General features: G+C 47.9%; 43 protein-coding genes. 29 read left to right on the top strand and 14 right to left on the bottom strand.

What is annotated here, in order from left to right; all coding sequences use genetic code 11:
- Positions 1–48: 48 nt before the first annotated feature.
- From ASL11_RS28215 to ASL11_RS28200, 4 genes are all read right to left on the bottom strand, one after another.
- Positions 49–507, bottom strand: coding sequence for a hypothetical protein (locus tag ASL11_RS28215; protein WP_056622215.1), 459 nt, complete (start codon positions 505–507; stop codon positions 49–51).
- Between the two features lie 192 nt (positions 508–699).
- Positions 700–2541 carry an ABC transporter substrate-binding protein gene (locus ASL11_RS28210; RefSeq protein ID WP_056622213.1) on the bottom strand — a complete coding sequence of 614 codons (1842 nt, stop codon included), beginning with the start codon at positions 2539–2541 and terminating at the stop codon, positions 700–702.
- Between the two features lie 119 nt (positions 2542–2660).
- Entirely contained in the window at positions 2661–4169 is a 1509-nt protein-coding gene (locus ASL11_RS28205) for an ABC transporter permease (protein ID WP_056622211.1), read from the bottom strand.
- A gap of 11 nt (positions 4170–4180) precedes the next feature.
- Positions 4181–5623 carry an ABC transporter permease gene (locus ASL11_RS28200; RefSeq protein ID WP_056622209.1) on the bottom strand — a complete coding sequence of 481 codons (1443 nt, stop codon included), beginning with the start codon at positions 5621–5623 and terminating at the stop codon, positions 4181–4183.
- Positions 5624–5845: 222 nt separating this feature from the next.
- On the opposite strand from ASL11_RS28200, the gene ASL11_RS28195 reads away from it, so the two are divergent.
- The 6 genes from ASL11_RS28195 to ASL11_RS35495 all read left to right on the top strand — a co-directional run bounded on the left by ASL11_RS28195 (position 5846) and on the right by ASL11_RS35495 (position 15797).
- The gene (locus ASL11_RS28195) at positions 5846–7579 is read left to right on the top strand and encodes an ABC transporter ATP-binding protein (protein ID WP_056622206.1); all 1734 of its coding nucleotides are present in this window, start codon (positions 5846–5848) and stop codon (positions 7577–7579) included.
- Between the two features lie 142 nt (positions 7580–7721).
- The gene (locus ASL11_RS28190; protein WP_056622204.1) at positions 7722–8555 is read left to right on the top strand and encodes a DUF72 domain-containing protein; all 834 of its coding nucleotides are present in this window, start codon (positions 7722–7724) and stop codon (positions 8553–8555) included.
- Between the two features lie 470 nt (positions 8556–9025).
- Positions 9026–9394: a DUF2294 domain-containing protein gene (locus ASL11_RS28185; protein ID WP_056622202.1), complete on the top strand. Its 369-nt coding sequence runs from the start codon at positions 9026–9028 to the stop codon at positions 9392–9394.
- Between the two features lie 614 nt (positions 9395–10008).
- Entirely contained in the window at positions 10009–12366 is a 2358-nt protein-coding gene (locus ASL11_RS28180) for an FdhF/YdeP family oxidoreductase (RefSeq protein WP_056622200.1), read from the top strand.
- 3 nt (positions 12367–12369) lie between these two features.
- Positions 12370–13179, top strand: coding sequence for a formate dehydrogenase accessory sulfurtransferase FdhD (gene fdhD / locus ASL11_RS28175; RefSeq protein ID WP_056622198.1), 810 nt, complete (start codon positions 12370–12372; stop codon positions 13177–13179).
- Between the two features lie 95 nt (positions 13180–13274).
- Positions 13275–15797, top strand: a complete 2523-nt coding sequence (locus ASL11_RS35495; protein ID WP_063795706.1) for a trypsin-like peptidase domain-containing protein — start codon at positions 13275–13277, stop codon at positions 15795–15797.
- A gap of 509 nt (positions 15798–16306) precedes the next feature.
- Here the strand turns inward: ASL11_RS35495 and ASL11_RS28165 are convergent.
- Entirely contained in the window at positions 16307–17125 is an 819-nt protein-coding gene (locus ASL11_RS28165) for a (2Fe-2S)-binding protein (protein WP_157257083.1), read from the bottom strand.
- Between the two features lie 444 nt (positions 17126–17569).
- Positions 17570–18370 (bottom strand): pirin family protein, encoded by an 801-nt coding sequence (locus tag ASL11_RS28160; protein WP_056622194.1) that lies wholly within the window; start codon positions 18368–18370, stop codon positions 17570–17572.
- Between the two features lie 162 nt (positions 18371–18532).
- Between ASL11_RS28160 and ASL11_RS28155 the strand changes: the two genes are divergently transcribed.
- The 6 genes from ASL11_RS28155 (at position 18533) to ASL11_RS28130 (ending at position 24109) form a co-directional block, all read left to right on the top strand.
- Entirely contained in the window at positions 18533–18949 is a 417-nt protein-coding gene (locus ASL11_RS28155; protein WP_056622192.1) for a BlaI/MecI/CopY family transcriptional regulator, read from the top strand.
- 2 nt (positions 18950–18951) lie between these two features.
- The gene (locus ASL11_RS28150) at positions 18952–19791 is read left to right on the top strand and encodes a M56 family metallopeptidase (protein WP_056622190.1); all 840 of its coding nucleotides are present in this window, start codon (positions 18952–18954) and stop codon (positions 19789–19791) included.
- A gap of 139 nt (positions 19792–19930) precedes the next feature.
- Positions 19931–20503 carry a DUF2231 domain-containing protein gene (locus ASL11_RS28145; RefSeq protein WP_056622188.1) on the top strand — a complete coding sequence of 191 codons (573 nt, stop codon included), beginning with the start codon at positions 19931–19933 and terminating at the stop codon, positions 20501–20503.
- Positions 20504–20694: 191 nt separating this feature from the next.
- Positions 20695–20949: a hypothetical protein gene (locus tag ASL11_RS28140; protein ID WP_056622187.1), complete on the top strand. Its 255-nt coding sequence runs from the start codon at positions 20695–20697 to the stop codon at positions 20947–20949.
- A 279-nt stretch (positions 20950–21228) separates the two neighbouring features.
- A complete protein-coding gene (locus ASL11_RS28135; protein WP_056622186.1) occupies positions 21229–21930 on the top strand; it encodes a response regulator transcription factor in 702 nt (233 codons plus the stop codon).
- Positions 21908–24109, top strand: coding sequence for a sensor histidine kinase (locus ASL11_RS28130; protein ID WP_056622185.1), 2202 nt, complete (start codon positions 21908–21910; stop codon positions 24107–24109). The genes ASL11_RS28135 and ASL11_RS28130 overlap by 23 nt, the downstream gene beginning before the upstream one ends.
- A 41-nt stretch (positions 24110–24150) precedes the next feature.
- Here the strand turns inward: ASL11_RS28130 and ASL11_RS37120 are convergent, their stop codons facing one another.
- Positions 24151–24324 carry a hypothetical protein gene (locus ASL11_RS37120; protein ID WP_164483577.1) on the bottom strand — a complete coding sequence of 58 codons (174 nt, stop codon included), beginning with the start codon at positions 24322–24324 and terminating at the stop codon, positions 24151–24153.
- Positions 24325–24868: 544 nt separating this feature from the next.
- Here ASL11_RS37120 and ASL11_RS28125 point away from each other — a divergent pair.
- From ASL11_RS28125 to ASL11_RS28115, 3 genes are all read left to right on the top strand, one after another.
- A complete protein-coding gene (locus ASL11_RS28125) occupies positions 24869–26620 on the top strand; it encodes an ABC transporter ATP-binding protein (protein ID WP_056622183.1) in 1752 nt (583 codons plus the stop codon).
- Between the two features lie 62 nt (positions 26621–26682).
- Positions 26683–28806, top strand: a complete 2124-nt coding sequence (locus ASL11_RS28120) for an ABC transporter ATP-binding protein (RefSeq protein ID WP_056622181.1) — start codon at positions 26683–26685, stop codon at positions 28804–28806.
- 102 nt (positions 28807–28908) lie between these two features.
- Complete coding sequence (locus ASL11_RS28115) at positions 28909–29220, top strand: hypothetical protein (RefSeq protein WP_056622180.1); 312 nt, start codon at positions 28909–28911, stop codon at positions 29218–29220.
- Positions 29221–29585: 365 nt separating this feature from the next.
- Here ASL11_RS28115 and ASL11_RS28110 read toward each other — a convergent pair whose 3' ends face one another.
- Complete coding sequence (locus ASL11_RS28110) at positions 29586–30206, bottom strand: NAD(P)-dependent oxidoreductase (protein WP_056622178.1); 621 nt, start codon at positions 30204–30206, stop codon at positions 29586–29588.
- Positions 30207–30331: 125 nt separating this feature from the next.
- On the opposite strand from ASL11_RS28110, the gene rluF reads away from it, so the two are divergent.
- Together rluF and ASL11_RS28100 are read left to right on the top strand one after the other, a co-directional pair.
- Positions 30332–31045 (top strand): 23S rRNA pseudouridine(2604) synthase RluF, encoded by a 714-nt coding sequence (rluF, locus tag ASL11_RS28105; RefSeq protein ID WP_056622176.1) that lies wholly within the window; start codon positions 30332–30334, stop codon positions 31043–31045.
- 221 nt (positions 31046–31266) lie between these two features.
- Positions 31267–33639, top strand: a complete 2373-nt coding sequence (locus tag ASL11_RS28100; protein ID WP_056622174.1) for a YcdB/YcdC domain-containing protein — start codon at positions 31267–31269, stop codon at positions 33637–33639.
- A 105-nt stretch (positions 33640–33744) separates the two neighbouring features.
- Here ASL11_RS28100 and ASL11_RS28095 read toward each other — a convergent pair whose 3' ends face one another.
- Positions 33745–34356, bottom strand: a complete 612-nt coding sequence (locus tag ASL11_RS28095; protein ID WP_056622172.1) for a TetR/AcrR family transcriptional regulator — start codon at positions 34354–34356, stop codon at positions 33745–33747.
- A gap of 212 nt (positions 34357–34568) precedes the next feature.
- On the opposite strand from ASL11_RS28095, the gene ASL11_RS28090 reads away from it, so the two are divergent.
- From ASL11_RS28090 to ASL11_RS28055, 8 genes are all read left to right on the top strand, one after another.
- Complete coding sequence (locus ASL11_RS28090; RefSeq protein WP_056622170.1) at positions 34569–36071, top strand: MDR family MFS transporter; 1503 nt, start codon at positions 34569–34571, stop codon at positions 36069–36071.
- A 174-nt stretch (positions 36072–36245) separates the two neighbouring features.
- Entirely contained in the window at positions 36246–37502 is a 1257-nt protein-coding gene (gene ilvA, locus ASL11_RS28085) for a threonine ammonia-lyase IlvA (RefSeq protein ID WP_056622168.1), read from the top strand.
- A gap of 305 nt (positions 37503–37807) precedes the next feature.
- A complete protein-coding gene (locus ASL11_RS28080) occupies positions 37808–38863 on the top strand; it encodes a BMP family lipoprotein (RefSeq protein WP_056622166.1) in 1056 nt (351 codons plus the stop codon).
- Between the two features lie 134 nt (positions 38864–38997).
- Entirely contained in the window at positions 38998–40539 is a 1542-nt protein-coding gene (locus ASL11_RS28075; RefSeq protein ID WP_056622163.1) for an ABC transporter ATP-binding protein, read from the top strand.
- Positions 40532–41611, top strand: a complete 1080-nt coding sequence (locus tag ASL11_RS28070) for an ABC transporter permease (protein WP_056622161.1) — start codon at positions 40532–40534, stop codon at positions 41609–41611. The genes ASL11_RS28075 and ASL11_RS28070 overlap by 8 nt, the downstream gene beginning before the upstream one ends.
- A 1-nt stretch (position 41612) precedes the next feature.
- Positions 41613–42596 (top strand): ABC transporter permease, encoded by a 984-nt coding sequence (locus tag ASL11_RS28065; protein WP_056622159.1) that lies wholly within the window; start codon positions 41613–41615, stop codon positions 42594–42596.
- A gap of 500 nt (positions 42597–43096) precedes the next feature.
- The gene (locus ASL11_RS28060; RefSeq protein WP_056622157.1) at positions 43097–45124 is read left to right on the top strand and encodes a methyl-accepting chemotaxis protein; all 2028 of its coding nucleotides are present in this window, start codon (positions 43097–43099) and stop codon (positions 45122–45124) included.
- A gap of 130 nt (positions 45125–45254) precedes the next feature.
- On the top strand, positions 45255–48326 hold the full coding sequence (locus ASL11_RS28055; RefSeq protein WP_056622155.1) for a response regulator: 3072 nt from the start codon (positions 45255–45257) through the stop codon (positions 48324–48326).
- Between the two features lie 124 nt (positions 48327–48450).
- On the opposite strand, the gene ASL11_RS28050 is transcribed toward ASL11_RS28055, so the two are convergent.
- The 3 genes from ASL11_RS28050 to ASL11_RS28040 form a co-directional block, all read right to left on the bottom strand.
- The gene (locus ASL11_RS28050; protein WP_200962487.1) at positions 48451–49506 is read right to left on the bottom strand and encodes a hypothetical protein; all 1056 of its coding nucleotides are present in this window, start codon (positions 49504–49506) and stop codon (positions 48451–48453) included.
- Complete coding sequence (locus ASL11_RS28045; RefSeq protein ID WP_056622154.1) at positions 49496–50071, bottom strand: sigma-70 family RNA polymerase sigma factor; 576 nt, start codon at positions 50069–50071, stop codon at positions 49496–49498. Before ASL11_RS28045 ends, ASL11_RS28050 begins: the two co-directional genes overlap by 11 nt.
- Positions 50072–50406: 335 nt before the next feature.
- A complete protein-coding gene (locus tag ASL11_RS28040) occupies positions 50407–51351 on the bottom strand; it encodes a helix-turn-helix transcriptional regulator (RefSeq protein WP_056622152.1) in 945 nt (314 codons plus the stop codon).
- A gap of 126 nt (positions 51352–51477) precedes the next feature.
- Between ASL11_RS28040 and ASL11_RS28035 the strand changes: the two genes are divergently transcribed.
- The gene (locus ASL11_RS28035) at positions 51478–52203 is read left to right on the top strand and encodes an alpha/beta fold hydrolase (RefSeq protein ID WP_056622150.1); all 726 of its coding nucleotides are present in this window, start codon (positions 51478–51480) and stop codon (positions 52201–52203) included.
- A 16-nt stretch (positions 52204–52219) separates the two neighbouring features.
- Here the strand turns inward: ASL11_RS28035 and ASL11_RS28030 are convergent, their stop codons facing one another.
- Positions 52220–53077: an AraC family transcriptional regulator gene (locus ASL11_RS28030; protein WP_056622149.1), complete on the bottom strand. Its 858-nt coding sequence runs from the start codon at positions 53075–53077 to the stop codon at positions 52220–52222.
- Positions 53078–53298: 221 nt separating this feature from the next.
- Between ASL11_RS28030 and ASL11_RS28025 the strand changes: the two genes are divergently transcribed.
- Genes ASL11_RS28025 through ASL11_RS28015 form a run of 3 tightly spaced genes read left to right on the top strand, consistent with a single transcriptional unit; the run spans position 53299 to position 57094 of the window.
- Positions 53299–54480, top strand: coding sequence for a galactokinase (locus tag ASL11_RS28025; protein WP_056622146.1), 1182 nt, complete (start codon positions 53299–53301; stop codon positions 54478–54480).
- A gap of 1 nt (position 54481) precedes the next feature.
- The gene (galE, locus tag ASL11_RS28020; RefSeq protein ID WP_056622144.1) at positions 54482–55480 is read left to right on the top strand and encodes a UDP-glucose 4-epimerase GalE; all 999 of its coding nucleotides are present in this window, start codon (positions 54482–54484) and stop codon (positions 55478–55480) included.
- 39 nt (positions 55481–55519) lie between these two features.
- On the top strand, positions 55520–57094 hold the full coding sequence (locus ASL11_RS28015) for a UDP-glucose--hexose-1-phosphate uridylyltransferase (protein ID WP_056622142.1): 1575 nt from the start codon (positions 55520–55522) through the stop codon (positions 57092–57094).
- Positions 57095–57374: 280 nt separating this feature from the next.
- Here the strand turns inward: ASL11_RS28015 and ASL11_RS36790 are convergent, their stop codons facing one another.
- Complete coding sequence (locus ASL11_RS36790) at positions 57375–57515, bottom strand: hypothetical protein (protein WP_157257082.1); 141 nt, start codon at positions 57513–57515, stop codon at positions 57375–57377.
- Positions 57516–57671 lie beyond the last annotated feature (156 nt).

Here is a 57671-nt window from a genome sequence, read left to right as displayed (position 1 = left end):
TAAAGTCATGAGCAGCATCGTGGAACAAGTAATAAGTATGACGTTTGATCAACCTCGGACGAGAGGCTCGATGACGTATGTTGTCGTGCTCGCATCAGGCGTAGCTGCCTGTTCGCCGCGGACGACCCATCCGTGGGAGAGCACAGCAGTCAGGCGTTTGTGCTGCTCCGCGGTAAGACTTGCAACGACCGCTTCGTGACCGGGCTCGAGCTGTAACTCTGTCTCCTGTCCGAAAACGACGAGAATCCAGCTAGCGATGCCGCGCAGCGTATTGTATTTGATCTGGTAGCCGTGACGGACAGCGTGCTCGAACGTAGCGAGATCCTCACTCGCAAGCTCCGTTAAGCGCGTATAGTCGAATTGGAACTTGCTGTCATCTATTGGAAGCTGACCAGCTTGGACCCGCTGAAGCAGCTTGTCTGCGGAAGATTCTTGGGTCTTGAGTGACTCTAGGATGAGTGCATCCCATTGCGACAGTTTAACTAGGTTGGCTTCGGGAGTTGGCATTTGTATTCGCTCCTGTCTGTGCGATGTGGTTTGTATGAAAGAGACTGCCCAACCGTCATGGACGATGAGGCAGTCTTCTTAGAAATATAAGAAAGTATAAGTTTCACTCTATACAATGCTTATATTTTTGGATAAACGCACCCGTCCTAGTAGGACGGTGTAGCCGTTTATTTTACATGTTCAGCTGATCAACTATTTGGTGGTTTTGCTAGCGTTATATTTGCTCAAGAAATCCTTCACTTTAGCAGAATCTGCTTTGAGCTCTAATCCCGTTTTGACAAGTGGGCTTAGAGTCGAGATCGCTTTGAACTTGTTGTTCTTGTAGTAAGCAAGGAATTCGTCTTGATTGATGGAATACAGCACAGCTTTTCTCAAGTCAGCGCTCTTGGCAATTTCGCGGTTCTTAGTGTTGAACAACAGGTAGGATACAGCGTTACTAGGGATCGTTTGAAGCGAAAGCTTAGTATCCGCTTTGACAACGTCAAACTTAACTTCGGACACACCGTAGTACAAGTGAATCTCGCCGCTTCTTAGCGCTGACAGGGAGGCTTCAGCATCTTTGATGAAACGGATTTTGATGGAGTCTACTTTCGGCTCGTACTTCGTCCCCTTCATATACCCTGGGTTTTTGTAGAAGACAGCCTCATAGTCATTCTTGTAGGAAAGAATGTAAGGACCGCTTGTAGCCAATGTATTGTTGTATTTAGCACCTTCAGTAATGGTTGCTTGGTCGCCGTACGCGATGTCTTTATTTACATCATATTTGGCTACATCGTACGTATTGATGCTTTCAACTTGCTTCTTGGAGACGATCCCCGCGGATTGATGCGCTAAATAGTTCAAGACTTGCGGGAACGGCTCTGTAGTTGTCAACTTAACAACTTGATATTTGCCTTCTTTATTGCTTGCTTTCGTTTTATCAGCTACAAGGGAAGAAATTTTGGTGCCAAGGCCTTTTTCCAAACTCGATTTGATTGTGTCGGAGCCGCCGGATACTTTAACTGATTCAAGTACGGCAGGGTCAGTCACAAGTTCTACATTTTTGATATGCTCATGCAATGTAAATGTACGGTGATTTGGCACGGAATTTTTGTCTTTGGCGCGATTTAACGAGAAAATAACATCTTCAGCACCAACGCGTTCGCCAGAGTCAGCGGCTAGCTTGTTCTTAATTTGTGCAAAGTCGATATCGTCACGAAGTAAGAAGTAGTAGTCGGAATTGCCATTGGCGATTGCAAAGTTGTGCGAAAGTGAGCCTTCAGCCGTTAACTTATCGTCATCTGTCAAGTTGAGTAGACGTACATACATGTTCGTGTTGATGATATTGATCGAACCGTCATTCCCTTTGATTGGATCGAGTGATGTTAGGGAAGGAAGCGTTGATTGCAGAATGATCGGGTCTTTCGCACGTTTGGCCGTATCCTTGAAGTCTAGCTCTTCCCAAGGCAGGGAACGAGATTTCGAGAGACGTACAGACTCTTTCTTCAGAACATCTTGATTAAACGCTTGTGCTTTGAGTGAGTTATAGAGCGGTGCAATGTAGGCTTTATCCAGGACTAATTTTTGTTCGAACGTCTTGTATGTTTCTGTGAACTGCTCTGGTGTCTGACCTGCGGCCTGATCAATCAGCTTGTCGATCTCTGGATCGGACATAATGCTGTAGTCACCACCTGTTTTGAAAAGGGAACGTACCGCATAGTCTGGGTTACCTGTAACAGTGGTCCAACTGGACAAGGCTGCATCGAAGTTGCCTGCATCTTGTTGCGCTTTGAACGTACCGTAATCCGGCTGGATGTTCAACTTAACGTTAAAACCATTCTTCGTAAGCTGGTCGCGAACGATGTTAAGGTCTGTTTCATTTGAGCTCATACCCAACAGTTCGATATCGACAGGGGTAGTGTTCGCTGCAGCAGTTGCTCCTGCTGATGGTGTTGGTGACGCAGCAGCGTCATCCTTCGTTGTGAAATTGCATCCGCTTAGCATCAAAGAGGCACCGAGGATGACGGGGATGACAACCTTGCTTTTCTTAATCATAGATTTGACCCTCCTAGTAAAAGTAAGTGTATGAACGCACATTCATTCCATATCCTTCTGTGTTGTGTAACGTGAGAATTCATGGAGTAAGAATGAAGATTCCATTATTTTTTAAGTGTTTAATCCAGCTTAGGATCTAACGCGTCGCGTAGTCCGTCTCCAAGGAAGTTGAAGGACAGCACGAGTGCGATGATAGCCAAGCCAGGATAGATGGCCGTGTAGGCATGCGTCTCGAGATAGGAACTTCCGACCTTCAGAATATTACCCCACTCGGGAATATGCGGCTCGACGCCGAGTCCGAGGTAGCTCAAGCTGCTCGTTGAGATGATGGCTCCGCCGACGGTTAACGTAGACTTAACGATCATCGGCGCAATGGAGTTCGGGATGATATGTCTGAGCAAAATGATAAAATCGCCCGCGCCGAATGCCCGCGCCGCTTGCACATATTCAAGAGTAGAGACGAGCATTACATTGGCTCGCATGGTCCGAGCATACGTAGGGATGGCCCCGACGCTCAGCGCAAGAATGAGATTGACCGTACTGGCACCGAATGCCGCGATGATAGCAATGGCAAGCAGGATACCTGGAATTGCGTACAAGATATCAAGCGCACGCATGATGAGATTGTCCGTACTGCGTCCGTAGTAACCGGATATCGCTCCCAGTGAGCCTCCGATAATGACGGGGATCAATGTGGAGAGGATACCGACAAAGAGCGAGATACGTGCACCAAATACGATTCGAGAGAACAGGCATCGACCGAAGTTGTCCGTACCCAGCGGATAGGTAAGGCTTGGCGATTGCAGGATAGCTCCGTAATTATTGTCGATCGCCATCCCGTAGTCGAAAGTTAAGTAACTGCACAGCGAGATTGAAATGAGAAAGCCGATGAACCAAAGACCCAGCATGGAAGTAGAGCTGCGGGACAGCCGGTCAACAACCTCATTCAATTTCGTGCCCGATGAATCATCTCTGTTCTTAAGTTTGGACATCAACAGGATGCCAAGCGCCAGGGCGAATACATTACCCGTTAGAGCAGTTACTAGCAACATTACCGCGACGACCCACAACCACTTGGGCAGAAGCTTGTCATCTCCATACCGGGAGATCAGAAGCAGAGCAAGTAGTTGAATGGCTCCCGCGACTAAAATGAGACCCATACCCGGTACGAATAAGTTAGATACATACGGTTTGAAGACGTTTAAAGCTGAGACAGCGAAAACGAACAAAGTCGTTAACAAAGCGTAGAACGAGAGTATATATGCCGCGTTCTTTTTGCGTTTGATGAGCTGAAAGGCAGCCGTAACAATGAAAATGTTAGCAGTCAGCAAGCTGAGTAATAGCAAGTAACCTATCCAACGAGTGGTGCGGCGTATCTCGCCATGCTGGAGCAGATCTCTGCGGATCAAAGCCATTGTTCCCAATTGAAGAAGCGCAAAGACCAAATAAGAGACAAAGGCAGCGAACACGGCTGAATGCACAGCTAAGTGAGCTCCTTCGAAGCTGTTGATCAACAATACCAGTGCCAAACTTAAGGAGGCGATCCCCGCAAAGCTGGCCTGTCCGTATTCGGAGCAGGTACGTAATCTGAAATGAGTGTCCTGTTTAGTAAGTATCGGTTTGGTCACGTTGTCACCTGCTAGTATTGTTTCATTTTGGAACGGATTCTTGGATCAAAAAAGGCGTATAAAATGTCAATGATGACATTGACGATCGAGATTGTGATGGCTGTATAGACGACGCCCCCCATTATTGCGGGAATATCGGGAATGAACTGCTTGTCCACGATATAGCTACCAATTCCGTTGATATTGAAAACTTTCTCCGTCACAGCCGCTCCGCCGAGCATCGCACCGAATTGAAGTCCGATAACCGTAATAATCGGGATTAGCGCATTACCCACGGCGTGCTTCCAAAGCACCTGCCTGCGAGATAACCCTTTGGCCCGGGCAGTCGTAATATAATCCTCGTGGATGACCTCTAGTGTAGAAGACCGCGTCATCCGAGCTACTGCCGCGGTAAGACCTGTTCCTAACACAACAATCGGCATGATCATCGTCAGTGCATTCTGCGGATTATATGTAGCGGGAAGCCAATGCAGCTTGATCGAGAAATTCAAGATGAGGACGAGCCCTTGCCAGAAGTTAGGGATCGATAACCCAATCAATGCAATCAGCATGAACGTATAGTCAAAGAAAGAATTCGGTCGAGTGGCAGACACCAACCCGATCGGCAGGGCGATCAGTACAGCTACGATCGTGGAGATGACGGTTAGCGTCAGCGTCACCGGAAACTTCGCAGCAATGGAGGTGGTGACCACTTCGTTGCCTGCGAAGGATTTGCCTAAATCGAATGTCAGGATACCGCGGAATGTATGCCAAAGCTGGGTCAGATAAGGTTGATCAAGACCGTAGAGCTGATTAAACTTGGCAATCTGCTCTGCTGTTGCTGTTTCCCCGATGATGTTAGCAGCAGGATTCAAAGGCGACAGATAGAGAATGGTAAAGACGAGAAAAGCGACGCCAAAAATGACGAAAACTGTCATCACGAGCCGTTCAGCGATATATTTGAAATAAGCGTTGTTATAGATCAACATAAGAATGTACATGAGAACACCGGGAATAATGGATATAGCCAGAAACGCCGGGTGTCGGATCAATTGGGTAAATGTATCGGCATAGGTGGTCTGCGACTTGCCGTTCCCATCTTGTTCAGCATCAAGGTGACGCAATAACGCTTCCTTGAACTTGATCGCCGCAATTTGGTTAGCTTCGCGATCCAGTTTCTCTGGGGTGACGGTCTGTCCGAAGAATCTATGCTTACGCTCAAGTTGTTCTTTCGCCTCCTTGAGCAGCTGATCTCGATGTCCCGAGGAAGTCCATTGCTGTTCTAACTTGTCCAAATTAGCCTTGTGCATACTCTTCTTTTTGTTGGACAGGTGGACCACATAGACGATTAGATGCAAGGGAGCCCCCGCCAGTAGTAGCAAAAAGCGATAAGTAGGATGCAATAGCATTTTGGCAAAAATGTTCCCGAGTCGGTCGACTAGAGGTGAATCCATAGCTGAAGTGTGCCCGGTCAAGTTCGTAAGCTCCTTTGTCGGTCAGTTTATATTGCATTATTCCGATCGATATAGTAGATTTTAAGAGTGGTGCTTGAAAAAGTCAATGGTCAAATAATAGTTTCATTTTTTTGAAATATATAATTTTTTTATAGTTGCGATATAATTAACTTATATTTTAACATGTATTAACGAATGATAGAAACTTTCTTTTCAAGTTTATCCCAACTCAAAGGTGATTATATGACATCCATTTTAGAAGTGAAGCAATTGTCTGTCTCTTTCTACACACGAGATAAGGAAGTTGAAGCTGTTCGTAATGTAAGCTTCTCGTTACGCGAGGGAGAGACGCTGGGGATCGTTGGCGAATCCGGCAGCGGTAAGAGTGTTACAGCACGTACGATCATGAGGCTACTGCCATCGCCTCCTTCGATGGTGAAAGGTGGGGAGGTTCTTTTCCAAGGACAGAACCTCGCTGATAAGTCAGATCTCGAGATGGAGCATATTCGCGGTCGCGATATCGGGATGATCTTCCAAGATCCAATGTCCTCGCTGAACCCGACGATGCGCATAGGTCGACAGATTGAGGAGAGTCTGATCAAGCATCGGAAGCTTGGCAAGGAAGAAGCACAGCGGGAAGCGATTGAGATGCTGAAGCTGGTCGGGATCCCCCATGCAGAAGCACGCTATTTACAGTATCCCCATGAATTTTCCGGTGGTATGCGTCAACGTGTAATGATTGCTATTGCACTTGCTTGTCGACCATCGCTGCTTATTGCGGACGAGCCTACGACCTCGCTTGACGTCACCATTCAGGCGCAGATTTTGCACCAGATGAAGGAGATTCAGCGCAAGCTGGGCACATCCATCATCTTAATTACGCATGATCTAGGTGTCGTAGCCGGGATGTGTGATCGGGTTGTAGTTATGAAGGATGGCGAAGTCGTTGAGACGGGCACGACAGAGGAGATTTTCTCCGCTCCGAAGCATCCCTACACGGTGCGTCTACTGAATGCACTGCCAAGGCTTGATGAGAAGAAGAAACCTAAATTGGTTTCCTCAATCACTCGTTCGGCAGATGACCGTCCTTTGCTGGAAGTCCGGTCGCTTAGACAGCATTTCAATCTCGGTAAAGGCCAGATCATCAAAGCAGTTAACGATGTCAGCTTTGATATCCGTGCTGGAGAGACGCTAGGCGTTGTAGGTGAATCAGGCTGCGGTAAATCCACCACCGGTCGGACCATCTTGCGGTTAAACGAAGCAACGGGCGGAGAGGTGTTGTACAAGGGGATCTCCCTTAATCGGTTATCCCGCAGGGAGATGAAGACGATGCGACGCTACATGCAGATGATCTTCCAAGATCCGTATGCCTCCCTGAACCCGCGCATGCGGGTTGCTGACATCATCGGTGAGGCGTTAGACCTCCACCGCATGACGAACAGTAAGGGGGAGCGGCAGCATCGGATTGAGGAACTGCTTGAGATGGTCGGTCTCAGCCCATCTCACGCTATGCGCTACCCGCATGAGTTCTCCGGCGGGCAGCGGCAGCGGATCGGTATCGCCCGAACACTGGCGGTTGAGCCTGAGTTTATCGTTTGCGACGAGCCGTTGTCGGCTCTGGATGTATCCATCCAAGCGCAGATCGTCAAGTTGCTAGAGGAGCTGCAACAGAGGCTGGGGCTGACATATCTATTTATCGCTCACGATCTATCGATGGTTAAGCATATCAGTGACCGCGTAGCCGTGATGTACAAGGGTAAGATCGTTGAACTCGCAGAGAGCGAAGAGTTGTATGCGAACCCGATGCACGCGTATACCAAATCGTTGCTCGCGGCGATTCCGGTTCCTGATCCGGCGGTGGAGTCACGCAAGGCGTTCGTGCCACTCATTGACTCGTCGATACAGGATCCGTACGGGCTGGAGCGGTCGCAGTTTGTCGAAGTGACGCCTGGCCATTGGCTGGCTGTAAATGAATGATAGATGTAAAGCGCGTCCCTTCATGGAGGGGACGCGCTTTTTGCACGATAATGAGCGCGTATTTCTTGGGTATGGTGCACGAGGATGTTATGATAGATGAACGAATACTTTTATCATAGCGATTGTGCACGGGGTGATGATAGTGATTAATATCGGTTTGGCTGGTTGGGGTGACCACGACTTGGGTGGGAGTAAGGGGAAGCTCGTGACATACGGCGCACATTTCCCGATCGTGGAAGTAGATACCTCATTCTATGCCGTACAGCCTGAACGTAATTATGCGAAGTGGGTCCAAGAGACACCTGAGAATTTTGGGTTTATTATAAAAGCCTACCAAGGGATGACGGGACACCTGCGGGGAGAAAATCCTTTTGCCGGTGGGGCAGACCAGATGTACGAGGCGTTCTTACAGTCGATTCGACCCGTTCTGGAAGCGGGGAAGTTGAAGGCGGTGCTGTTTCAGTATCCACCTTGGTTTGCGTGCAACAAGACGAGTGTGGATGTGATTCGGGAGGCGAAGGCGAGAATGGGCGATGTGCCACTAGCGCTGGAGTTCCGCCACCAGAGCTGGTTTGCAGAGGACATGCGGGACAAAACGCTGGCCTTCATGAAGCGCGAGGGCTGGATGCATAGCATCTGCGACGAGCCGCAGGCAGGAATTGGATCCGTTCCGATCGTCTTGGAGGCGACGCATCCCGACATGACGATGGTTCGCTTCCACGGACGGAATGTCGGGGGATGGGTGCAGACGAACGAGGCCAACTGGCGCGATGTGCGGTATTTGTACGACTACAATCCGCAGGAATTGTTGGAGTGGAAGGTGAGGTTGCTCCGTTTGCAGGAGCAGACACGGGAGATTTGCATCATTTTCAACAACAACTCAGGTGGACATGCAGCAGGCAATGCGAAAACGTTGATGAGCATGTTAGGTTTAGACTACGAGGGGCTGGCGCCGAGGCAGTTGGATTTGTTCTGAAAGGGTAGCGAGGTTAGGCATCTATTGCGAAATTTCGAAGTGGATGCTGTTTGGCTGGGCGAGTTTTGATACAATGGGATATAAGAGTAGATATAAGGGGCGTGTGCTAGGTGGTTGGTGCAGTTATTGGAAGTGTCATCGCGATTATTATCGTGATTGGGCTAACGATTTGGATAACGAAGAAGGCTTATTCGCGTAAATGGGAAGATGATGAATAAAAGGCAATCGAAGGATTGTCTTTTGCTGGGGCCAAAGCATAGTGAGGATGTTATTATCAAATCAAATTAGAGTAAGAGGGCTGTCAGCGGTTGCTTGCGGCCTTTTGTGCTTGTGGGGACCTGCGAATAACCAAACCAATCTAGGGTGAGGAATTCAAGGGCAGATAAGAGGCACGAATAGACCTTGAGATGTTGTCAGGTAAGGGCTTTCTTGCTATGATGGGGACAGATCATGTAAAAGGTGGCTGACCAATGAATCGTATGGAGGCCGAGTTTAGCAATCTGGTAAAAGCTTATCGCAAGAAGCACATGGGCAAAGGGCCGGAACGCGTAACGACGACCTTCTGCAAAAGCTGGGCGATCTGCGAAATGGCAGGAAACCTTTCTCCAGTAGAGAAATTTATGGCGAAGACGGGCGATGGCAGGCAAATGCTCCGCACGGCACGCACAGAAATGGTCAAAGAAATTTACAAGGATCACCCCCCTGTAGAGATGGAAACGCTGCTTGGCGCAAAGTTCATTCAGCTGTTTGTTGATATCGATATTGCGCAGGATGTGGGGATGTCGATATTCGTCTTTGATGAGGATTTGGAAAAGAAGTTTGGTGCAAGACACGGATAACTAACCGCTCGTACATCTTCATATACATAAGTAAGGTGCTTGGCACTTGGTAGCGAACCTGCCGGAGACTAACCACTGTGAGACAACCCGAGACTCTTCTCGTAAGAGGGGCTTGGGGTTGTTTTGCGGTGGTTTTTTGCTTCTAAGGAGCTGAGGAACATGGGGGATGAGCGGAATAGAATGGTAGAAAGTGAGTTGTAGGGGGAATGAGATAGGGAGCAGGAGGTTTAGAGTAGCTAGTAGGGTGATTTGGCGTTAAGTCGGTTGGATCATGCGATCAAAGATGCAAATGTGCAACAATTTTACGCTAGATTGCTCGTTGCGTAGGAAAGGTTGCGAAAAGGCAACCTTTTGGCGAGAAGTAAGCTATAACCATCAGAAATGATAGAAATAGTTGCTGATTTGCACTTATTTCTCGAAAACAGACGAATTTGTTGGTGAAAGGTTGCTTATTCGCAATTTTGGGGGACGTGCGGTGTGATTGGGGATATATGGGCGGAACGAGGGAAGAGAGTGTGAGGTGGGGGAGGTAAGGGGATAAAAGACAAACAAGACGAACAAGACAAACAAATATAAAGAAATAAAATACATACACGCAATGGGAGGCGTTCAATTTGGGGAAAACGAAGCACACAGGGCCGATCAAGCTGCCTGCGAAACCAGATCCTAAGCTCTGGGTCAGTAAGATACCGTTTGGTCTCGGTAAAGTGAAGCCGAAGCACATAAGAGAAACAGCCAAAATTGCGTGGCAAAATCGCGATAATCTGCCCTATGCGGTGAGGATTCTGACACAGGGGGTGTGCGACGGCTGCGCGCTTGGGGTGTCGGGGCTTTACGATCAGACGCTGGCAGGGCCGCATATCTGCACGACGCGGCTGAACGTTCTGCGGCTGAATACGATGCCAGCCATCCGCGAGGACCTGCTCCATGCGGATATCGACGAGCTCAGCCGCATGAGCTCAACCGAGCTTCGTCAGCTCGGGCGTATTCCGTATCCGCTTATCCGGAAGAAAGGTGAGCGACGTTTCCGCCGCGCCAGCTGGGATGAAGCGCTGGAGTTGATTGCGTCGAAGATGCGCGGGTTGAACCCGAAGCAGATGGCGTTCTACTTAACGGCGAGAGGGATTACGAACGAGTCGTACTATGTGGCAGCGAAGGTTGCGAGATTGCTAGGCACGAACAATATCGACAATGCCTCGCGCATCTGCCACTCGCCGTCGAAGACGGCACTCAAGCGCTCCGTAGGCGTGGGCGCATCGACTTGTAATTACAAGGACTGGATCGGCACGGACGTCCTTGTGTTCTGGGGCAGCGTGGCCGCGAACAATCAGCCGGTCTCGACGAAGTATATGTATGCGGCCAAACGCAAAGGGACGAAGATCATTGTCATTAACCCGTACTACGAGCCGTCGATGGAGCAGTACTGGATCCCTTCCATTGCCGAATCAGCGCTATTCGGCACCAAGCTTGCTGACGATGTGTACCAAGTGAACATCGGCGGGGACATTGCCTTCATGAATGGCATCATGAAGGTGTGGTTCGAGATGGAGGCGCGCGAGCCCGGCTCCGCGATTGACCATGCGTTCGTGGCTGCGCACACAAACGGCATCGAAGAGCTGCGCGCCCACGTGGCGCAGCAGGATTGGACGACGCTCACGCAGTCGTCCGGGCTCACCCGCGAGCGCATCAGCGAGCTCGCGCAGATCCTAGCGCGTGCCGCTAGCGCGGTTTTCGTGTGGAGCATGGGGCTCACACAGCACCGCTTCGGCACGGATAACATCTCGCAGGTGGCGAATCTCGCCCTCCTGCGGGGCTTTCTTGGCCGCGAGCATTGCGGGCTGATGCCCATCCGCGGCCACAGCGGCGTGCAGGGATCCGGCGAAATGGGCGCCGATCCCTTCTCCTTGCCGGGCGGCGAGATGAGCAGCGCCGCCGACCGCAAACGCATCGAGCAGCTCTGGGGCTTCGAGCTGCCGAGCTGGCAGGGTGACATCGTCGGTGTCACCCTCGAGAATGCGCTCCTGCCCGAGGAGCAGGAGCGGAAGCTCCGGTTGTTCTACACATCCGGAGGCAACTTCCTCGAGACGATGCCGGACCCGGATTTCGTCCGACAATCACTTACCAACATCGACGTCCGTGTCCACCAGGACATCATTCTTAACACCTCCACGCTGCTCGACGCGCGGGAGGCCGTAGTGGTGCTGCCCGCGATGACGCGCTACGAGCAGCCGGGGGGAGGCACATCCACCTCGACGGAGCGGATGGTGTATTTCTCACCCGAGATCGCAGGTCCCCGCATCGGTGAAGCCCGAGCGGAGTGGGACATCTATGTCGATCTCGCCCGCCGGGTGAAGCCCGAAGCCGCAGCGTTGCTAGGCTGCGGCACCGCGGAGGCGATCCGCGCGGAGATTGCGCAGGCCGCGCCGAGCTACGACGGCATCCAGCACCTGCGGGAGCGCGGGGACGTGTTCCAGTCCGGCGGCGCTTGGTTGTGCGAAGACGGCGTCTGTCCGACGCCGGATGGCCGCGGCCGGCTGCTGCCGATCGAGCTTCCGGAGCTGCGGAAGCCGGAGGGGCATTTCGCGGTGACGACGCGCCGCGGCAAGCAGTTCAATTCGATGATCTACAGTGACGTCGATCCGTTCAATGAAGCTGAGCGCTATGACGTTTTAATTCATAAAGAAGACGCGAAGGGACTTGCCTTAAACGAAGGGGAAGCGATCGTGGTCTACAATGGTTTCGGCAGCATGCATGGCAGAGTGAAGCAGGCCGATGTCAAGCAGGGCAACATCGAGGTGCATTGGCCTGAGGGCAACAGCCTGATACCCAATGGGGTATATGAGCCATTCGCGGGCATTCCGGAGTATAACACGGCTGTCATCGTTGAAAAGGCAGAAACGTACCACGCACACAAAGACACTCGTTATGTTGAGAAGCGCATTTTAGAGTTGGAAACCGAAATGGAGGGATAAGCTGTGGATGATGTAGAGCTTCCATCGCCTGCGACCACAACATGGTCGATTCACCGTTATAACGGTTCGGAGGTGCTTCCCGCGGAGGATACGATTGCAATCGAGGCCCCTCTGACGATCCTGCTTGATGGTGAGGAGTTTGCCACACTCGTCTACACACCAACTGACACTTTGGATTTGGTTACGGGTTTTCTAGCTTCTGAAGGGATGATCCGTTTTGTCGATCAGATTGAATCTCTATCCCTCGAGGAGGATCGCGGCTTCGCCCATGTGAAGCTGCGCCATCTTCATCAGCTGAGCCGTCAGATGGTGTCCAAGCGATTCATCGGATCCTGCTGTGGGAAAAGCCGCCAGTTTTATTTTCACAATGATATGCGCACGGCCAAAACGGTAACTACAAAGCTCAGTCTGACGATTCCCCAATGCTTTCATCTGATGAGCGAACTTCAGGAGCAATCGGCGGAATTCCGGGCGACAGGAGGGCTGCATAATGCAGCTCTGTGCACGGTGAGTGAGCTTCGAGTTACCCGTGCAGATATCGGCAGACATAACGCGCTTGATAAAATATACGGACACATCCTTCGGGAGCGGATTTCGGTTCGGGATAAGGTCCTCGCTTTCAGCGGAAGAGTCTCTTCCGAAGTTGTTTTGAAGACGTCGAAAATCGGCGTCGGCCTTCTTTTGTCGAAATCAGCACCAACCGATCTAGCACTCCGACTCGCTCACGATCTTGGCATTACGGTGGTGGGCTTTATTCGGAAGGACCATTTAACCGTGTATACGCATCCCGAGCGCATTGCAGAGTGTCGATAAAGTTACCTTTTTGTGGAAATATTTATATTGTCTCTCTACCAGAATTGTGCTAGATTCTAGCTATTGCCAACTTTTGTTAAGAGAGGAACGACATAATGGGGAATTGGAAAGTTTGGATGAAAAAAGGGAGCATTTCGCTGGTCGCAGCTTTGGTACTTGTGACGTTTGTACAGCCGATGTCTTCGCCTGCTTATGCAGCTGAAATTAACGCAGAGATTCCGCAGGTTATCGAGAAAGCTTCGCCTTCCGTAGTCGCCATTATAGGAAAGCCATCCTCAGAGATGGACAAGTCATTAGAGAAAAATCGCTTTAACCTTGCACATGGAACGGGTGTCATTGTGGCCTCGAACGGTGTGATTGTTACGAATGCTCATGTGGTAAAAAATATGAAAAATATCGTCGTCGTGACCTCCGAGGGGACAACCTATCGCGGGCATGCCTCGAATATTGATGAGGAGAGCGATCTGGCGCTTGTCAAAATCGATGCTGCTGGCCTCAAGCCAGCCACTTTCGCCTCCTCCTCGGACATCAAAGTTGGTGAAACAGTAGCTGCGATTGGTACGCCTATCTCGTTCGCTTTACGTAACTCTGTAACAGTGGGCATTGTCAGCGGTCTAGATCGCTCGGTGAGCTCGCAGTATCAGTTGATTCAAACAGACGCAGCCATTAATCCCGGCAACAGCGGGGGCGCATTGATCAATATGAAGGGCGAAGTCATTGGGATTAATACGATGAAATACGCCGATATTGGTGTTGAAAATTTAGGATTCGCTATACCTGTAGATACGGTGAAGTATGTGTTGAATCATTTTGAACTGTATGGCAAAGTGAAACGCGCCTATACAGGGCTGGAATTAGAAGAAAGCTGGGAAGCCGTTGTTGGCTTGCCGAGCTCGACGGGATTGAGAGTGACCTACGTGGACGCGGATTCACCGGCGGCAGAAGCGGGAATTGAACAAGATGGAATTTTAGTTTCTGTTGGCCCTAACTCGGTCAAAACACTCGTGGATTACAACGAGGCGATTAAAAAATATTTGCCAGGCCAATCGGTGGATATTAAACTTCAGTCGGGCAGCGCGACCTTGACCAAAACGGTGAAGTTAGGCGAACTCCATAGCGCAGAAGCGACGTTAACGGAGGATACCGAGGGGAGTTCCTTGGACGCGGACAGCGGCAAAACGAAGATTGGCGACAGCCACTTCGGTTGGTCCATGAAGTACCCGGCGGGTCTTGTCAAAAGACAACAATCCGACGACGGTGATACCGTAAGTTTCGTTGATGCGAAGGGCGAATTCGCGCTTTCCATTCACGTAGACAGCGACCAAAGTGATGAGCTGTCGGCAGCGGCTCTTTTGAACAAAATCGCAGGTAATGATAGCAGTGAATATTCGGGTTATGGGGATAGTGCGACGATTCTGGAACGTCAATATGTGAAGCGGGCAGAAAGTCCTTATGCCAAAATCGTAAGCCGATCCGGTGAAGATGGCTATATCCAGACGCGAGGCTACCTGCATGGTGGTCGTTTGTATACGGTGAAGCTCTTCGTAACCAAAGAACAATACACCAATCGTTCCAAACAAAATAGCTATAATGATTTGTTGGATAGCTTTAAGCTTGCTTTTAATTCGGCAGATAACTCTCTGAAAGATATCTCCGTGTTTAATTCTGATGATGTGACCTATACGAGTGAGTATGGGTTATCGATCGATTTGCCTGCGGACTGGGAGCAGGATCATGGTGGAAGCAACTCCTTTTACAATGAGGATTATTCGCAAACGCTCCATGTTTATGTAACCTCAGCGTCTTCAGGTGATACCCTGTCGGATTGGGTTGGCCGGAAGATTAAAGAGTTTGAAGCCCAATACAAGGCGGATTATCGCCGTGTAGACAAGCCAGTAGAGGTAACCGTAGACGGTGTGCCAGCATGGAAAGTAGATTTTGCGAGTTCCTTGGGAGACGAGTGGGATGCGGGAAGTTCGCTCTTTTTCATCAAGGACAAGTACAAATATGAAGTGCAAATGACCTATCCGCAAGATGATCAAGGTGATGAGCTAAAGAAGATCTGGGATAGCGTGGTGGCGTCGATCTCCGTGGATAAAGAAGCGATGGATGGGGAGCTTGGCATCATTCAGGATTTAGACGAGCTTGCCGATCCAGATCGTACAACGCTATATAAGAACGAGAAGTTCAACTATACGGTGCGTATTCCTGAAAATTGGACAACGAACCGCTCTTACGAGGGTAACGATCAGGCGACGAAGTCATTTACCTTTACAGGTGGTTACTTACGTGTAGAGGCAGACAGCAAGAAGGCCTACGCCGAAGTCTTGAAGGATGCCGAAGAGGAGCACAAGGTGAGTCACACCAATGATAGTGACTACACATACTCGTCTGAGGATGTTACGCTTTACGGTGATGTGAAAGCGAAGAAGTACACGGTGAGCTATTCAAAAGCGCACATCCCGTACGCCGAGACGGTATATGTGTTTAATCGCAAGCAAGTCACGTATACGGTGACGCTTCGTATTGATGCTGCGGTGAGCACAGATGCGAATATGGCGCGGCTGAACAAGACGTTTGCTTCGTTCACCTTTGTGAACGGTACGGGCGGGAAGTAGGGCCTCGCTCAGGCGAGGGGAATAGGGGAAAAGCAGCGGAAATCCGCTGCTTTTTCTGTTGATTACTCTATGCTACTTTACGCGAATACCACTATTATTAGCTTTTATATCATCATCAGTAATAACTTAATCAATCGGCAACACCAACACCAACACCAACACCAACACCAACACCAACACCAACACCAACCGTTTAAAACAGGATTTATAGGGGAATTATTCTTTGAAAAATGCAAATAGGCAACCTTTTCTCTTCATCTATCCTCCAAATTAGCAAATGCGTGCAAATAGGCAACCTTTCTAATGAATTTAAAGGAAATCTCCTCAAATCACACTGAAAGGATGCCTATTTGCATCAATTCCCAAAAAATGAAGGGAAACCTATGTCAAAACTGCCTATCTGCATTTTTGACAGCCTCCAAGCCCAATGCGACCCCCGAACCTCTTCCAACTAACTAGCTAAACATACCAAAGCCCCTGAGGAAAATTCCTCAGGGGCTTTGAATATTTTATCCAGCTGTAGCTGTGCTCGCTTGCTTGCTTTTGATCTCAATGAACATTTCCTCGCGCTGCGAGTCCTTGAGGATCGGGCAATTGAAGCACTTTGTTCCTTCTTCACGGCGGTAGTACATGCAACAGGAGGAGCGCATCAGAATTTTTTTGCCTTCTTGATAAGGGCTATCTATGTACTTCGGCTCATGGACGAACGGATTTACTTTGCGACCAAAAACATCGGCCGTCAACTCTTTCGTCAACACCTCATAATCGGCAGAGAACTGTTCGCGGACGTGGGGACGTGGGTCATTTTCCAACACATAGTCACGTACGAATGTCATGCGCGCAGCGAATTGATTCCAGATCATAGCCTGATTCACTTTCGCTTGCTCTGCGATGACCGTAATCACTGGCGTGATGAGGGTTGAGAACAGCTTGCGCATTTCCAACTCAATGAATAGGTCACGATCTTCTGTCGGAACTTCCTTCCATTGTACGTTTACAATCTTATATCCGACGTGTGCATGGTCGCCATGATTCTCGACTTCAAGTGCAAGATGATCTAACTCCAAATCCAACCATTGATTGTACTGAGCAAGAAACAGGTGGATCGTAGCCACTAGATTGAAAAGTGTAAGTCCCAAGTACGACGCAGAAATGTCCAATCCTTTGCCGCGGAGCAACGTTTGTCCTTGCTGCAGGACGTCCAACATCACAGGTCCCTCTAAGAGCTGCCTCGCCGGAATGTGCAGGAGGGGTTCTTCCATTCCTTTTGGTGAAATATGAAAGTACATCTCAACTAGCGAGAAATCGACGTTTGTTTCGATGGGCATCGTCAGCACGCTCCAAATGTAAGAATGATTATCGTTATCATAATAATTCCTTTGATCATACAAGATGCGTGACGAAAGTGTCAATTTGGTTTCTTCCAAAAAAGGAAGGCGAATCCTACAAATACATGGAAAAAGTCCATGTAATTTAGTCCGATTTCTCTGAATCACGAGGTTAGATGGAAAAAGTACAGCTAATTTCGCTGATTTGGGCCTTTCGAACGGGTATGAGTGAGATTAGCTGTATGTTTTCCATTTATTTCAGAAAAAGGAATGGAAAGGCTCAAAATAGCTGGAGGAAATCCAGGTATTCTAGTGGGAGTGCTGGCTAGTTGGGGGTAGTGTGGGGGCGTTGGAGGAATGAAGTAAGTGTTGGCGGTCAGTGAAGCTCCAAAAAACACAACACCTCCCCATCTTTACGAATGGGGAGGTGCGTGTGAAAGCTGCTTACTTCCGATACAAGGCATAGCCTGGATCTTCCGGTACGTCGATGGCAATGATCCGCAGGCCTTGCTCAGAGCCCGCCACCAGGTGAAGAGCTTCGCCTTCACCTACTGCTTTCGCTACCACAAAGTCCTTGTGGGACAGGGTCTTCCGATCTTGCCCTTGCTCTTGATCTCGCTCCTGTCCTTGCCCCACAACGCTTCCCACACCTTCCCCGCGAATCACGAGGAACGCCGTGCTGCGCCCCAGTTCCAAGTCGTAGCTGAACGCGGCGCCAGGCTCAATCGCCCAATCATACATCCGCACATCCGTATCCAACTGTATGGGAGCATCTCCGCCGATCACTTTTTTCACGGTTGCACCATCAGTTTGACTAACGGGGAAGAGCTCATGCTCGTATTGATGATAGGCAGCCGGCTTTTTCACAGTCTCGCTCAAATGCGGCTCGAACCAAATCTGCATCGCCTCGCTGCCCGCTCTGCGGAAGGCCTCAGCGTGATAAACGCCCGAACCTGCTTGAATCACTTGCGCGCCACCGTTCGTCACGGTTTCCAAAGATCCGAGGGAATCGCGGTGCTCGACAAGTCCGTCGATGACGTACGTGACGATTTCAAACGCTTTGTGCGGGTGCATGCCGATTTCCGATACATCGGATGCTTTGCCCCATGCCCAGTAGAATAAAGGCCCGACACGATCTACCGCTGTCTTTTCGCCGGGGAAGCTGATGGCCCGCTGTTCGACGAATTTACCTCCATCGAATGCGCCTACGCCTTGTTCATTTACCGAATATATGTCAATGCTCATTACAATCACTCCTTAACTAACTTATATTTAATAACTAACTTTATGTAAGTATTATAAATCTTTTTATCCCAGATGTCAAAAGGTTTCATCACGCAACAGCTGCTTCTTGACTTCCGCACTATGATCACACTACAATCTATAGTGTAAGGAGTGTGGCCTAACGTGAAAATGCAAAACTTTAAATTAAAGGAAAGCGGACTTAACCGATTTTTCGGTCCGCTAGAGTCCAAGATTATGGAAATTCTCTGGACCAGCCCCTCGGAAATGACGATCAAAGACGTCCAACAGAAGCTGGACGAGGACAAAGCGATCAATTTCAATACCGTGATGACGGTGATGAACCGCCTCGTGGACAAAAAGATTTTACAAAAGCGTTCTGTCTCAAGGTCGTTTCACTATAAGCCTGTTATCACGATTGAAGAGTTCATGGACACGCAATCCAAAGAGCTGACGTATGACCTTATTGAACAATTTGGCTCGTTGGCAGTAACCCATATGGTTGATGCTCTAGATAAAGTGGACCCTGAGCTACTTGACCAGTTGGAGCAGCATATTCTACTTCTGAAAAGGGATCGATAACGATGAAGGAATCGCGATTCAAATGGCTGTACGCGGCTGCGCTAGTGGTTGGAGGCACGATCCTGTGGCAAATGGTGGCCTTCCTCCTAGGGCACATGTTTCACTGGAGGCCCTCTCGGAATCTATTTGATTTGTGTATGATTCTCCTTCACTATCTGCATGTGCCAGGGCACGTGCCTATGACCTTAGTCAATCTATTGATTCTCTACACGATGGGGACAATGGTCTGGTTTACGGTCAAGCACTGCTATGATGTGGTCAAGGCGAATAAGCTCGTGAAGAAATACCATGATGTTGCTCTTTCCGAAGTGTATGCTGCGAACTTCGATCTTGCGCAGCAGCAACTCCAAATCGTCCGCTACCCAGCACCACTTGCCATGACCATCGGGTTATGGAAGCCGCGTATACTGGTTTCAACAGGACTGATGGATATGCTGGAGCTGGGTGAGCTTCGTGCGGTGATTGAGCATGAGAAATGCCATGTACAGCACCGGGATCCTGCGGCGATATTCCTGCTGGCGCTAATCTCGAAGTCGATGCGGTATATCCCTATTTTTGCATGGATTGCCCACAAATATCCGATGATGATCGAGCTCCGCGCGGATAAGTACGCCATCGAACGGATGGAGCAAGCGACAGACCTAGGCAGTGCGTTGCTGAAGCTGCTCAAACAAACCGCGAAACCGCGCTTTCCACTCTCACACGCTTCCTTTGCGGAGACTTCGATGAATGTGCGTATTCAGCATATTTTGGATCCCGAGAGGGAGGTTGCCATGCGCTGGCCGCTAATTCGATTGGCGATTTCTGTACTTATCTTTATAGTCGTTATGGGGCTTATCTAACAAATAGGCCCTTTTTTCACATTTTGGCGTTCAAATATACTTGGAAATGGGCTTGTCAGAAAAAGAATTGACAATTCCAACCTTTTACACTACGCTTTGTAGTGTAATCTATTTTCCGGTATATGAAGGAGCGAATCGCATGGACTACATAATGAAAAATCTACATTTTATATTCACTCACGTTCCAATTGCGCTATTAATTTTCAGCTTTGTTTTTGATGTTGTGGCTCTTATTTTTAAAAAGAAGGAATGGCACTCAGCCGGTATGCTTTGCCTTGTCGTTGGTGCGCTCGGTGCGATTGCCAGCGTTCTTACAGGGCCTGAATCACGGAATACGCTCGTTGGATCCCATGAATTCTACGCGAGGTTAACGATGATCCTTGCTATTGTACTAGCTGTAGTACGTGTAGGCTTGCTAGTTTGGAAAAAGCTCGAAATCGGCCGCAACCCGATCTTTCTCGTTGCTTCCCTTGTCGCGGTGCTGCTCGTTAGCTACACGGGGCATCTTGGTGGCAAAATGGTACATCGCGACATGCAAGGCGGCCCGGGCATGATACAGGGTGGACCTGGCGGCGCTGGGCCAGGGATACAAGGAGGCCCCGGCCAGAATGGCCAGGGTGGACAAGGTCAAATGCAGGGAGGCCAGCGTCAAGGTGGTCAAGGCCAAGGTCAGCAATCCGGTGCTCAAACGTCATCTGCACCAGCTAAATAATAATAAAGAGATGTCCGCGGTGATTAGCTGTTGGATATCCCTTTTCTTGATGGTAGCTAAAGGCACGTTTCGCATGCTTATGTCTAGGGCATTAATATGTACTCCTGGGTAAGCCCGCGAATAAAATTCCTTCATATACCTCATCCTAGCAAAGGTAATACATATCCTTATGAGGAGGTAATGAGCACCATATGACCAAAGTTGATTCAAGTTTACAATCGCAAAATCCGATCTCATCTGCACAAAATTCCGTCGATAACGTTCACCAAGCCGTGAATCATGCCCTATCTCACCCGACAGCCCAAACGGTTGAAGAGGCTAACAATGCCATCTCCAAAGCAGAAAATGCTGTAGCCCAGGCAAGTCTCCAATCAGACAGCCCCGCGGTGCAGCAAGCCATGGATTCTTTGGACGAAGATAAGGCGCGACTTGAGAATTTGGAATAAACATATTTTTCAATGAAGACAAGGAAGAAAGCCGTATCCCGTAGTGCACAACTACAGTGGAATCGGCTTTTTTGCTTTTTGCGTTTTCCAACGGTTTCAGCTTGTAAACAGACCTCATGATGAAACGGCACTTCCGTGCTACACTAAAAAGACAAACAGCTTGTCAGTCTTGTCTTCATAATTTCTTAAGAATTATGGTAACTATTTTGTAAATAGTATCTACTAATATTAGGCTAGTACGGTGGGTTGAAGTGAGATAAAGAAAAAGGGTGCGTGGACGTGACGAAATACCAAGTGCTGGTCGTCGATGACGATATCGACATTCAGGAAGCGATTGAGATTTATTTGAGAGGCGAAGGGATGGAAGTCAGCAAAGCGAACAACGGTCTGGAAGCACTGCTTTTGCTGGAAGAAAAGGAATTCCATTTGATCATCCTCGATATCATGATGCCGAAGATGGATGGGATTCAGGCGACATTCAAGATAAGAGAGAGCTGCAATGTCCCGATCCTGATGCTTTCCGCCAAAACGGAGGATATGGACAAAATTATGGGCCTGAATGTGGGTGCTGACGATTATTTAACGAAGCCTTTCAATCCGCTGGAACTGATCGCCAGAGTGAAGTCGCAGTTAAGGCGCTACACAACGCTAGGGCCATTTGGTACGGAAAAGACGGCAAATGAGGAGTTAAGCGTCCGCGGCCTCGTGCTCAATACTGTCACCAAGGAAGTCACAGTCGATGGCGAGGAAGTGCGTATGACGCCAACAGAATTCAAAATTTTGGAGCTGCTGATGGTGAATAAGGGACGTGTATTTTCTATCGATGATATTTATGAAAAGGTGTGGAAAGATCCCGCCTTTAACGCTGAGAATACTGTGGCTGTGCATGTGCGCAGAATTCGCGAGAAAATCGAAATTAATCCGAAGGATCCTAAATATTTAAAGGTGGTGTGGGGTGTTGGTTACAAAATGGAGAAGTAGATCAATCTCCCTGGTGTTGCTGGTCGGTGTTGTCATCATGTGGACACTGACGTTATTCGCGGCAACGAATGCCTATAAGAACAGCGTGTACTTCGGTGAGGATGCTTATTTCAAAAGCGGGGCATTCGAGAGGGAGATAAATTCCGTCTATGAGAATATTCAATTGTATCATCTGGAGGCTCCGCATTTCAGTGAGAAAACACCAGAAGAGCAGCTCGGCAATAATGACTATTATAATGTGAAGCGTGACGCGGAACGGACCGTACAGGATCGCTTGAACAATTTGCAGGAGAAGTACAGATCGCGTATAGATAATGCTCGAAGTCGTGATGACAATGCAGAAGTAGATCGACTGGAAGCTGAAAGAGATACGAAAATTGCGGAGTTGAATAAGGAGATGGAAGCGACTTTTCAACAAAATCTGAAGACCGCAATCACGGCAAAACAAAAGCAATTCATGGCGGCCAAGACGAGTCTGGATAACCGTGTGAAATCGCTTTACTACGTCGTGAAAAACTTGAAAACCGGCGAAACCTATAGCAATATCTCGTCTGAAGCGCTGCAAAAAAAGATCGATCAACAAGCGTTCATGTATACACTGACATTGCCCAAGATAGATGAACCGAATCGATTTTCGTACCAAATGAATGTTGATCAGGTCAAAGCTACGTACTACATTTTAAACCCATCACAAGGCTCGGGCATTATTCAAGCGGATTATCTCACTTATGAATCTCAAAAGCAGCAAGCAACAGCAACGGTTTACTGGCTAGCAGCGCTTGTGGTTCTCACAATCGGGCTAACCTACTTGGCAAGAAAACATCGGGGAGATAACCCATCGCTGATCGATATCCAAACGGTGGTAAGGGAACGATTGCCGATCGATGTTCGGGCTTGGACAACTTTTATTGCGGCTGCTGCACTGTTCGGTATCCTCTTCGATGCTGAGCTATATTACTGGTCTCCGACCTATGTAAGCTTATATCAAATAAGCATTGTCCTAATCGCTTCCGCATTACTTGTTATTGTATATAACGGCCTTCGTGGTGCAGTCGCACTGCTTAGATATCCTGGAAATCTCGCCATGGAATGGAGAAGCAGCTTAACTGCATCATTCTGGCAAACCCTGAAAGACACGCTTGAGCAAAGAGGATTGTTGTTCAAGCTGCTAGTCTTTATGGCGATTATCGGGATCATGGGCTTCTTGCCCGTGTGTGTAGTTGCTTCTAGCGGAGAAGAGGCTGTAATCGTCTTTACGTTCGTCTGGTACATTATGTTCCTGCTCGTGGTACTGCCTTATATGATGCGGAAGATCAAGCAGCTTCGCGCCATTATCAAAGGCGTGGAACAAATGTCGCAAGGTAACTTTGATGTGACCCTTCCTGCCAAAGGAAAAGGCCAATTGTCCCGGATGGCGATGAACATTAACAATTTGAAGTACGGTCTGCAGCTTTCGCTAGAGAAACAACGCGTCAGTGATCGTCTCAAAACAGAGTTGATTACGAATGTTTCCCATGATTTGAAAACACCGTTAACCTCCATTATCAATTATGTGGATTTGCTCAAAAAAGAAGGCTTGTCTGCCGACCAATCTACCCACTATCTCGAGGTGCTCGATCGGAAAACGCAGCGTCTCAAGGTGCTCATCGAAGATCTTTTCGAGGCATCGAAGATGGCAAGCGGGGCTACAGAGCTGCATTGGGAAAAAGTCGACGTTTCCGCCTTACTGACACAGGCCTTGGCGGAGTTCAGCGACAAAATCGAGGCATCCACGCTGACTTTCCGCGTAAATGTGCAAAGCCCGCATATGTATGCGCTGCTGGATGGCAAAAAAACATGGCGCGTCTTCGAGAATCTCATCGGCAACGCCTTGAAATATGCCTTGCCGGGAACACGTGTCTACGTTACGTTGACGGAAAATATAGAGCGCGTTATCCTCATCATTCAGAATATCTCGCTCCACGAGTTGAATTATGGCGTAGAGGAGCTGTTCGAACGCTTCAAGCGCGGCGACCAGTCTCGGGGAACGGAAGGTTCCGGTCTCGGCCTCGCCATAGCCAAGAGCATCGTTGAGCTACAAGGGGGCACACTCACGATTGATATTGATGGTGACCAATTCAAAGTTATTGCCGAATTTGAAAAACGCGATGTGCTGATAGCGCCGCAAGAATTGCTATAGCTTAAAAAGAACGCCGTCCGTTATGGACGGCGTTCTCTCTTTTATTTCAACTCCAACTCTAACTCCTCTAATGTATACCGGTTGTCCCACAAAAAAACCATGTCATACGCTGTTGAGTCCTTCGAGACAAACCTTGCTGTAGCTGTAATAACGCCACCGATGATCGTTCCGAATCCCACAATCCATCCCATTAATGCAAACACTTGATCGACCATGTGCATTCACTCCCTTGAGGCGTGATGAACTCCTAATCTATCCATATGCCCGATGAATTTGAAACATGTGTGACATTTGAAAGCCTTCTCATCACGAGTATAGACATCGGAAATATCGGGCTGGGAGAGTTGCATTTTAATCTTTTTCTCCGATTGACATGTTCAGAAGTGGGATGGTAAGATCACCCTGTAAGGATCGAATAGACAGCTTTTGGAAAAGTTAACAGGCACCTAACGTGCCAGGCTCATCAAACGAAACAGGGGGGTTCACTATGGATAACAAGGTTATTGTATTTAGCGCACATCATAAACGGATACAAGTCCAACCTAATTTCATAGATGGTAACCCGCTGGTTAGCCCGAGCGACTGCATACGCATGTTCGGCTGTTAGCACCCCTTCCCATACGTTAAGTTGTGAAGCGCGGGTTACGAAGTTCGTAACGAGCGCTTTTCTGTTTCTATAGAAGGCATATCGCTGCGTGCGGTATGTCTTTTTGCGTCTTTAGGTGTCTATGCGCCATTTGAGAGGAGTGACAAGATCGTATGTTTACTGTATTAAAGAAATTAGCTTGGTTTTTTAAAATGAACTGGAAACGCTACAGCCTTGCGATTGGGCTGCTGATCATCGTCGGCATCATCGACGTTTTACCGCCAAAGCTGATTGGTTACGCGATTGATGGGATACACATGGGTACTTTATCGGGGGCCAAATTAGCGCAATTACTCGCCTTTTGGGGTGCACTCATCATCGTAAGCTACGGGCTGTCTTACATTTGGCTGTACCAGCTGTTCGGCGGCGCCTTCGTACTTGAACGTGTTCTGCGCTCCCGATTCATGCGGCAGCTGCTGCGGATGACGCCTACCTTCTATGAGCGCAACCGTACGGGCGATCTGATGGCTAGAGCGACGAATGATTTGCAATCGGTATCGACAACCGCAGGCTTTGGGATTCTAACTTTCGTCGATTCGACGCTGTTTATGTTAACGATTCTGAGTATGATGGGCTTCTTCATTAGCTGGAAGCTGACACTTGCCTCGATTGTACCCCTGCCGATTATGGCCGTTGCGATTACGATTTTCGGTAGCCGTATTCACGAAAGATTCATCCTCGCACAGGATGCTTTCGGTCAAATGAATGACCGCGTCCTGGAAACTATCGCAGGCGTTCGGGTCATCCGGGCATTCGTGCAGGAGAAGGCAAGTGAACATAATTTCGCGGCGATGACGGACGACGTCTATCGCAAAAATATCGCAGTAGCCGTTATTGACGCTCTTTTTGAACCAACGGTCAAAATTCTGGTTGGTATTTCCTACCTAATTGGACTTTGTTACGGTGGTTATCTCGTGTTCCACAGTGAGCTGACGCTCGGAGAGCTAGTGTCTTTCAATACCTTCCTAGGTATGCTGATCTGGCCGATGTTTGCGATTGGTGAGCTGATGAACATCATGCAGCGCGGGAATGCATCCTTAGATCGTGTTAACGAGACACTCGGCTACAAGCCAGATGTTAAAGAAATACCGAACGCTGCAACCCAGCTGCAGCCGGATTCTATCCATTTTAATCATGTAACGTTCCGTTACCCGTCCTCATCCATCGATAATTTGGTTAACATGACGTTCCGCTTAGAACGCGGACAGACGCTCGGCATAGTCGGCCGAACAGGCAGCGGCAAAACAACCCTGCTGAAGCAGCTGCTTCGCGAGTACCCTATCGGTCAGGGCGCGATCACGATCACGGATACGCCAATCGAACAGATCGCGATCGATACGCTCCATGGTTGGATCGGATATGTGCCGCAGGAACCGATTCTCTTCTCCAAAAGCGTTCGCGAAAACATCATGTTCGGCAAGGGGCAAGGCACCGAAGAAGAGTTAATGCGTGCGCTTGATCTGGCCGCTTTCCGCAAGGACGTTGAGTTCCTGCCGGAAGGTCTGCAGACACTCGTCGGGGAAAAAGGCGTTGCCTTATCCGGCGGTCAGAAGCAGCGCGTATCCATTGCGAGGGCGTTGTACGTCGATCCGGAGATCCTCCTGCTCGACGACGCGCTATCTGCGGTCGATGCGAAGACGGAGGCCGAGATTATTAGCGGCATTCGCACGGAACGCGCAGGCAAAACAACCCTCATCACCACGCACCGACTCTCCGCCGTGCAGCATGCCGATTGGATTGTCGTACTTGATGAGGGCTATATCATCGAAGAAGGCACACATGAGCAGCTTCTCGTGCTCGGCGGCTGGTATAAAGAGCAGTATGACCGTCAACAGCTCGAAGAGCAGACGGTTGGGATGGAATAGATGAGGGGGGCAACTCGAGCCCCCAACTATACGAGACAAAAGAAAAGTAGGTGAGACTCCTGATGACACAAACGCAACAAACGAAACAAACCAAATCAACGAAACAAACCGGAAAACGGTTGTTCCAATACGCAGCCAAATTCAAGCAAACCTTGCTCATCGCCTTAGTATTTCTTTCCTTGGCTGTCGCGACCGAGCTGGCGGGTCCTTTCATTGCGAAGCACATGATCGACACGCACATTCTCGGCATTGAAAAGCCGTGGTTTGAGACGCAGTCGGCGACGAAGAGCGACAAGGCTGTTGCTTTTGAGCAGACTTTTTACAAGCGGAGTGATAACTTCGCAGAGGGCGAGCCGAGGGGCAAAGAGGTTCGTATCCTACAAGTGGGCAGTAAGTTCGTATGGCTGGATCAAGCCCTCCCTTGGGATGGCGTCCGCAAGCTGACGGATGACGGAAAGCTGCTGGTTACACAAGGCACGGAACAGGCAGAGTATGCCGTTCAGAAGCTGAGTGTGCAGGAGCTGTATAACTTTTATCAACCGCAATTTGCAGAGTTAATGAAGCTGGCGGGATTCTATGTGATCTTGATTTTCGTGGGGGCAGGCTTTACCTACGGACAGAGATATTTGCTGCAAGCGGCAGCGAATCGCATCATTCAGCGCATGCGCAGGGATGTGTTCGCGCAAATTCAGCGATTGCCGATCAACTATTTTGATAATCAGCCTGCAGGCAAAATCGTTTCACGCATCACAAACGACACGGAGTCGGTCCGAGATCTGTATGTGCAGGTGTTGGCGAACTTTTTTACAGGCACGATTTACATTCTGGGCATTATCGCGGCCATCTTTATTCTCGACGTCCGTCTGGCTCTCTTCACACTGCCGGTCATTCCACTGCTGATAGCGTGGATTATTGTTTACCGTAAGTATGCGTCGACGATTAATCATGAAATTCGCGAACGGATCAGCAGCATCAACGGGATGATCAATGAGGCGATCCAAGGGATGACGATCATCCGAGCTTTTCGCCGGCAAAAGGAAACGATTGAGGAATTTGAGGTTTTGAATGAAGAGTATACGCACTATCAAAATAAGCTGCTCAGCTTGAATTCCTTAACCTCTCATAACTTGATGAACGTGGTGCGGAACCTGTTCTTCTTCGGGTTGATCTGGTATGTGGGCGGCAGTGCGCTTAATGCGGTGATTACGGTTGGCGTGCTCTATGCCTTCGTCGATTACCTCAACCGGATGTTCCATCCGATGGTAGGTATCGTGAATCAGCTGCCGAATTTGGAGCGAGCGCTTGTGTCGGCTGACCGTGTGTTCGAGCTGCTGGATGAAAAGGGCATTGACGTTGTCGCTGAAAAAGCAGACCGCTACAAAGGTCACGTGAGCTTCGAGCACGTTCGCTTCGCCTACAAAGAAGGGGAGGATGTGCTCAAAGACATCTCTTTCGAGGCTAAACAAGGGCAGACGGTTGCCTTAGTAGGGCATACCGGTTCGGGTAAAAGTTCGATCTTGAATCTGTTATTCCGCTTCTATGAGGTCAATGAAGGCCGCATCACGGTGGATGGCCGCGATATTCGCGAGCTATCGAAGCAGCAGCTTCGCCAGCACATGGGCATCGTGCTGCAGGATCCGTTCCTGTTCACGGGGACGATTGCGTCCAATGTCTCCTTGGACGATCCGTCCATCACCCGGGAACGGGTGGAGGCGGCGCTGCGCGAGGTTGGCGCAGCGGAGATGCTTGGTGCGCTGCCGCATGGCCTCGATGAGCCGGTCATCGAGAAGGGCAGCACGCTGTCTGCTGGGCAGCGGCAGCTGATTTCATTCGCCCGGGCGTTGGCGTTCGACCCGGCAATCTTGATCCTCGATGAGGCGACGGCCTCCATCGACACGGAGACCGAGGCCATCATTCAGGCCGCGCTCGATGTATTGAAGAAGGGGCGGACCACCTTCATCATTGCCCATAGGCTGTCGACGATTCGCAGCGCCGACTTGATTCTTGTGCTCGACCACGGCGAGATCGTCGAGCGTGGTACGCATGAGGAGCTCATGGGGCTCCTCGGGCGGTACTACCAGATGTACCAGCTGCAAGCTGGACATCCGGAAATTGCCGCCGCTGCGGAGAGCGGCGAACCAAGTAGCGAGCCGGTAGCTGGCGAATCGATTGGGCATAAGATCTAGGTCGCGAGTCGTAGACGAATCTCGACAAAAGGCTAACGACGCTGACTTTCCAATATGCTACAATAAAGCAAATTGATGCTTATGGGAAGTGGAGGAGAAATTATGCGCTCAGATACAATTCGTTTGCTTAACCTGTTGCAGATATTATCCGAAGTAGCTATTGCAGTAGGGTATTTACTTGGATTAATCCCATTCGTGTATGCATGGTCATGCGCTTGGGTCATTCCATTGGTCTTCGTGAATTTGGTGTTTGCTATCCTCACGGGCAATGGAACTACGCTGAAAACGATCATCAACATCGCATTGGCCTTCTTAAGTCTCATTCCTTTGCTTGGTTATGTATTCCGCTTTGGCGGAATTGTCGTGTCGGGCTTGAATATGAGAGAGTTGTCCAAGAGAAGAAACAACTACTAGATGTAGTGAAAAAACGGATGGCGCCGAAGTGGCGCGCATCCGTTTTTTTTGTTAAACAGGAAATATAGCTAATTAGTATGGCTGAGAAGTCGATTTTGGCAGTCTCCGCGTTAACGCCCTCCCACGGCCTGTGTAATTCTAACGGACACCAGCGCCGCTATTTTGAAGTAAGCAGACAGTTTCTTCGTGTAACGGACATCAGTGCCGTTATTTACTATTTGAGAGGCAATATTACGCCAGAAACATGAGAATAACGGCCATGTTGTCCGATAGAACAGGCGAATCCAGTTAAATGACTGATTAACGTCGTCTGTGTCCGTTATACGAGGGATGGGTGCAGGTTGGCGCTGTTCACAACACCACTACTAATAAGCCAACCCCACGCGGCAGCCGACATACGCGTCCTCCACCGCGGCGCGGTAGGTGAACGCCGCAGTGTCGCCGACGGAGATGGACGTGCCGCCGTCCGGCAAGAAGTCGCGCTCTGCGCGGAACTGACCCTGCGCTTCGCCGTCGGGCAAATACGTTGGACACACGACCGTCCAACGTAGGCCCGATGCGGCGAGCAGCGCCCACGCCTGGCGGTGCTCCTCGGCCGCGCGGGTCGACGAGCGCCGCGTATCCGGCGCTTCAAAGCGCAGATGACCCGGATGTTCCCGGCTCTGCAAGATGCCGGCCGTGCCGACGGTGACCACGCGGCTCACGCCGGCGGCTTTCATCGCCGCGATGAGCAGGGGCGTCGCCTCGGTTAGCACGGTGCCGCCATCGGTGCCAAGGCAGCTCACGACGGCGTCTACGCCAGTCATGGCGCCCGCAAGATCCTCTGCGGAACAGGCATTGCCTTGCAGCAAGGTGAGGCGGTCGGAAAGCAGTGATATTTTATCCATACTCCGCACGACTGCGGTTATCTCATGACCATCCTGCAGAGCTTGAGCTAGAACTCGCTGCCCCACACGGCCAGTTGCTCCTAATAGTAGAAAGTGCATCATTATACTCCTTCGGTATGTAAACTGTTCTCCTAGTATAACAAACTTGAACCGTCGCTTCGAATCCAGCATAATAGAAGGTATTGAATTCAAATGAAGGCGGAATAGAAGGGAATTTCAGGGGCATGAGAATTAATAAGTTTATAAGTGAAACCGGCGTGTGCTCCAGACGTGAGGCGGACAAATGGGTCGAAGCTAGGCGTGTAACGATCAATGGAGAAATTGCAGGGCTTGGCAGCGTTGTAGGTCCTGGTGATGAAGTGAAGGTCGATGGGCGGGCAATTGGAGAGAAGAAAGAACACGTATACATTGCACTTAATAAGCCAGTGGGCATTACCTCAACAACGGAGGCGCATATTCGCGGGAATATCGTTGATTTCGTGGGGCATTCGGAGCGGATTTTCCCTATCGGCAGATTGGACAAAGACTCAGAAGGGCTTATCCTGCTGACGAATAACGGGGATATTGTGAATCAGATTCTCCGTGCGGAGAATAATCACGATAAAGAATATATCGTAACGGTGAATCGGCCGATTACACAGATGTTTTTGCGGGGAATGGCTAGTGGGGTGCGTATTCTGGGTACGATGACGAAACCATGTGAAATCATTCAAGTCAATGAACGTGTATTTCGAATCATTCTCACACAGGGGCTGAACCGGCAAATTCGTAGGATGTGCGAAGCATTCGGATATCGTGTAGTGCGTCTGCAGCGTGTTCGCATCATGCATATTCATTTGGGCGCTTTGAAAGTAGGGAAATGGCGGGATTTAACGCAAGGTGAGTTAAAGGATTTGATGCAAATGCTTAGCCAGGAGAAGTCGCAGACGAATCCGTAACTGCAAATTAATCACAAGATAAGGCTTGAATATTCCGTATGGGATGCTCAAGTCTTTTTCTAATTTTGCTGGGTGAAATAGAAATAAATATTGGTATTTTTTTCTTGTGTATTTGCAACCTTTTTCCAGCGCTCACCGTCAAGTACTATATGGCAGTTGGACGCGTCCAAGCATGTGGGTCCACATGTCGTATGGAGATCTACTTGAGGAGGAAGATGACTTTGAAATTATTAAAACAAGCAGGCACAATGGTACTCGCTTCGACATTGTTGCTGACAGTTGCCCCGATGGGAGCATGGGCGGCGGAAAGTGTATCTGGTTCAGCTACATCCGCAATGTCATCCCCTGCCTACCCAGGGCAAGCCGACGTCTCGGCGGAAGATGCCAAAATTACGAAAGAACAGGCGCTTGAGTATGCCAAAACTTACATAACACTACCTACGGATTATGTTCTCCAATCGATAAGTTTAAACGCTTTTTATGGCCAGAATGGTCAGAATATCCCGACTTGGAACATCAGTTATTCTAAGAAAGTGAAAGATCGTTTCTATGGCTCAGCGAATATTGCCATCAATGGTTTGGATGGAACGCTTACGTCGTACAATATGAATGACAATGATCCTGAACATAAACCGTCGTATCCGCCTAAGGTGGATTTTCAAGCTGCGAAGGAGCTGGCTGCAGCATTTGTTGCTAAAGTAAACCCATCGAAGCAGAAGGAACTGCTGTATGATGACTCGGTAGAGAAAACGTTCCGTACCCCGCTTGACGGCAATTATCAATATAACATTCGCTATGATCGATCCGTTGGGGGAGTTCCCTTCTCGGGAAATGGACTTAATGTCAACGTCAATGGTGAGGGTCAGATTACGAGCTATTGGTACAATTGGGACGACAAAGTGATTTTTGATAAGGTGAGCACACTGATTTCGAAAGAGAAGGCAGATCAGCTATTCCGTGAGAAGATGGAGCTTGCCTTACAGTATCAAATCCCGTATAACACGCAAGGGAAAAGAGCACCGATTATTTCCTACTTCATGAACAGTTTTGCTTTGGATGCTGCAACAGGCGAGGTTTGGCAACCATTTCCTAGCTTGAACGGTAACAATAAGCCATTAACAGATAAGCCACTGGGAACGAAACCGCCAGCTACCTTGAATTTGACGAAGGAAGAAGCCGTTAAGAAAGTGGCAACGACATTTAACCTATCCTCAGAGTACAAGCTGCAAGAAGCTTCCTACAATGAATCGAAGAATGCTGAGACGGGTGAGACCTTATCGAGCTGGAACATGAGCTGGACCAAGGCAACGTCGGATACAGCCGCTTCTGGAAAAATTGTTGCAGGCAATAACGTTTGGGCATCCGTGAATAGTAAAACTGGCGTTATTACTAATTTCAACTATTATGTTCCTTATAGTAGTGAGAATGATAAGCCTATCGAAGGCAAGGTTTCATTAGATGATGCGATTGCGAAAAGCACGGAATTTGTCAAAGCACAGCTTCCTGCTTCCACGGATCAACTCGTGCTGAATGTTCAGAAAGAGTATTCCCAGGATATGCTGAAGCAAATGCGTACATGGGAAATTAGCTACAAGCGTGTCATTGACGGCGTTGCTGTGGCGAATGAAGAGGTGCGGGTAAGCATCGACCGTGTAACGGGAGCCATCTCGAACTATTATGTATCCCTAAGTGATCATATCGCGTATCCTGCTCAAAAGCCTGAGGTTATTTCCATTGATAAGGCCAAAGCTCTGTGGCTGGCACAGTTCGATGTGAAGCTTGGCTACGTATTGGAGAGCAACGGATACACAGGCGCTATGCCGATTGAGAAATACCGCGTAATGGTGGCGGCAGGTGAGATACCACCGTCAGTAGCAACGGATGCAAAAGCGCAGCCAAAAGCGAAGCTTGTATATTCCCTTGTACCGAAAAGTGTGAATCGCGATAGCTTTCTTCTGGATGCCGAATCAGGTCAATGGCGCAGTGCGCAAACCGGCGAGGTTATCTCTTTGGATAAAGTGATTGTAAGTGATATTGATAAGCACTGGGCACAAAACGAACTTCAATTGATGCTTGATTATCAAGCTTTGGATGTGAAGGACGGCAAAGTGAATCCAGACCAAACGATTAAGCGCGGTGAGTTGGTCAAAATGCTTGTCATCGCCATGAATGGCGGCAACGGCGGCATCTATTACGGAGCTGAGCGTGCTGCATCCTTCGCGGATGTGGGCAATGGCTCCAAATATTTTGCCTATGTGGAGAATGCTGTTGATCGCGGGCTGCTTGATGTAGGGAAAGAGTTCAATCCGGAAGCTACGATGAATCGTGAAGAAATGGCGCAATTGATCGTGAAAGCATTGGGTTATCACAGCCTAACGAAATTTGACGGTGTATTTAACAAGGATTTCTTGGATGCTGGGAAAGTGTCTAACGTTGGCGATGCTGCAATCGTGTTAGGGCTGAATATTATGACGCTCAGCGATGGCTACTTTGCCCCGCAGAATGAAGTGACGAAAGCACAGGCTGCTAGCGCATTCTATCGTTTCTTGCAAACGAGAGCTGAATTGCAAGATAAGCCGCGATACTACTATTAATCTTTCTAACGTAATTCGCATAAGTGAACGACAAAAGGCCTCTCAATGCATCATTGAGAGGTCTTTATTCAGTCGTTAGCTGACGAGGCATTTGTGGCAAGAGAACTAGTCTCTTTTGAAAAGAAAGTAGAATAACTGACGGTAATGTGCCTTCATATGCTCTTTCGTATAGGCTTTCTCATTTTTGATGTGAAAATAGCCGATCGGTGACATCGAGCAGATGATCGTATGGGCTGCAAAATCAGGCTCCGCTTGTGGCTCTTGATTGGGGCCAAGGGATTCAAGAATAAGCTCCGACAATTTATCGCGTATGAAATGGTAAATAGGGGAGAGGAAGAAGTTGCCGCGGCTATCCTCGCAGTTGATATCAATCTTGGTTGACATCGCAACGATTAGCTCTGCTTTTTCCTCAATTTCATCAATCCATAGATCCAAAATGCCAGTCAGTCGATCAATAGGCGCAGCTTGGTTATGTTTATCGAGATACATCATAATGTCATTTATAAATTGCTTCCCATAATGCTGAAGGACATCGAAGCAAAGGTCTCCTTTATCCGCATATCTGCGATAGAGGGTTGCTTGTCCAATGCCTGCTGTTTTGGCAATTTGATGCATGCTGACCGATTGAACGCCATAATCATGAAAGAGTTGTTTGGCGGTTTGGAGTATTAATTGGCGATTTTCCATGGCGTCCTTGCGTTCATGACGAATGGACATCTGTAACCACCTCTTTAGATGTGAATTTATTGTGTTCGTATTGACAAGGAAACGAAAGTTCTGTTAGCATCAGAAATGTAAACGGACATTTGTCCGTTTACAACGAGAGTTATTGATGTTCGTGTATGTCTGCCACTATTGTATTGTACAGGGTATACTATATACGGTCAACGATAGACAAAAGAGAGAAATTAATCGGATGGAGGGATTACATGTCTTCACAAGCAACATCGAAAGAAACAGAAGCCCCGTTCTCAATGCGCAGCATTTTGGGGCCGCTGATAGCGATTGTCGTAGGTATTTTCATGGTTATTTTGGACGGAACAGCGGTCAACGTTGCGCTTCCTAAGTTGCAAGAAGAATTCAATTTGCTCAATTTATCACTCGTTCAATGGACGGTTATTGGTTATGCCTTAGCACAAGCCGCGGTTATTCCATTGGCAGGTTGGTTATCGGATCGTTTCGGTGCCAAGAAGATTTTCCTGATTTCGGTAGGTCTCTTCACAATAGGCTCTGGTCTATGTGCGCTAGCGAATTCGGTTGAAATGTTGATTACTTACCGTATCATTCAAGGCTTAGGCGGCGGTGTCGTCGTGCCGATAGCGATGGCATTCATTTATCGTCTATCTCCTCCGGGTAAAGTAGGGGCTGTTATGGGGATGATGGGGATTCCGATTCTACTGGGTCCTGCTCTTGGTCCTGTCGTTGCAGGTTGGTTAGTTGAGTATCACAGCTGGCAGTGGATTTTCCTTATTAATTTGCCTATTGGTGTTATTGGTATTATTTTAGGTATTCGTACATTGCCAAATATGCAGCGTCAAAGCGTTGCTTCTCTAGATTTGTTGGGTATGTTGTTAGGGCCTTTAGCTTTCGCGGCACTGGTTTATGGTGTTTCCAATGGTGGTATTGATCCAATTACGGGGAAATCCACATGGACAGATGCAGATACGCTGATCGGTTCTGGCGTTGGTGTCATTGCACTTATCCTCTTCATTATTGTTGAATTGAAACAGAAGAATCCACTTTTGGAGCTTCGCGTATTCCGTTCAGGGAACTTCACGAAAGGGATTATCGTGCAATGGATTTCTCAGATTGCGATGTTCGGTACGATGTTCCTTGTACCCCTATTCTTACAACAAGCTCATGGTTACAGCCCATTGAAAACAGGATTGATCATGCTTCCTCAAGCGTTGGCTTCCGGATTGTTCATGCCAATCGGTGGTAAGCTGTCCGACCGTTTCGGTGCTCGTCCGCTCGTTATTGCGGGGATGGTTCTTACAACGATTTCAGCCTTGTTGCTTTCCAATATTTCTGGTGATTCCGGTGTAGGCACGGTTATGCTGCCGCTTACGCTTCTGGGAGCGGGTATGGGACTCTTCATGATGCCGCTGAACAATCACTTGATTCAATCAGCACCTCAGAATTTGGTTGGTCGTGTGACGTCCTTGACGAACGCGGCGCAGCAAGTCATGATGTCCTTCGCTATTGCCATCTTGATGACGATTTTCAGTACAAAATTTAAGGATCTAATGGTTGAGTCAGGCGCACAAAAGCCAGATGTAGGCTTATATGCCTCCGCGTTTGGATATACGTTCCTCATTTTGCTTGGTATCGCCATTCTTGGCGGTCTGCTTGGTTTGATGTTGCAGAAGCCTAAGAAAATTGAAGGCGAGTCAGGGAATGCGGCTGAAATTCCAATGATGGTCGGTCATTAATCACTTCAGGTTGGACGTATAAATGAGCCGCTCCTCAAGGTCAATTGACTTCGAGGGGCGGCTTTTGTTGTTAAAGCTTGCTGCCTACGATATTTGCGTACAGAACGCACCACATATGTTACAATACATGTTAAAACTTATGGAAGCTTCAACAAAGAAAGGGTGTTCGAGAAGATGGTTGTATCTGGTAAAGTGGGTTTGGAAGATATTATTAGAGCCAATCATGTGCTCAGCAAAGTGATCGAACCATCGCCGCTGCAACGCAATGAGCTGCTCTCTAGCCAGTATGAATGTAACGTTTATCTCAAACGTGAAGATATGCAAATTGTTCGTTCGTTCAAGATTCGCGGAGCTTACAATGTGATCCAGAGCTTAACGGAAGCGGAACGCGCAGCAGGGGTTGTGTGTGCGAGTGCAGGCAACCATGCACAGGGTGTAGCTTATTCTTGTAAGCAGCTAGGCATTGAGGGCAAGATCTTCATGCCGACTACGACACCGCGTCAGAAGATTTCGCAAGTGAAGCTGTTCGGAGGCTCGTTCGTGGAAGTCATCCTTGTTGGCGATTCCTTCGATGATTCTTCGACGCAAGCCAAGGCCTACTGCCTGAAGGAGAATAAAGTGTTCATCCACCCGTTCGATGATGTGCGTACGATTGCGGGACAAGGGACTGTTGGCTTGGAAATCATGAATCAGATGCCGGAAACACCGGATTTCATCTTCGCGACGATTGGCGGAGGTGGACTAGCTGCTGGAGTTGCCACCTATGTGGCGAGCGTTTCACCGCGGACGCGCATTATTGGCGCAGAACCAGAAGGCGCGGCCAGCATGACGGAAGCACTGAAACAAGGCGCGGTCGTTAAATTACCTTCTATTGAGAAGTTTGTTGACGGTGCAGCCGTAGCGCAAGTGGGTGAGATGACTTTTGACATTTGCAAAGAGAAGCTAGAGGATATCGTCATCATTCCTTCCGGCAAAGAGTGTACAACCATTCTGGAGCTCTACAATAGCAACGCGATTGTTATTGAGCCTGCAGGGGCGCTTCCAGTGGCAGCGCTGGATGCGTACCGCGAACAAATTCGTGGCAAGAACGTTGTCTGTATCATCAGCGGTGGAAATAATGATATTGATCGGATGCAGCAAATCAAAGAAAGATCACTTGTATATGAGGGCTTGAAGCATTACTTCATCTTGAACTTCCCGCAACGTGCAGGGGCTTTGCGTGAATTTTTGGAGGAAGTCCTAGGACCGTCCGATGACATCACGCGTTTTGAGTATACGAAGAAGAATAATCGTGACGATGCACCGGCACTGGTAGGGATTGAGCTCAAAAACAAAGATGATTATGAAGGTTTGATTGAACGCCTCTCCCGTAAAGATTATGGTTATATCGAAATTAATAAGGATCCTAAGTTATTTAACCTTCTCATCTAGAGGAGGCTTTTTTTTGCTGAAGATGTTCAAAAAATTAACATAGAGCTATCTAGATTTTATTGACCGCTGGTTGTATAATCTTTAATTGGGGCTTTGCACCTATATTGTCGGGAAAAACAAAAAAACTGTGTTAACTTGTGTGACATAACGAATTTTGGGAATCCGAAGGCGATTTGCTTTTATGTTAGAAATCGAAGTGATACACTCAATTCAAAGTGAGCTTACATAATTTAACTGGATTTGGTCAACCTACAGTGTGGGCTTCATGGTTTCAATTAAAAGATGATACGATGGGGGTAAAATCGATGAAGAAGATTTTTTCAACAGTTCTGATGACTGTAACCGTTTCTGCATTAGTGATTTCCGGTTGTGCCAAAAAAGAAGAAACAAACACGGGTTCATCCGCATCACCAGCTGCAAGTGCTGTAGCTAGCGACAATACAGGCAAAGACTTCAAAATCGGTATGGTTACAGATATCGGCGGCGTAAACGACAAGTCCTTTAACCAAAGTGCTTGGGAAGGCTTGACGCTTCTGAAAAAACAAACAAGTGCTAACGTAAAAAACCTTGAGAGCAAGAGCGACGCTGACTACACGCCGAACTTGAATCAATTCGTTAAAGACGGCTACAACCTGACTTGGGGTATTGGTTTCTTGATGGGTGATGCACTTAAAACAGTAGCAACTCAAAACCCGAACGCGAAACTTGCGATCATTGATAACGTTGTAGAAGCTCCTAACGTAGAATCCGTTACTTTCTCCGAACAAGAAGGTGCTTACCTTGTTGGTGTGGTAGCAGGTCTTACAACAAAAACAAATAAAATCGGTTTCGTTGGCGGTATCGACATCCCGGTTATCAAACGTTTCGAAGCTGGTTTCGTAGCTGGTGTTAAAGCAGTAAAACCAGATGCTAAGATTCAAATCAACTATACGGGTGCTTTCGATAAGCCTGATCTTGGTAAAGCAGCAGCAGCAACGATCTATAACGATGGCGCTGATATCATTTTCCACGCAGCTGGATCCACAGGTAACGGTGTATTCAACGAAGCGAAAGATCGCGCGAAAAACGGTAAAAAAGTATGGGTTATCGGTGTAGATAAAGACCAATCCCTTGAGTTTGGCGACGAAGTTACATTGACATCCATGTTGAAACGTGTTGACTCTGCGGTACTTCGTGTATCCAAAGATGTTATTTCAGGTAAATTCCAAGGTGGTAAAGTTGTTACGTTGGGTCTGAAAGACGATGGTGTAGGCCTTCCTGAAACATCCAAGAAAAACGTTTCTGCTGATATCTTGAAAAAAGTTGACGAGTACAAAGCCAAAATTATTAGCGGCGAAATCAAAGTTCCTGAAAAACCATAAGCGTCCAACTGACGTTTACTTGGTAAGAACGATAGGTTTGCTTCTGTACAAACAAGGCTAGTTATACTAACTAGCCTTGTTCTTTAGTTTTAATGGGAAACAAAGAACAAAAAATTGATCATTAGGGTGATCTTATGAGTGAAGCAGTCCCAGTTGTTGAACTTCGCAACATTACGAAACGTTTTCCAGGCATTGTTGCTAATGATGCCATTAGCCTGAAGTTGAGAAAAGGCGAAATTCATGCCTTGCTTGGTGAAAATGGTGCTGGAAAATCAACACTGATGAACATTGTGTTCGGTTTATATCAGCCGGACGAAGGTAGTATTCATGTACAAGGCAACGAGGTTTTTATCGACAGTCCCAATCGAGCGATTGAGCTTGGCATCGGGATGGTGCATCAACATTTCAAGTTGGTACAACCGTTTACAGTAACTGAAAATATCATTTTGGGGATGGAACCCAAACGTGGTATGAATGTGGATATTCGAACAGCGCAAGATAAAGTGCGCAAGCTATCTGAGCAATATGGTTTACGTGTGGATCCAAAAGCCAAAATTGAAGATATTTCAGTCGGTATGCAGCAGCGTGTCGAAATATTGAAAACGCTGTATCGCGGCGCTGATATTTTAATTTTTGATGAGCCTACAGCTGTACTAACGCCGCAAGAGATTAGTGAATTGATGGTCATTATGCGTAACCTTGTAAAAGAGGGCAAGTCCATTATTCTCATTACACATAAGTTGAAAGAAATTATGGAGATCGCCGATACAGTGACGATTATTCGTCGTGGTAAAGTGATTGATACCTTGGCATGCGCACAAGCGAATCCGCAAATACTGGCCGAGAAAATGGTTGGACGCGATGTCTCTTTTAAAGTGAACAAGGCAGCCGTAAAACTTGGGGAGCCTGTTCTCCAGGTGCAAGATTTAATGGTGCGTAATCAACAAGGATTAGCCTCGCTCAAAGGGCTTAATTTTGAAGTGAAGGCTGGGGAAATTCTTGGTATCGCGGGTGTAGATGGCAACGGTCAGAGTGAACTGATCGAAGCATTGACGGGCTTGCGTACCGTAGATGGCGGGACAGTGCTGCTCATGGGCAGCGATATTACGAACCAGACGCCGAGAGAAATTTCGGAGGCCGGATTGTCACATATCCCTGAGGATCGACATAAACACGGGCTTGTGCTTGATTTTACAATGAGTGAAAATATGGTGCTCGAAACATATTTCCACCCTGCGTATAACAAAGGCGGCTTCTTGAATTATGACGTCATCGATAAGCATGCGGAGGCGTTGATTAAGCAGTTCGATGTGCGCACACCGAGTATTTACAACAAGGCACGCTCCTTATCTGGGGGTAATCAGCAAAAGGCGATTATTGCAAGGGAAATACATAAGAATCCCAATTTATTGATTGCGGCGCAGCCGACGCGTGGTTTGGATGTTGGTGCGATTGAATTCGTTCATCGGATGCTGATTGAGCAGCGGAACAAAGGGAAAGCCGTTCTGTTGATTTCTTTTGAGTTGGATGAAATTATGAATGTTTCCGATCGAATTGCCGTTATCTACGAAGGACAGATTGTGGGCGAAGTGATGCCGCAGGATACGAACGACCAAGAGATCGGTCTGCTGATGGCGGGCAGTAAGCGTACGGAGAAAGGAGCCCTTCATGAATAAAATTGTTCGCGTTTTTACAAGTGAATCAGCGGTCAATCCCCTTGTAGCGATCGTGCTGGGGCTGCTATTCGGAGCGCTTGTCATGCTGGCTGGCGGTTACAATCCGATTGCTGCGTATGGGTCACTGTTCTCTCGGATATTGGGAAGTCCGTACGATATCGGGGAGTCGATTCGGGCGATTACGCCACTTATTTTAACCGGATTATCCGTTGCCTTCGCTTTCCGTACAGGGTTGTTCAATATTGGTGCGGAAGGGCAGTTCGTGATGGGGATGACGGGGGCTACTTTTATTGGTGTCAAAATCCATGGCTTGCCATGGATCATTCATGCTCCCCTTGCAGTGATTGTAGGCGCATTGATCGGTGGATTATGGGGAGCTATTGCAGGTTATTTAAAAGCGAAACGAGGCGTAAACGAAGTAATCACCACGATCATGTTGAACTGGATCTCGTTGTTCTTGTCCAATTATATCGTGAACACCTTCCTTCTTGAGCCGAAGCAGCAACGTTCTTATATGATTCAAGACTCGGCTTCACTCAGTATCGGCTGGTTGTCGGAAGCGATGAACCATGCGAGGCTCCACTGGGGGACCTTGATTGCCATTCTGGCCGCGGTCGTCTTCTACTTGATTCTTTGGAAAACGAAGCAAGGTTACGAACTGCGTGCCGTAGGGCATAATATCGATGCCGCTAAGTATGCGGGCATGAACGTGAATAAGAACATCATCAAGGCGATGTTTATCTCTGGAGTATTTGCTGGACTTGCTGGCGTATTCGAGGTTCTCGGTGTATTCCATTATCAGGTCGTTGCGGCAGGAACGCCGGGGTATGGGTTTGACGGTATCGCAGTATCCTTGCTTGGGGCCAACAATCCGATAGGCGTTGTGCTGGGCGCTGTCCTTTTCGGCGGCTTATCTTATGGATCTGCGGGGATGAGCTTTGGTGCAGATGTACCACCAGAAATTATCCGTATTGTCATCGGATCGGTGATTTTCTTCGTTGCTACCCAAGGTATTGTCAAATGGGTACTGATCCCGTTCTACGGCAAACGCAAGAAAGAGAGGGCTTCGTAATATGGACCTGCTCAGTATGCTTAACGCGTTCTTCACGAAATTCAGTGAACTTATTAATACAACGCTGGTGTATTCCACAGCGCTAATCTTCGGGGCTTTAGGCGGTATTTACTCGGAGCGTTCCGGTATCGTCAATATCGGTATCGAGGGTCTGATGGTTTCCGGCGCATTCGCTTCCGCGGTTGGCGCTTACTATGCGGAAGAGGCGAACATGGGCGTTTGGTCCCCGTGGATAGGACTCTTGTGCGCGCTGCTATTCGCTCTGATCTTCGCCTTGATTCATGCGGTTGCGACGATTTCGTTCAAAGCTAATCAAGTTATCAGTGGTGTTGTGATCAACTTCTTGGCAGCGGGCGTAACGTTGTACTTGGTGAAAGTATTGTTCAACGGCGCGGGTCAAACCGAAACCCTGAATGATGTATTCTCCAAATGGGAAATTCCGCTTCTTTCCAAGATTCCTTATATCGGGTATGCACTCTTTACAGCTTATCCGACAACGTATATTGCGTTAATACTAGTCTTCGTGACGTGGTATGTACTGTTCAAAACACCGTTCGGCCTACGCCTGCGTGCCGTTGGTGAACATCCGAGCGCTGCGGATACGGTTGGGATTAAAGTAAAACGTATCCGTTATCTCGCTGTACTGATCAGCGGTCTGCTCGGCGGTCTCGGCGGGGCAACGATTACGCTAACGACAACGAGTGCGTTCTCGCATAACACGATCTCGGGTCAAGGCTTTATTGCGATGGCCGCGATGATTTTCGGCAAATGGCATCCATTTGGCGCATTGGGCGCCGCGGTATTCTTCGGGATGGCGCAAGCGCTCAACAATTTCATGCGGTTGTTCGATTTCTCCAAAAGCATTCCGCAGGAATTCCTCTACATGCTGCCTTACGTACTGACAATCCTGGTATTGGCAGGAGCCGTGGGCCGCGCGAAAGCACCGTCCGCACTGGGTGAGCCGTACGATCCAGGCAAGAGATAGATTGATAAAGAAGCACCATCATGGGAGTAATCCTGGGATGGTGCTTTTTTTTACCAATTAAGTAGGTCGAGGAACCCCGAACTCGAACCCGAACCTCGTACAACCCGAATAGAATAACTGGATTTCATACAGCTAATTTAGCGCTAATGCTCAATTTATTTCGATTAACTGTAAATAATACAGCTATTTCGGAGCTGAATTGTCAATTGGGGTGTTTCTGTAAGAATTAACTACATATTTTCCGTTTAAATTGAATTTGGGGTGAAAAAAAGGAAATATAGATGGAGTTTTTCCAGTTATTTGGTAGGTGGGGCCTTAAAATTGTAGTGATAGCTGGATACGAAAAGTTAGGGGGGGGAAGCAGTCAGTCTGTTAATGTCGTATTTTGAAGGAAAATGTCGAAGTGAGTCTGAATTTCTTAAATACCAGTTTTTGGTGGAGACAAATTTGGTGTGACCAACTAAAGAGAAGCAATTAGCATATAGGAGGAGTAAGAGAAAATGAATACGCAACGAGGAATGAATGTACAAGGGTGGGTGAAGGCAGTCTCCTTTACTTCGTTCAGAGCAAGAATGACGATAATGTTTCTAGTTATCGCGTTGGTACCGATGTTATTTAGTACCGTTTTTTCATCCTACTATTTAAAAAATGTGGTGAATGATGAAGTTCACTCCAAGGAAGAGAGTATTCTGAAAGCGAATGTTACGGCCATCGATTACTCCATTCAGCGTCAAATCTCCATTCTGAAAGAAATGCTGAAGTATGAGGAGATCAAGAGTGGGAATGAGAAGGAAATCATCAAAACACTCCTCAAATTCGAACAAGCCAACAAAGACGTCGAACAGTACGTTTATGTGAATAAAGATGAAATGGCGCTAACTTCAGCAGGACAGAAAATTTCTGTATCCGATCGTGATTACATCAAGCAAGCCAAACAAACGAAGCAGCCGGTGAGTACGGATCTCCTCGTCAGTAAGACAAGTGGGAATAACATCATTGTTTTATTTGTCCCGATGCTCGATGAGAAGCAGAATTTTATTGGCGGGATTTTCACTCCTCTGACGACTAGTAACCTCAATGTATACACCGATACGATTCAGTTAGGCGAAACTGGTTATGGATATTTAATGTCCCCTAGTGGTGGACTGTTAACGTATCCGAGCAAAGAACTAGCTGGAAAAAATATAGTGGATGTGCTTCCGAAGTCGGAAGCAGCGAAATTACAAGAAACAGTTTTGAAAGAAAAAAGTGGGACGATCAATTTTACAGGTGATGATGGTGTGGCGAGAGAAATCAGCTTCGATACGATTCCATCAACTGGCTGGCGCCTAATTACAAATGTGGTGGATGATGAAGTATTTGGCGCCGTAACAACGGCAACGCATGTATCCATATGGCTGGCTGTGATCACGACGATTGTTGTAGCTACTATTGCGCTGCTGGTATCTACGGCGACAACGAAACCAGTGCTGGCGATTACAGAAGCTGTGAAGAAGATGGCGGCGGGGGACTTGACCCCACGACTTACGATCAATCGCAGTGATGAACTTGGCCAACTAGCTGTGAATATGAATCTGATGTTAGATTCCTTCTCGGATATCGTCGGTAAAGCCAGTTTTACCGCAGAGCAGCTAGGTGCATCATCGGAGGAGCTTACGGCTGCGGCGACGGAATCTGTTGGCATTTCCAATCGCATCGTCGAGTCTATGCAAGAAGTATTCAATGCGAGTGAGGGTCAACTGATGGGAGCCGAGCAAACGTCGATTGCGATGGGTGAAATGGCGGTAGGCGTTCAGCGAATTGCCGAATCTTCCTCTGTTGTGACGGAAGCCTCTCATACGTCGATGATGGAAGTGCAGCAAGGCCGTGTTGCTATCACGCAAGCCGTTGAACAGATGAAGTTCATTAATGAGTCGGTTGGCAAATCGGCCGAAGATATGAGAGCACTCGAAGCCTACTCGCAAAAGATTGGGGAAATCGTTTCGGTCATTACCGAAATTACGAACCAAACCCAACTGCTATCGCTGAATGCTTCGATCGAGGCGGCACGTGCTGGCGAGCAAGGTCGCGGCTTCGCTGTGGTAGCGAATGAAGTGAAGAAGCTTGCAGAGCAGTCGTCCTCGTCAGCAAAGGATATCTCCCAATTGATCCGTGAAGTCCAATCATCGACAGCAAGAGCGGTACAAGCGATGAACAATGGTGTCAAGGACGTGGAGAAAGGTTCCGATCTGATTGATGCAGCAGGTCAAGTCTTTAATCGTGTGACGGTTGCGTTCGAAGAAATCTCAGATCAAATCCAAGAGGTATCCGCAGCATCGCAAGAAATGTCGGCAGGAACAGAGGAAGTATCAGCGTCCATGAGCGAGATTGTCTACATGACGAAGGCGTCTCATGAGCATGGTCAAGGTATCTCAAAAGGTTCGGAGAAGCAGCTCGCGGCAATGGAAGAAATATCTGCCTCTGCAGAGGATTTAAGTCATATGGCGCAAGAGTTACAAGAATCGCTTTCTCGCTTTAAAACTCGCTAGTTGTAGGTCTAATCAGCTATATTCACATAAATAGCTAGGTATTTAGGAGGTCAGTCAGGAAATTCTGATTGGCCTTTTTCACTAGAAACATAGACATTATGTTATAATCGGCTAAGAGGGGTGAGTCACAATGAAAGCGATTACTTTGGTGAGGTCGATGTGGACCTTTATCATCATCATAGCTTTACTAATAGCAGTTATTGGAACAAACTTCTACCAAATGTTCGCTCTGAAGGGGACTCTTGACCACGTCAAGACGAATTGGATGCCGAGTATTGCTAGAATTGTAGAGATGCAAGAGCTCATTACACAGGAAAGAGTTCTTTTGCATAAAATGTTGCTTGAAACGGATAAGAATACCCTTCTTAACGTGATTACCTCATATCAGAATGTCCGCCGACAGTTTGATGAGAAGTATCGAGGCTATGAGTCCTTCATCAACTCTGAAAGTGAAAGAGAGATTTATATAGAAGTGTCGGATAATGCGATAGATTACTTGCAGAAAGGTCAGCTTATCATAGATGCCGTCCAATCTGGTGATTATATCAGGGGGAAGAGCTTGCTGGACATGCTCACACCGAGTCGAGAGCAAGCTGACGCAAGCTTACAGAAGTGGATTGATTACAATTTGATGGGAACCCAAAGAGATGTAGATCGCACATCCAATCAGCGTGAGTTAGTACTTTGGATGGCGAGCATATTTACGATCGTGGCGATTGCCATTGGGGTTGCTCTTGCCTTGCAGACTCGATCCGTGCGGAGGAAAGGCGAACAGAAGTTGATGAAGGAGAAAGAGAAGGCCCAGAGCTATCTCGATCTCATTGATGTCATGATTGTCGTTTTGGACCGAGATGGTAAAATTGACATGTTGAACCGTAAGGGTTACTCGGTGCTAGGTTATGAGGAAAAGGATGCCTTATGTAAGGATTGGTTTGAAGTTTGTGGTCCTGAGCATCTTTTTGAAATGCGAAAAGGGCGCTACCAAGAATTCATGAATGGCGAAGCTTTGTCGGATTATTTTGAATCGCTCATCGTAGATAAATTAGGTGAAGAGCGCCTTTACGGGTGGAGCAATAACTTGATTTGGACAGAAACTGGAGAAGTGGGCGGCGTTATCTTTGCGGGTGTCGATATTACCCAACGTAAGCAGGCCGAAGAGACGCTGAATCAGTACAAAGACCATCTTGAAGTGTTGGTGGAGGAACGTACATCTGAGCTGGAAAACAAGAATCTGCTTCTTGCTGACGCTAAAGAGTCCGCTGAATCTGCTAACCGGGCGAAGAGTGAATTCTTGGCGAATATGAGCCATGAAATCCGCACACCGATGAACGCTATCCTCGGATTGAATTATTTGCTGCAGCAAACGGATCTCACGGAGCGGCAGAAGGATTACGTCGGGAAGACGGTTCTTTCGGCCAAAAGCTTGCTGACGATCATCAGTGATATTCTCGATTTCTCGAAAATTGAAGCAAAGAAGATTGTGCTGGAGCGCATCGATTTTGATTTGTATGAAATTATGAGCAATATATCGAATATCATTGGATTTTCACTGTATGAGAAGGGGTTAAAGCTGCATTTCTCCATCCACCATGAAGTTCCTCAGGTTTTGAATGGTGATCCGTTTCGATTGAATCAAGTTTTACTTAATTTGGTGAATAACGCTTTGAAATTTACGGATGAAGGTGAAATTACGATTGCGGTAATTGTTTCTTCACAAGATGACAGTGGGGTTTCACTTCGCTTCGAAGTAAGAGATACAGGCATTGGGATGACACCTGCGCAGCAAGCATTATTGTTCCACGGATTCACACAAGCCGATATGTCAACGACCCGCAAATATGGGGGAACAGGTCTTGGTCTAGTGATCAGCAAGAGTATTGTAGAGTTGATGCAAGGGGAGATTCATGTCGAGAGCGAGCTGGGAAGGGGGAGTTCCTTCATCTTCACAGTAAGGTTCGAAGTAGGTTCTGAGCACTTGTTCAGTGCGCCAGTAGCTTCCTATTTAAAATTTCTGCGTGTGCTTCTTATTTGCGATGACGAAGAAATGCGTCTTGTTCTGAAGAGTCAACTGGAACAGTTCCAATTCATTGTTAATGACGTAGATTCTGCCCAAAGTGCATTGGAACAAATTAGTTCCAGCGGCCGATATGATCTGGTTATGATCGATTGGAAGCTTCAGGATGAGAAGGCGCAAGCCTTGGCGGAGAAAATAAAGCTGGAATATGCGACACCTGTGCAAGTGATCGTACTGATCAGTTCGTATCATGAATCGGAGCTTCAGCTGAAATCTCAGTCGGCGTCCGTGAAAAAAGTGCTCTACTATCCAATGAGCCAGTCTCAATTATATAACCAAATAACGAACTTGTTCCAAGAGCAGCTACAGATGAAGATCGCATCGCCACAGGGTGAGAGTGAAACCAAGAAACTGCACATGCTCCGTAACACGGAGGTCTTGCTGGTGGAAGACAATGAAATTAACCAACAGGTGGCACAAGCCATTCTTCAAGAAATGGACATTCATGTAGACGTAGCAGAGAATGGCATCGAAGCGTTGAAACGTGTAGCTACTAAGCGGTATGATGCCATTTTGATGGATTTGCAGATGCCGCTCATGGACGGCTTTGAGGCGACGAGAAATATTAGGGATTTCGATCAAGAGACGCCGATTATCGCGATGACTGCTGATGCTATGCAGGGAGTCAAGGAGCAGGTCCTGGAAGCGGGCATGGATGCGTATATTTCCAAGCCGTTCGAACCTATTCAGCTATTTAGCGTCTTACAGCGAACGATTCAGAGCTCGCGTGGGAGAGGGTATGCTGAAGTCGCAGCAGCGAAGCAAATCGAGGCGCTGCCTGCCTTGAACGCGGCGGAGGCACTAGGGCGCTTGGGACAAAATGCGAACCTCTACGAGCGGATTTTGCACAAGTTTGCTGCGAATCACGTGAACGCCATAGATGAGATACGAGAGGCGATCGCGAACATAGACTATCCCGAAGCGCTGATGCTTGCTCATACGCTGAAAGGCGTGGCTTCCAACATCGGAGCAACGCCGCTCAGTCATACGGCTGATGAGCTTCAAACAGCGATCCATCAAGGTTCAGTCGGGTTGTTGGAGGCGCTTTTGGAAACTGCCGAGAGCAGGTTGGCGCAGGTTAATCATGCTATTATCGCGTATTTGGCAGCAAATGCTCAAGAGAAATAAAGGATTATCTTAGTGCTTAGACGAAGGAAGGCTCTTTTTAAAACACAAATGACCCGCAAGAGTGACATTTATAAAAATGCCACTCTTGCGGGTCATTATTGCGAGTTGAGGTTATTGAGACTTGTTATTTCTTCAATGGTGTTTCAGTTTTGTGTTCAATCACTTGTGATACTTTTGGTTCAATAGCTTTTGACATTTGTTCAATTGAAGCATTGTTTTTAGGAACATTACCATTGGTTTCACCTTGCATTTGTAAACCGGCTTGCGTTTGTGCAATGACATCAATCACTTGTTGTTTAGAGATTTGTTTAGCTGCTGCAATGTCCACAACAGATTTACCTTTTGCTAATTCTTCTTTTAATTCTGTTGGGCTAATTTGTAGTAATGAAAGCAGTTTTTCATCATTTAAGTAGGCATCAGCAAAATGATCAGGCTTACCATCTTTAGAGAAAAAACCTTCTACCTTCGTATCTGAAGTTGTAGCTTCACCTTCTATGAGAGAAAGACTGATTGTGTTGCCTTGAACAAATACCTGATAAAACGGTGTTTTTGATCCCTTTTTAGAGTAATTCAACACGAACGTCTTCTGATCAGGATTCTCCATTTGCTCCATAGCAAACTCGTACTCTTCGATGTGACCATATAGGTTACTAATGAGATAGTCTACCTTGCCCTTAATTTCTTGATCGGTCAAAGCAATGAGTGGCTTGTCCTTAGGCTCCCAATTCTCTTGATTCACGTGTTCAATCTTACCTGTACGACTGTTTGTATGTAGGATGAACTTTTTGCCAGTTCCACCTTTTTCCTGGAGTATGATGCTTGTTTGAACACCTTGAACGTGGCTTGCCTCGATAATCTCAAACGATTTTGTTTCGGGAAAGGCGCTATACAGCTTCTCGAGTGTTGCATGGCCAACCTTATCTATTTTAACTTGTTCAACAGTCATTGGTGTTCTAGTAAGCATTTCAATTAGGGTAGGGGCCGCGAATGCTGCGGTCGGAATCAAAAGTGCAGCAGCAACGAGTCCACCAATTAGTCGTTTTTTCATGTTTTTTTTGCTCCTTTTTAGTTGAAAATAGTCAGAATAGGATTGTTCGATTCGTTTGGAAATGGCCGGGGGACACGCCATCTTGTCTGCTTCATTGTGTAGATGCTCACGGATTTTGCGTTCAATAGTCATTGATCTGTTCCATCCTTTCCTGAGGGAGATTCCATATGTTTTTTCGAAGCGCCTGGAGCGCAGCATGATATCTGGACTTGACTGTACCCAGCGGAATATCGAGCAGAGTTGCAATTTCCTCAAGCGTATAGTCGTGATAAAAACGAAAGATAATCACTGCCCGCTGTTTATCGGTTAGTTTTCGCATGGACTGTGATATCATGTGGTTCGTCTCATCCATTAAAGCAGTATGTTGATCCCAATGAGGCTCTTCCCGCGAGAAGGCACGGATGCGTTCGAAAATTCGGAATCTCCGCCAGCTCTTGACCCGAAATCTCTGCACCTGACGAATGACCAAGCCGTGCAGCCAAAAGTGGAAAGGACGGTTTGTATCGTAGTTAGCAAGTGAGGTCCACATTTGCATATAGATCTCATTCATGACATCTTCTCGATCCTGTTGATGATCCACCAGAAAGGAGAGAGTTCGGTAGATGTCTTGATAGGTGGCATCGTACATCGCGTGAAACGCCTGTTGATCACCATCTTTCATTTTTATAAGTAATTGGTACATGAATTCATTTTGCATCCGGAGGGCCCTCCTGAGTTAGCTTACACCCTATATTGTCTCTCAATCGGAAAAAGGTTCGGTTTTATTTTTATTTTTTTACCACAATAGAAAGTATAAGTTTTCGGTTCCCGAAAACGTCTTTCTATTTGGCGATAAAACCTTCATCTAAACGCGGTCGCTCATCTTAGAATGGCCTCGATAGAGGTTTTCTCATTCTAGGTTATTGTTTGGTTAATTATTTCATTTTCCGAGACAAGAAATAGCGGCAGCCATGGACGAGAAACTGAAGTCCGAGGCTGCCGCTGTTTATTTTCAAAATACATGGATGATTTACACGTTACCGCTAGTAAAGTTCATTGAAAATAAAGTAATCGCATCGATTCAATTTTTTGACGGATGTATGCCGTGGCCGCAGTGGGGGTCACCACTTTAACCTCATCCCCGAATTGCCAAATCAAATCCATGTAGAAATGAATGTCCTCTACCGCTATTTCCATCGTTAGGGATGCGCTTCCATCTTTATTGTGCTGTATGAATGGATTAAACCGCGGGTTCGATTCCAACAGCCACACCCCTTTACTAGTCATCTCAATTTCGAGTGTAATTTGTTCCCGATCATCCTTAGTAGGCTTATCCAGTAAAGTCTTCTGGTTGATGTCCTCCCGGCAAGCAATTCGTTCGTTCAGTGTAGCGGAAAGGATTCGATCAGCTCTGAACTGCCTTATGTCTTCTTTAGTAAAGCAATAGGCGGGACAATACCAATAACCCGAACTAGCATACAGACCAATCGGTTGAATATTCCTCTCTGATACACCGCTGCTGGATTTGTACGCGATATTGACTACACTACCGATCATTATAGCTTTTAGGAGAGTTTGAAGAATTTCTGCTGACATCAATCGATAAGGGTTCCAGAACATGATTCTGTTCTTTAGTCGGTCGATTTGCTCCTTTATATCTCCAGGTAAATAATGATAAAACTTATGAAGTGCGGAGTCTGCCCCCTCCCCAAAAGGTAAAGAGCTAAAATAATCCATCGTTTGACATGCAAAAAATAGGGAGAGCGCTTCACCCTCTGTAAAGCTGATTGGTGGCAAAAGTCTTTCTTGGAGTAGCCTAAAGCCTCCTCCTCTCCCTTGAATGGAGTATACGGGAACACCGAGTTCGCTTAACTCTAGCAGATCTCTTGTAATCGTTCGAGTGGACAGACCGAATTCATCGGCCAATTCCCTGACGGTGAAATAGGGTTTGGCGTTAATCCTCATAATCATTTGGATGAGACGCTGTGACTTTTGCAAAGATCCACCTCATTTGTAATCGTTTATTTCATAATACGCTATAAATAAGACATGAATTGTCTTGTTTACTTGATATTATTATCCAATAAGTAATCTAAAGCTACAACCAATGGGGGCTTGATCAATGTGGATAAGAATTCACGAGATAAAATAGGTTTCGTATTCGTCAATGGGGCAGGCTTGGAAGGGCAGGTTTGGAGTAAAGTTGCGGATAATTTAGAACATCCTTGCTTATTTGCCCAGTTTCCTCTGAGGAAAAGTTCCTTTGATGCTAGAAGCCATCTTTCTTTGGAGGATTATGTGACACATATGAAAAGACAAGTGGATGAATGGGGGACTCACAACATTGTAATTGTTGCACATTCACTTGGAGGCGTTCTTGCTCTTAGACTGGCATCCTTAATCACTGATCGATTGGTGGGGATTGTCGCTGTAGGAGCAGCAATTCCGAAGCGGGGTGGTTCTTTTTTGTCCGTTTTGCCGTTTCCCCAGAGGATTCTGATGTCAATTATCCTGCGTACCCTAGGTACGAGACCACCAGAGTCTTCCATCCGCTCGGGATTGTGCAACGACCTCTCACCTTATCAAGCTATGGAGATCGTAAAAGGATTCATTCCCGAGGCCGTACGCGTATATACCGATCGAGTCAATGTGCCCTTTCTCGATGTACCAAAGCTGTTTGTGAAACTAACTAAGGATAAAGAGTTCAGTCCTTCCTTACAAGATAAGATGATCTCAAACCTTTCCCCGCAATCTGTACGAAGTTTGGATACCGGACATTTACCGATGATTAGCAATCCAGAAGGCTTGCAATCGATACTGGTAGACTTTGTAACGAAAGAACTAGGTTAGCTTTACGTACGGTGAATCAGAGAGATTTGATCTGATTCCGATACTCACTCGGCGAGACACCATACCAACGCCTGAACTGCTTAGAGAAGTACAACGGGTCATAGAAGCCTACTGATGCTGCGATCTGCTCAATCGTGAGCTCCAGCCGTTCCCGCAGCAGCAAGCGTGCTTTGTCCACGCGCAGCTTGAGCAGGAACGTTACCGGCGTCACCTTGGTGTGCCGCTTAAACATGCGCGATAAATAGGCGCGATTATAGCCCAGACTTTCAGCCATCATTTCAATCGTAATAGGCTCCGCATATTGCGTGGACAAGTAGTGAATCGCTTGCTGTACGATGCGGTCGCTCTCGTCTTCGGTGACCATTCCTGTTGCCACGGGGGCAGACATGGCTTCACAGTACTCGCCGAGCAACAAGTTAAGGTAGCCCGTCGCTTTGAGCTGCGCGTTGGATTTCTTGGATTTGAGCGCGTGCTGGATCTGGCGAAAAAGCACAGGCATATGCCGGTTGCGCGCGATATGGATGATGGGGTTCGCAGGCGTGAGGCCCGCCTCAGCAACGAGCTTTGCCGCTTGCACGCCTGTAAAGGCGATCCAACAATAATGCCACGGATCGAGCTCATCGGAGACGTAGCTAATCAACTGTTCAGGCTCTATCACGAAGCTGTCGCCAGCGCCAATGGCATACTCTTCTCCATGTGAAGAGAATACGCCGCGACCCGATATGACATAATGAATTAAGTAGTAGTCATATACTTTCGGTCCCAGCCGATGTTCAGGCTTGGTCTGGCTTTCCCCTGCGAATAATACCGTGAAATCGCTCTCCCCAGCAGGAAGGGGGTTCGATACGACATAATAGCTCTCTGGCTTATCCATGGCGTTTTCTCATCTCCGTTCGAAGTCCATTCGTTCCTTCCACTGTATCATACATCTAACATGAAACGGAATCTGTAAATCACATTTTTCCATGTTGAAATAACATGCCTCCATAGCCAATCCATGGCATATCTCTTATACTTAAGCTACAAACTTACACAAACATCATTTCTAACAACAACCAAGCAAACATACCAATACCACTAAAGGCGGTGCCACACATGGCAGATTTGCAAGCACTTAAAGACACGTTTATTGAAGTTTACGGAGAAACAGCTGCAAAAATCTCAGCATTTCACGCTCCTGGTCGAGTGAATTTGATCGGCGAGCATACGGATTACAACGGCGGTTATGTATTCCCGGCAGCTCTAACGTTCGGAACGACCTTGATCATTCGTCCAAGACAAGATCGCGTGATCGGCTTTGCATCTACGAATTTGGCACTTCGTAAACAAATTTCCATGGACGACTTGTCCTACCAAGAAGAGGATGATTGGATCAATTATCCGAAAGGCATCTTCGTTCACTTAGCGAAAGCAGGATTCCCAGTGACGCAAGGTTATGACCTTTTGTTCCACGGTGAAATTCCAAATGGTGCAGGGCTTTCTTCCTCAGCTTCGATCGAGGTTGTTACAGCCTTCAGCTTACTGACACTAGAAAAATACCCAATCGATACCGTCAAAATCGCGCTGCTCGCACAAGAAACAGAGAATCAATTCGTTGGCGTGAATTGCGGCATCATGGACCAATTCGCTGTAGCGAATGGCAAGAAAGACAATGCGATCTTGTTGATGTGCGATACGCTCGAGTATCGTCATGTTCCTTTTCAAAGCGGCAGTTATAAGCTTGTGATCGGCAACACGAACAAACGCAGAGGTCTCGTCGACTCCGCTTACAACGAGAGAAGAAGCCAATGCGAGCAGGCGGTTACTTACTTGCAAAAGCAATTCCCAGACATCACGCTGCTTGGTCAACTGAACCTTGAGCAGTTTAACGAATATAAACATCTGATCCCTGACGAAACGGTTCGCCGTAGAGCGGAGCATGTTGTTGAAGAGATTGATCGTGTTTTGAAATCCATCGAAGTACTTGAGAAGAATGACCTGGAGTCCTTCGGTAAGCTGATGATCGGTTCCCACGATTCGCTTCGTGATTTGTATGAAGTAACAGGCTTGGAGCTCGATACCATGGTTGCAGCAGCGTTGAAGGTGCCGGGTGTACTCGGTGCTCGGATGACGGGCGCAGGCTTCGGTGGTTGTACGGTTTCCTTAGTGCATGAAGACAGCGTTCAGACGTTCATCGACCAAGTAGGCGCAGAGTATACGGGCATTACAGGGCTTACACCGAGCTTCTATGTTTGCGATATTGGCAATGGTGTAGAGCAACTTGAGGAGGCGTTGTAAAATGGCAATTCTAGTTACAGGTGGAGCGGGGTATATTGGATCACATGCGGTAGCAGAGCTTCTAGCCAAAGGTGAAGAAGTCGTTATCGTTGATAATCTGCAGCAAGGACACAAGGACGCGGTGCTTGGCGGTAAGCTTTACGTTGGCGATCTGCGCGACGGCGAGTTCATGGATACAGTTTTTACAGAAAATAATATCGATGCCATTATTCATTTTGCAGCAAATTCCCTCGTTGGTGAGAGCATGACCAATCCGGCAAAATATTATCATAATAACGTGTACGGAACCCTTTGTTTACTTGAAAAAATGACGCAATATGGCGTGAAACGCATCGTGTTCTCCTCGACAGCTGCCACATATGGCGAGCCTGAGAACATCCCGATCCTTGAAAGCGATCGTACCTTGCCAACGAATACGTACGGCGAGACGAAGCTGGCGATGGAAAAAATGATGAAATGGTTCGATACCGCTCATGGTATCAAATACGTGTCGCTGCGCTACTTCAATGCTGCTGGAGCCCATGCAGGTGGCAAAATCGGGGAAGACCACAGCCCGGAAACGCATCTGATTCCGATTATTTTGCAAGTAGCGCTAGGTCAAAGAGCGCACATCTCGATTTTTGGCGAGGATTATGCGACAGAAGACGGCACTTGTGTTCGTGACTACATTCACGTTAGCGATCTAGCGAGCGCACACGTGCTTGCGGTAGAGAAGCTGCGCAGTGGTGCGGACAGTAACATTTATAACCTTGGCAATGGCACAGGCTTCTCCGTGAAGCAAGTGATCGATATCGCGCGCAAAGTAACAGGCCATGCGATTCCTGCGGTTGTTGAGCCTCGTAGAGCGGGCGACCCGGCGACGCTGATTGCCTCCTCGGAGCGTGCAAGAGCGGAGCTCGGCTGGAAACCAGCTTTGGATTCCTTGGAAGCGATCATTGAGAGTGCGTGGAACTGGCACCAGAAGCACCCGAAGGGGTACGCGGCGGAAGTGAACGTTTAACCTGAGGTTGAGGTTCTCATAAGAAAGGGAAGTGGCAATATGGAACGCACATTACAAACGCCGCAATCTGCAGCGTTAACGATAGAAAGACTTCTGCAATTCGCTACCCAGAATGGGTTGATTGAACAGTTGGACGTCTATACTTCACGCAATGCTTTGTTGGATTTGTTCGGACTGGCGGAGCCTTTCCAAGGGGAAGTACCTGCAGAGAAATTGAACAGTCCGGTTGGTCTGCTGGAAGAGCTGCTGGATGCAGCTTGGGAAGCGGGACTACTGGAAGAGAACACGATGACGTACCGCGATTTGTTGGACGCTCGCATCATGGGACTCATGATGCCTCGTCCTTCCGAGGTGGTAAGTGAATTCTGGAAGATCGCGAAAACGCAGAGTGTGGAAGCGGCGACGGCTTATTTCTACAAGCAATCCATTGATTCTAACTATATTCGTATGGATCGTATTGCGAAGAATGCTTACTGGCTGGCGGAAACAGCTTACGGGGATTTGGAAATTACAATCAACCTCTCTAAGCCGGAGAAGGATCCGAAGGAAATTGCGCTGCTCAAAACGCTGCCACAAAGCAGCTACCCCCTATGTCTACTCTGTGTAGACAATCTGGGCTATGCAGGCCGTGTGAATCACCCGGCAAGACAGAATCTGCGCGTTATCCCGCTTGAGTTGGATAGTGAGAAGTGGTACCTACAGTACTCACCTTACGTGTATTATAACGAGCACAGTATCATTTTCCATGAGAAGCATATTCCGATGAAAACAACGGCAAATACGTTCTACCGTTTGCTGGACTTCATCGAACAGTTTCCACATTACTTCATCGGGTCGAATGCCGATCTGCCGATCGTTGGAGGTTCGATCCTGAACCACGATCATTTCCAAGGTGGACGTCACAAGTTCCCGATGGAAAAAGCGCCAAGTGAGAAAGCATTCTCACATGCGGATTTCGCTGGCGTGAAGGCCGCTATTGTGAAGTGGCCGATGTCGGTGCTGCGCCTGAGCGGGCATAACAAGCAACAGCTGTACAAGCTGGCTAGCAAGCTGCTCGACGACTGGCGTGCTTACAGTGATGCGGAAGCGGAGGTCCTCGCGTTCAGCGAGAAGGACGGACAGCGGATCCCGCATAACACGATCACCCCGATCGCCCGCAACAATGCGCGCGGCGAGTATGAGCTTGACCTGGTGCTGCGGAACAACCGCACCAGCACAGAGCATCCGGATGGGATTTTCCATCCGCATCAGCACTTGCACCACATCAAGAAGGAGAACATCGGCTTGATTGAGGTTATGGGGCTGGCGGTGTTGCCAGGCCGCCTGCAAGAGGAGCTGGCGGCTATCGCCAAGCTGCTCACCGGTGAAGCCGAGCTCAGCCGCGAGCTGAGCGATCCGAGCCATCCGCTGCATAAGCATGCGGATTGGATCGCGGCGCTGCTCGCGAAGCATGGCGCGTCGCTGACGGCCGACGCGGCGAATACGGTGCTGCAGACCGAGGTCGGCAGCAAGTTCATGGACGTCCTGCTCGACGCAGGCGTCTTCAAGAGAGACGAAGCCGGGCAAGCGGCGTTCGGACGGTTTTTGGCTGCGGTGGGCTTCGCGCAGCTCTAGGTTAGAGCGGAATCCCTGGTCGGTGGACCAGGGATTTTTTGTTGCGCGCGCCGCGAAGTGGTCGCGCGGGTCTAGGGATCTTGCCAGTTGTGCTGGAATAACTGGATAAACTACAGCTAATTTCGTGGAAAACACACGAAATTGTAGATTAGATGGAAAAAGTACAGCTAATTTCCATGAATTCTCCCGTCTGGCGCTAAACGGGTGAAATTACATGTAGGAAATCCATCTAATCTGAAATGTGAGAGGAAAAGGGAAAAATTAGATGGAGGTTTTCCATCTATTTGGTTGCTGGGCTACTTAAACTCCGTAACCCACCAACAGACGCACCATATCCACCAAGCCCACCAAGCCCACCAGGCCCCCACACCAGAACCAAGCCAGTTACTTCCCAACCCAGCCTCACCAACAGACGCATCATACCTAACCAGTCCCTGCACCAGAAAACAAACTAATTACTCCCCACCCGCACCACTACCAACATCACTTCCAAGCATCCCCCATACCTGCTCCCTAGCCATCCCGTCCTTCCTATCACTATCCCCCCACACGTACATATGGAAAAAACGTATTGACA

Source organism: Paenibacillus sp. Soil750, from assembly GCF_001428045.1.
In the GTDB taxonomy this organism is placed as follows: Bacteria; Bacillota; Bacilli; order Paenibacillales; family NBRC-103111; genus Paenibacillus_E; species Paenibacillus_E allorhizoplanae.
This window is presented reverse-complemented; position numbering and strand designations above follow the sequence as displayed.

Excerpts from the sequence above, each read along its gene's own strand:
- ASL11_RS28215 (WP_056622215.1), bottom strand. The coding sequence starts at position 507 with ATGCCAACTCCCGAAGCCAACCTAGTTAAACTGTCGCAATGGGATGCA.
- ASL11_RS28210 (WP_056622213.1), bottom strand. The coding sequence starts at position 2,541 with ATGATTAAGAAAAGCAAGGTTGTCATCCCCGTCATCCTCGGTGCCTCT.
- ASL11_RS28195 (WP_056622206.1), top strand. The coding sequence starts at position 5,846 with ATGACATCCATTTTAGAAGTGAAGCAATTGTCTGTCTCTTTCTACACA.
- ASL11_RS28185 (WP_056622202.1), top strand. The coding sequence starts at position 9,026 with ATGAATCGTATGGAGGCCGAGTTTAGCAATCTGGTAAAAGCTTATCGC.
- ASL11_RS35495 (WP_063795706.1), top strand. The coding sequence starts at position 13,275 with ATGGGGAATTGGAAAGTTTGGATGAAAAAAGGGAGCATTTCGCTGGTC.
- ASL11_RS28165 (WP_157257083.1), bottom strand. The coding sequence starts at position 17,125 with ATGCCCATCGAAACAAACGTCGATTTCTCGCTAGTTGAGATGTACTTT.
- ASL11_RS28160 (WP_056622194.1), bottom strand. The coding sequence starts at position 18,370 with ATGAGCATTGACATATATTCGGTAAATGAACAAGGCGTAGGCGCATTC.
- ASL11_RS28150 (WP_056622190.1), top strand. The coding sequence starts at position 18,952 with ATGAAGGAATCGCGATTCAAATGGCTGTACGCGGCTGCGCTAGTGGTT.
- ASL11_RS28145 (WP_056622188.1), top strand. The coding sequence starts at position 19,931 with ATGGACTACATAATGAAAAATCTACATTTTATATTCACTCACGTTCCA.
- ASL11_RS28140 (WP_056622187.1), top strand. The coding sequence starts at position 20,695 with ATGACCAAAGTTGATTCAAGTTTACAATCGCAAAATCCGATCTCATCT.
- ASL11_RS37120 (WP_164483577.1), bottom strand. The coding sequence starts at position 24,324 with ATGGTCGATCAAGTGTTTGCATTAATGGGATGGATTGTGGGATTCGGA.
- ASL11_RS28125 (WP_056622183.1), top strand. The coding sequence starts at position 24,869 with ATGTTTACTGTATTAAAGAAATTAGCTTGGTTTTTTAAAATGAACTGG.
- ASL11_RS28120 (WP_056622181.1), top strand. The coding sequence starts at position 26,683 with ATGACACAAACGCAACAAACGAAACAAACCAAATCAACGAAACAAACC.
- ASL11_RS28115 (WP_056622180.1), top strand. The coding sequence starts at position 28,909 with ATGCGCTCAGATACAATTCGTTTGCTTAACCTGTTGCAGATATTATCC.
- ASL11_RS28110 (WP_056622178.1), bottom strand. The coding sequence starts at position 30,206 with ATGCACTTTCTACTATTAGGAGCAACTGGCCGTGTGGGGCAGCGAGTT.
- rluF (WP_056622176.1), top strand. The coding sequence starts at position 30,332 with ATGAGAATTAATAAGTTTATAAGTGAAACCGGCGTGTGCTCCAGACGT.
- ASL11_RS28095 (WP_056622172.1), bottom strand. The coding sequence starts at position 34,356 with ATGTCCATTCGTCATGAACGCAAGGACGCCATGGAAAATCGCCAATTA.
- ASL11_RS28090 (WP_056622170.1), top strand. The coding sequence starts at position 34,569 with ATGTCTTCACAAGCAACATCGAAAGAAACAGAAGCCCCGTTCTCAATG.
- ilvA (WP_056622168.1), top strand. The coding sequence starts at position 36,246 with ATGGTTGTATCTGGTAAAGTGGGTTTGGAAGATATTATTAGAGCCAAT.
- ASL11_RS28080 (WP_056622166.1), top strand. The coding sequence starts at position 37,808 with ATGAAGAAGATTTTTTCAACAGTTCTGATGACTGTAACCGTTTCTGCA.
- ASL11_RS28075 (WP_056622163.1), top strand. The coding sequence starts at position 38,998 with ATGAGTGAAGCAGTCCCAGTTGTTGAACTTCGCAACATTACGAAACGT.
- ASL11_RS28070 (WP_056622161.1), top strand. The coding sequence starts at position 40,532 with ATGAATAAAATTGTTCGCGTTTTTACAAGTGAATCAGCGGTCAATCCC.
- ASL11_RS28065 (WP_056622159.1), top strand. The coding sequence starts at position 41,613 with ATGGACCTGCTCAGTATGCTTAACGCGTTCTTCACGAAATTCAGTGAA.
- ASL11_RS28060 (WP_056622157.1), top strand. The coding sequence starts at position 43,097 with ATGAATACGCAACGAGGAATGAATGTACAAGGGTGGGTGAAGGCAGTC.
- ASL11_RS28055 (WP_056622155.1), top strand. The coding sequence starts at position 45,255 with ATGAAAGCGATTACTTTGGTGAGGTCGATGTGGACCTTTATCATCATC.
- ASL11_RS28050 (WP_200962487.1), bottom strand. The coding sequence starts at position 49,506 with ATGACTATTGAACGCAAAATCCGTGAGCATCTACACAATGAAGCAGAC.
- ASL11_RS28045 (WP_056622154.1), bottom strand. The coding sequence starts at position 50,071 with ATGCAAAATGAATTCATGTACCAATTACTTATAAAAATGAAAGATGGT.
- ASL11_RS28030 (WP_056622149.1), bottom strand. The coding sequence starts at position 53,077 with ATGGATAAGCCAGAGAGCTATTATGTCGTATCGAACCCCCTTCCTGCT.
- ASL11_RS28025 (WP_056622146.1), top strand. The coding sequence starts at position 53,299 with ATGGCAGATTTGCAAGCACTTAAAGACACGTTTATTGAAGTTTACGGA.
- galE (WP_056622144.1), top strand. The coding sequence starts at position 54,482 with ATGGCAATTCTAGTTACAGGTGGAGCGGGGTATATTGGATCACATGCG.
- ASL11_RS28015 (WP_056622142.1), top strand. The coding sequence starts at position 55,520 with ATGGAACGCACATTACAAACGCCGCAATCTGCAGCGTTAACGATAGAA.
- ASL11_RS36790 (WP_157257082.1), bottom strand. The coding sequence starts at position 57,515 with ATGATGCGTCTGTTGGTGAGGCTGGGTTGGGAAGTAACTGGCTTGGTT.